The organism is Rothia sp. HMSC08A08 (assembly GCF_001808385.1).
Taxonomy (GTDB): Bacteria; Actinomycetota; Actinomycetes; order Actinomycetales; family Micrococcaceae; genus Rothia; species Rothia dentocariosa.
The window spans coordinates 233809-291479 of record NZ_KV793056.1; the positions used below are offsets into that span (position 1 = coordinate 233809).

Below are 57671 nucleotides of genomic sequence, written 5' to 3' on the forward strand. Positions count from 1 at the left end.
AGGTTGACACCGAGGTTCCCTCCCCCGTAGCAGGTACCCTGCTCGAGATCCGCATCCCCGAGGATGAGGACGCAGAGGTTGGCCAGGTTCTGGCTATCATCGGCGACGCTTCCGCTGCTGCTGCTGCTCCGGCTGCTCCCGCTCCGGTTGCTGAGGCTCCCGCAGCTCCCGCTCCGGTTGCTGCTGCTCCGGCTGCACCTGCAGCTCCTGCCGCTCCCGCTGCTCCTGCCGCTCCGGCAGCTGCTGAGGGCGAAGCATACGTGACCCCGCTGGTCCGTAAGCTCGCTAAGGACAACGGCATCGACCTGTCCACCGTCAAGGGCACCGGTGTTGGTGGCCGCATCCGCAAGCAGGATGTTCAGGCTGCTATCGCTGCTAAGGGTTCCGCTGCTCCCGCCGCTGCTGCACCCGCTGCTGCTCCGGCTGCTGGTTCCGCAAAGGCACCGCACACCTTCGAGGTTTCCCCCAAGCGTGGCACCGTCGAGAAGACCGCACGTATCCGCCAGGTTATTGCAAAGCGCATGCGTGAGTCCCTGGACATCTCCACCCAGCTAACCCAGGTCACCGAGGTTGACGTGACCCGCATCGTTCAGCTGCGTGCAAAGGCTAAGGACGGCTTCGCTGCTCGTGAGGGCGCTAAGCTGACCTTCCTGCCCTTCTTCGTCCAGGCAACCGCTGAGGCTCTGCAGCAGCACCCCGCTCTGAACGCTTCCATGACCGAGGACTACAAGCAGATCACTTACCACGGCTCCGAGAACATCGCTATTGCTGTGGACACCCCCAAGGGTCTGCTGGTTCCCGTCATCAAGAACGCTTCTGACCTGGGCATTGCTGGCCTGGCAAAGGCTATTGGCGACCTGGGTGGCCGCGCACGTACCGGCGACATCTCCCCCGAGGAGCTGTCGGGTTCGACCTTCACCATCACCAACATTGGTTCCTTCGGTGCACTGTTCGACACCCCGATCATCAACCAGCCGAACGTTGCAATCCTCGGTACCGGTTCCATCGTGAAGCGCCCCATGGTTGTTAAGGATGTTGACGGTAACGACGTTATCGCTATCCGCTCCATGTGCTACCTGTCCCTCACCTACGATCACCGCGTGGTCGATGGTGCGGATGCAGGTCGCTTCCTGTACACCCTCAAGACTCGCCTGGAAGAGGCAAACTTTGAGGCTGAGCTCGGTCTCTAAAGGGGTCCTGGCATGATGTAGCATCGTGTTTCAAGGGGTGTGTTGGCATATAAGCCAACGCACCCCTTTTTTATTTTTTATTCTTCGTCGTTATGCCGAGTTTGTTAAAGTAGACATTATAGTGACAGAGTGTCAGAATATTAGCTATGTTTCTTCTCAACAACGTTCTTGTGTTTTTGCACATCATAGGTGCCGCGATTATTATTGGGCTCTGGATTGCTCATTTTCGCACACCTAAAGTTCTGCCCGGGCAGTTTCACGCATCGCTTCTGATGCTCGTAACGGGCTTACTCCTGGTAGGAATTGCTGAGGTTACCGGCAGTCCTAACCACATTAAGATTGCGGTCAAAATTCTTATTGCATTGAGCATTGCTGCTGCCGCATTCATCGGTCAACGCAAGTACAAGGCGGGAGAACCGATTTCAACAGGATTAGCGCATGCAGTGGGCGGTCTTGCCGTCATTAATGTTGCCGTTGCCACCATCTGGCACTAAACAGCTCTTCACTTCGGCACAATGCTCTTGCCCATGTTCCCGGTAGTTTTTATAGACCTACCGGGGATATGTTTTTAAGAGCTGCACGCTTGAACTCGCAGCTGCCTCATCTATATGCAGCTCTCCCCTGGTGGTTATTTTTATTCACGGCTCATGGACGACCGTAGGCTGCGCATCGGGCTCATTGGGTGTTTCATCCGTGACTGGTGTTGCCGTGACAATACGCCATACCCCTTCGTCGCAATGCAGCTCAAAGATAACTGTCTGCACCGGCACACCGTCCACAAGGTGAACACCGGATTCTTTCTGCTCCGCATCCGTTGGGGCGTATCCGGGCGACTCTACTTCTGCGGTTATTCCTAAAGAGTCAGAGTCTCTGTGCAGAATACGGGTCAATGAGCGCAGTTTCAGCGTCGCCGCCCCCTGGGCGCTCAACGACTGATTGCGCTTCTCTATAACCTGAGTGAGAATAGCCTGCTCATCCTGCGGAGTACTCACAACGGTAGACTGAGTAGTGTGAGACTCATGATGATGCATAGCTTCCGGAACCCAGATTGCCCCGGCTATTGCTCCAGCTCCTAAGATTATGAGACTCCCAACCCCCAGAATCATAAGTTTGCGGGTCGTAAAATTACGAACCTTTGAACGCCCACGGCTATGCCCAACTTTGAAAGTACTCTTCCCTATAAGTTTTTGAGCGTTCTGATGTCTAACCTTGGGCAGGGTCTTAGCGCTTTTAACGGTATTCGGTTCTCGCGAAGCAACAGGGAGTTTAGACCGTACTGACTCAGGCGCGCTGGTATAAGCGTTGAGAGGCTGCGTTTGGAATGCGCTGAATGCGTCAAGAACCTCCTGTACAGTGGCCTTAGGATCATCAAGCAGACGCTCAAGCTCGGTTCCCAATGTCTGCGGCACATCGGCAAGGAGCGGCAGCGGAATGCGTTGATGAGTCTGCCGAGGCGACTCTCCGGTGAGCGCATACCACAGAAGAGCCACAAAATCATGAACTCCGACATGTTCATGTTCATCCGGCTGGCGTTTACTCGCTTTGACAGAACTGGGCAGACAAAGAAACTCGGGGAGTCCAGCAACGGTTACCATCACGTGCTGAGGCTCTAGATGCTCAGGATAGATATGCGCCGCGTGTAAGCTCTTGAGACCCCATCCTATGTGGTGTGCCAAGGTCGCAACCTCGGCGAGCGGTAAAGTTCCACGTGCCTGCACGAGAGATTCGAGTGATCCTGCCTCAACCGGTTCGTACCAATAATAAGTTCCTGTCTCTGTGCCAGACGACTGCCTTTCGTCCCGCGTTACGGCTAGTACAGTGGCAACACCGGGTAAGGGTGGTAAACCGCAAAGTGTTTTGATCTGTTGCGACGGTATTTGCTGAGAATCATGACTTATCGCAAGGGTGTAAAGCCCCGGGGCTAATTGTTTGGGAAGAATACGATTCTTAACCAATGAATCTCTATTTGCATGTATCTTAACTGTCCAAATACTCAGGTTTGGTTCTTCGTGAAGATTTTCAAGGTATGTGATGCTATCGGTGTTCATACTCTAGATGTACCGGATTTTAGAAAAGCACCGTGAAAGTTATCCACAGGAACAAGGTTTTTAGCGATTTTCATGCTGTATAACGCGTTTCTGCTCGCCTTCTGCCTTGTTTATGACGTCATAATCTGTCACACAAAGTACGAGTTGTTTTCCTAGAGCGATGCTGCGTCCCAGAGCACGTGTAATCAGGAAGCCCTAATTTTTATCGTGGTCGTTCCGGTACTAAAGTAGAAGCTATGTCCGTAATACTTGAACGTGTGGGGTTTGCCCCTGACTATGTGAATTATGTTGAGAGCCTTGATATGCAATCTCGCCTTCATGCAGAGGTAGCGGCACGCGCTCGGCAAAACACTATTCTTCTGCTCGAACATGAGCCCGTGATTACGGCTGGCAAGCGCACTGAAGATCATGAGTACCCCACAGACCGTTCAACTCCAGTCGTGAAAATTGACCGCGGCGGAAAACTTACGTGGCATGGTCCCGGCCAACTGACCGGGTATCCCATTCTGAAACTTCCTGAACCTCTTGACGTGGTAGCGTATGTGCGCCTCCTAGAAGAAATTATTATGAATGTGCTCGCTCAGCTTGGCATCAAAGGCGAACGAGTGGAAGGGCGCAGTGGCGTATGGATTCTGGGCGATGGTATTACACCGGATAAGAAAATCGCCGCTATTGGGATTCGCGTTTCAAAGCAAACCACAATGCACGGGTTCGCCATTAACTGCTGCAATGAGACCGCGCCGTTCATGCAGTTCATTCCCTGCGGTATTACGGATGCTGGTGTCACAACAATCTCAGAGCAGCTCGGTCGTACAGTAACCCCGGCAGATATTCTAGGGCCCCTTGAGCGTGAGCTCATCAAATATCAGGATCGTTTGGCGATGCCTTTTGAACCCTTTGTTCCGCAGGAGCACAAGGTGGCACACGAGACGGCTGCGTAGCCACAAGGCTCAAGTATTTCACCTTGTCAGTGCCGCTTATCGATATTCGGCGGGTAATCCGAATAGAGATTTGTGTGCGTAAACAAGACTTAAAGACAAATAAACCATAATCCACGCCACAGTGTTTTTCGCCTGCACGATGCGGGCGTAAAATAGGTTTCAGCCCGTTTTAAACCGAGGGCGCATCCAGTTAGAAGGAGCAACACACATGAGCATTAAGCTTGAAGGCCGCAAGCTGCTGCGCGTCGAGGCTCGCAATGCTGAGGTTCCCATCGAGAAGAAGCCTCACTGGATTAAGACCAAAGCCGTTGTGGGGCCTGAATACAATGAAATGAAGGAACTGGCCCGGGGCCAGGGGCTTCATACAGTGTGTGAGGAAGCTGGCTGTCCTAATATCTACGAGTGTTGGGAAGACCGCGAGGCAACCTACCTTATTGGCGGTTCCGAATGCACTCGCCGCTGCGATTTCTGCAATATTGCGACTGGTAAACCTGCTGCAGTTGATTACGCTGAGCCCTTCAAAGTCGCTAAAAATGTTAAGGTTATGGGTTTGCGTTATGCCACGGTGACCGGTGTGGCACGTGACGATCTTGAAGACGGCGGTGCCTGGCTCTACGCAGAGACTACACGTCAGATTCACAAGATGTGCCCCAATACCGGTGTTGAGATGCTGATCCCTGATTTCAAGGGTAAGCCAGAGCATGTGCAGAAAGTCATTGATGCACGTCCAGAGGTTTTTGCGCACAACTTAGAGACTGTGCCGCGTATCTTTAAGCAGATCCGCCCGGCATTCCGTTATGAGCGATCACTCGATGTGATCACCCAGGGTAAAGAGGCTGGCATGGTCACGAAGTCCAACCTGATTCTGGGTATGGGTGAAACTAACGATGAGATTTACGAGGCGCTCTGCGATCTGTACGACGCCGGATGCGATATTATCACCCTGACTCAGTATCTGCGCCCCGGTCCCCTTTTCCATCCCATTGAGCGTTGGGTGAAGCCCGCCGAATTCCTGGAGTTCTCAGCTATGGCAGAATCCATCGGTTTTGCTGGCGTTATGGCTGGTCCGATGGTTCGGTCCTCATATCGTGCCGGTCGTCTGTGGGCACGCGCGATGAAGAAGAACGGCTATGAGATTCCAGAAAACCTTGCGCATATCGAAGATGGCGGTGCGGCTTTGCAAGAGGCTTCTTCCCTCGTCGCAGCGGGTTTCTAGAATAGTAGAATAGTTCAGTCCGCAAAGACATAGATTTAGAAAATTCCCCGGTTCGTCCTCTCCTGAGGGTTACGAATCGGGGAACTTTGTTTACCCCAACGAGGGTCAAACTTTAGACACATTTGCCGGGTTTGGCTGTTAGGTGAGTTTTTCCTTAGAAGTAATGCACGGGCATCCAGGTCAAGAACAATCTAAGATAGAATAAATACTGCAGTCTTATACTGCATTTTCCTACCCGTTGTCCAGAGGAAGCACCGTGGCAGAAAAGCGCGAAGAGAAGAAAAAGCAGAAGAAAGATAAATCTCCGGGTACGTTTGCCCAGATGAAGCAGGTCTACCAGATGACCAAAAAATCTGACCCGAATATCGGGTGGATTCTGCTTCTTGCAGTGGTCGTTACCCTACTTGTTTTCGTCCTGATCGGCGCGTTACTCAACAACATCATCACTTTTATTATTCTTGGTCTTGCGGTTGGCGTTCTTGCCGCCATGATTATTCTGGGTCGTCGCGCACAAAAAGCAGCGTTCACACAGATCGAAGGACAACCCGGGCGTGCGGGTGCCGCCATGAACTCTGTGCGCCGCGGCTGGATTGTGGAAGAGCAGCCTGTAGCTGCGAACCGCAATCAGGATCTTGTTTTTCGTGGTCTTGGTAAGCCAGGGATTGTGCTGGTAACCGAGGGGCCTTCATCTCGTGTGCAGAACCTTGTGAAAAATGAGAAGAAACATCTTAACCGCGTAGTTCCCGGCGTTCCCGTACACGTGATTGAGACCGGTCACGACGAAAATCAGGTTGAGTTAAAAGATGTCGTCAAGACTATGAACAAGCTGCCTAAAGCCCTGACTCAGCAAGAAGTTCAGGGAGTTTCTAATCGTCTTAGTACCCTCAACCATGTGCGTAACCCCATGAACAGCATTCCAAAGGGTATAGACCCGAACCGTGTGCGCCCCGATCGTCGCGCAATGCGTGGGCGTTAGAAACGGTACATCCTATGGTTGAGCCCCGATATCATGGTGAGGTCGGGGCTCAGCTTTTCTGTCTAATACCCGGAAAACAATATAAGCTCTCCGGCAATACAGTTCGCATCTAGCGGATGCGCACAAGTATAGTTCCTGCCGCGCGATCGTGAAGACCGCGTGAATTCGCATCCAAAATTACGGTGGGCAACACCAGCATGGTCAGCACAGCTCGGATAAGGGCTCGCTTCCAACCAGCGGGCCTGCCATCTAGAGTTTGCACTTGGACTCCAACCAGAAAATGCCCCAGAGTGTGCCCCATAAATCCCACGAGTACGATCAGGTACAGCAGAAAAATTCCTAGTGTCGTTAGACCATGTATTTGTACATTTTGGCCTCCGACTAGCAGAAACGCAAGACCCAAGCATAGATACCAATCTATGATGAAACCTAGGAGGCGACGCATCGGACGGGCTATAGCGCCAGGTCCTGTCTCTGGTCGCCCCATGATCTCTCCGGGGTATTTTTGGTCGCTGGGCGCGCCATTGAGCCACGACCCAAGATCGTCACGTTCAATCATGGTTTCTATTATCCTGTATCTTTTTCCTAAACGTACGCCACCCTACCACATCTGCAACTTTGTAACACTACCGAAACATAATAGACACGACAGAGCAAAAAATACCCCCTATGCTAGATAGTGGTGCACAACTCATAAACTGGGCGCCACACCAGACACCAAGGACAAAACACCACGAGGAGCAGTCCGTATGTTTACCAGTCCCCAAGAAGTTCTCGATTTTATTAAGAGCGACGAAATTGTCTTCGTCGACATTCGATTCACCGATATGCCCGGGGTGCAGCAGCACTTCAACCTTCCGGCAAAGGCGATCGACGAGGATTTCTTCGTCAACGGTCAGCTTTTTGATGGCTCGTCTATTCGTGGTTTCCAGGGCATTGCCGAGTCTGATATGCAGCTTATTCCCGATGTTAAGTCGGCGTATATTGATCCTTTCCGTCTTGAAAAAACCCTTGTTATTATCTGCTCTATTGTGAATCCCCGCACTGGTGAGCCTTACCATCGTGACCCTCGCGGCGTAGCCGAACGCGCCGAAGCGTACTTGCAGTCCACAGGTGTTGCCGATACCGCGTTCTTTGCTTCTGAAGCCGAGTTTTTCGTCTTTGAGGATGTCCGTTACCAGGTAGAGCCCAATTCTGTGTTCTATAAAATCGATTCCGATGAAGCATATTGGAACACCGGCCGCAAGGAAGAAGGCGGCAATCTTGGTAATAAGACCCCTATCAAGGGCGGTTATTTCCCGGTCTCCCCTGTCGATAAGCAAGCCGATCTGCGTGATGCTATGTGCGTAGCGATGGATCAGGTTGGGCTCGAAGTTGAGCGCAGCCATCACGAGGTCGGTTCCCCTGGACAGGCAGAGATCAACTACAAGTTCTCCACCCTCACCAATGCCGCCGACGACCTGCTGAAGTTTAAGTACGTTATCAAGAACACCGCCGATGAGTGGGGCAAGTCTGTGACTTTCATGCCGAAACCTGTCTTCGGCGATAACGGTTCGGGGATGCATTGCCACCAGTCACTGTGGTTAGACGGCGAGCCACTCTTTTACGATGAACGCGGATACGCAAACCTCTCCGATATCGCTCGCTGGTACATCGGCGGTCTGATTGAGCATTCCTCCGCTGTGTTGGCGTTTACCAACCCGACCGTTAACTCTTACAAGCGCCTTGTGCCTGGCTACGAGGCCCCCGTGAATATGGTGTACTCGCAGGGTAACCGCTCTGCCGGTATTCGCATTCCGATTACTGGCGCCAACCCGAAAGCTAAGCGCCTGGAGTTCCGTGCCCCTGACCCCTCATGTAACCCCTATTTCGCGTTCTCGGCTCAGCTTATGGCCGGTTTGGATGGTATTCGCAACCGTATTGAGCCGCCCGCACCGATCGATAAGGACCTGTACGAGCTGCCCGTCGAAGAGGCCAAGGATATCAAGAAGGCTCCCGCTAACCTTGAGGAGGCGCTGGCCGCGCTTGAGGCAGACCACGACTTCCTGCTCGAAGGCGGCGTATTCACCGAGGATCTTATTCAGGCGTGGATCGATTACAAGCGCACCAATGAGCTTGAACCGCTCTCATTGATTCCGCATCCACTGGAATACCAGCTGTACTACGGTGTCTAACCGTTAGTTGCAGAAGTTAGAATGCTCCATGTTCTCATATAATGAGGGTATGGAGCATTCTCGTTAATATCTTTGTCATAGAAGCTAGGTCTGTATCTCTGACCCTAAGATATAAATAGAGCAAAAGAGCTCTCTTTTTTCTAGCGTAACGGAACCTAATGTCCGATATATGTGCATATCAAAAACTCATAATGACAGGTCCTGAGAGTTTAAGAATATGACCTCTGACAAGCACATTTATTAGCTTTATAATAATTTTTAGATATTATTATAATTTTTATCTGCCTTTGCTTCATCATAGATTATGCTCATGGCGAGCATACACATACTAACCTTTCCAGAATTTGTATATTCCGGTTGTGCTTTCATATTGACAATACACTGCGGCATTGCCTAGCATAGTAGCCTTCCTTAACTAGTAAACACTGAGAAGATAGACCTATTCGCAAATTTCCCCGCTCAGAAAGAACAGCTCCACAAGGTACTTGATTCCCTCAGTGGCCATAATGTGGAATACTTACAAATCTGGAATTAAGGCTTAACCTTCACGTATGATGAAGCCGCAAGTAAGTTCTTAGGGGATTACTGCCTCCACGTTCTAAAGGAGTTTGACGTGTCGCATGTACTATCACGCCGTACTGTATGTCTATCAGCTGGTCTTACAGCAGTTGCAACTTTCGTAGGTTGCGCTTCCAGCTCGCTGTCGTCCGATGAAGCACTATATAAGAATGACCAGCTATTACCCTCTGCACCAGGCGAGCCCTATACAGGTTCCGATGAGCAGCCTATTCGCACACAAGAGCGTATGTTTATGGCGATGATGGATGCTGACGCCGAGTCTCTCCGTTCCACTCTCACTGAGGATGCTACACTCACCCACATCACAGGCCAGATCCAGACTCGCGATGAGTGGGTACAGTCGGTTGCCGACAAAACTATGTCCTACAGCAATATTGAGGTAGTATCTGCTCACGTGGAACGAAGTGACAATGGAGCTCAGCTCGTAGCACGCACGCGCACGACCGCAAATATTAATGGGAGCGATGGAACCTGGAATCTCCAACTTGTATCGCAGATACACCCCGATGGTACGCACTTTACGAAGACTGTCGCCTCCCTATGGTCATGAAACTCAACCGAACTATTCTAAAGATGCCCTCATACAAGGGGGCATCTTCTGTTTTAAGATCTCAAACAGGATGTCTACCTGCCTGACTCGAATTTTATAAAAACAAGATAAGCTGAAGTGAACTTACAGCGTTATAGACGTTTCTAAAATGATAATGTACTATTCTTTCCGCAGAACAGCTGTATATTCTGTGTTCTCATAATGCCTAAGGAAATAATTTCCATGAATATACTTATCGGTCTTATCCCCGCGCTATTCTGGGGCATTCTGCCGCTGTGCGTATCTAAAATCGGTGGTAAACCGACTCAGCAAATTATGGGTACCACGATGGGCGTGCTCCTCGTGGGTATTGCCACTTCCCTGCTTTTCTTCCCGATTCGCCTTGACGCTTGGGCATTTTTTCTGTGCTTCCTCTCAGGGGCAAGCTGGGCGTTCGGGCAGATGAACCAATATCGCGCATTTACCCAGATCGGTGTTTCTCAAACCATGCCTTTATCGACTGGTATGCAGCTGGTAGGTACTTCGCTGATGGGCGTGGTGGCGTTCGGTGACTGGGGTACCGTTCAGGCTAAGATTATCGGTGCAGTGGCTCTGATGCTCATTATCATCGGTATTTGGATGACCACGAAGCAAGAGAATCCTGACCCACAGTCTGGCGGGAATATGCGGGCCGGTATTATCACACTCTTAATTTCTACCATCGGATATGTTGGATATTCATTCTTTCCCAACTATGTGAGTGTAGACGGGTGGTATAAATTCCTGCCCCAATCAGTGGGTATGGTGGTAGCAGCTATCACGATGTCTATGCTGACCCGTGACGGTACCCGCCCTTGGGATAAGAAGTCTTTACAGAACATTATCTGTGGCGTGATTTTCTCGGGTGCTGCGTTAGCCTACCTAGTGTCTATTGAGCCGCATCGCAACGGTGTTGCCAGCGGGTTTACAATCTCACAGATGAACGTTATTATCTCCACTCTGGGCAGTATCTTGCTACTGGGCGAGAAGAAAACGAGGCTGGAGCTGCTGTATGTGTTAGGAGGACTCGCCCTCGTAGTTATTGGCGGCGTTCTTATTGGTACGCTTTAGCTGTACACGCCGCACATTTTCACCGTATATTCTCTAGATTTCGTGTGATTCGCACACATCACGTTAGAATAATGAGAACTGTCTTTTCACCGATATGACCAACGCAGGAGAGCCCGTGTCCAAATTCATCGCCAAGCATTTTGACGAGCTGACCGCTCACGAGTTGCAGCAGATTCATATTATTCGTTCACTGGTGTTCACAGTGGGTCAGCAATCAACTGATCAGGAGCCTGATGACGCTGATTTCGAATGCATCCATATGGTGAATGAGGACGATTCGGGAAAAGTGCTCGCGTATCTGCGTCTATTCGATCTTGAGAAGGTTCAGGATGCACGCCACCGCTACATTCCGGGCGCATGGACATTCGGTCGTGTGGCAGTTCACCCAGATGCACGCGGTACCGGCCTGGGACGCAAGCTTTTACACGCAGCCTTGGAATGGATCCGGAATAACACGGACGCAAAAGAAATCGTGATCGCCGCTCAAGCATATCTGAAAGATACCTACTACAGTCCTGAGGGGTTTGTTGAGCGCGGTGAGCACTACATGGAGTCTGGAATCGAGCATGTCGAGATGGTGCTCGATCTACAGCGCTAACCCCCTTACCTGCATAATTCTTACTATGAGGCTGCAGGGTTTAAGGTTCGTGGTGCCCCTTTATCAAGAAGCCGGGATTGAGCATCTCGACATGGTACTAGAGATCGAGCGGTAGGCTCCATCAAGCTTTCTACTGCGTCCCTAGAACGCACGCACCGATAAGCCGATCAAGTTTACGAATATCGGTGCCTCGCCCAACTTTAATCTTGATGTGGCCTGCTCGGGTCCACAATTCAAGTTCAGCATTGGTGTCAAATAAACCCCGAGCGTTCTCGGATGACCACATGTTAATAGAGCTATGGGGGCAGAGAATACATTTCTACTTTCTTCCCCGATAACCCCTGAGAGTCACGCACGATTAAACGCTTCGTCGTAAAAATTGCTGCGTCTCGAAAAGTCTTATACTCAATAATTGGTTCTTCCCCTGGCACCATCAGGTCAAGAGCATCTTGCGGAATGGAGCACTCGCCTATGAAAGTCCAAGCAGCAATAGAGTGTAATGATGATTCCAAAATATCTCCTATGACATGAGTAAGTTTATCAGTACCATACCGTAGCGTTCTCGCCGGAGTTCAATCTATGTCGTGAGCATCCAGAAGCAAGCGTAGAATATGGAAGAGAAGGACGCGCCTGTTGGCTTTTGATAGCGCGCACGGACAGGAAAGAAGGCAAAACGATGGCATATCAGCCGACTCAGCTCAATGGAGAAACCGTATTCCGCAACGAGGTCTTCCAGACAGGTCTTATGTCGCAGCTACTCGACGGCGTGTACGATGGCGAAATGACAATTGGTGAACTATTGAGCCACGGTAACTTTGGGGTAGGAACTTTTAACGGCCTTGATGGGGAGATGGTGGTGCTCGACGGCGATTGTTACCAGGTGCGCCATGACGGCTCGGTTTCTATCCCCCAGCTTACTGATCGAACCCCATATGCAGTGGTCACAAACTTCGTACCCATGATCCGTCGTGAGCTTCCGCAAAACATGCTGCGCACCTCCACCTCACAGGTTCTCGATAATTTTACGGTGTCAAAGAACTACATGTACGCTATCAAGATTTATGGCGAGTTTGAGTGGGTTCGTACTCGTACCGTAGTCAAGCAGGAAAAGCCCTACCCGAAAATGGTGGATGCAACCGAGAATGAGGATATCGTTCAGTTCGATAATCTGACGGGCACGATTGTGGGTTTCCGTACCCCCATCTATGAGCAGGGCATTTCCGTTCCGGGGTGCCACGCCCACTTTATTGACGATGACCGTACTCATGGCGGACATGTAGTCGATTTCAAATTAAAGTCAGCAAACGTAGAAATCTGCCCCGGTACCGGTTTACAGCTGCATCTGCCGCTGACCCCCGAGTTCTCTTCCGCCAACCTCTCCCCCGAAGATTTGGCAGATCAGATCTCAAAGGCGGAAAAACACTAAACCTACCTACGGCGAGGGCGAGCCCCCGAATACTTTTCTTGCGAGTATGCGGAGGCTTTTGCCTGCTTCACAGCAGAAACAGAGCAAGCGCTGCACCGTTTCAAAGCGTACCGCTGAGGGGCAAGCTGTACATCATGCTCACCACAGACATGAAAAAGTGCCTTTATCTGAATAAAGGCACTTTTTCATGTCTGTGGTGAAACGGAATATTAAGAGGATCAGGCTCTCCTAAGCCTCCGGCACAAATTCACCGTGTCCGAGGTCGCGCAGGGCGGTACGCACCGCCTCCGCGTCAGCATCCAGTTCCTCGGCAGTCACGTTAGCGAGCGCATTCGCCGGGTCATATTCCGCCATACTATCCGCTGGGAACAGATGAATATGCGTGTGTGGCACATCGAACCCGGCAATCATAAGCGCCACCCGGTCTTTATCGAAAGCTCGATCTAGAGCGCCGGAAATCTTATGCGCTACTGCGAAAAGATGTGCTGCAAGCGCCATCGGAAGCTCGGGCCAACGGTCAATCTCTTCACGCGGAACCACAAGCAGATGCCCGTGCGATGCCGGCTGAATATCCATAAACGCCACGCATTTCTCATCCTTCCAGACAAAACGGCCCGGAATCTCGCCGTCAATAATCTTGGTAAAAATACTGCTCACTCTATCCTCCAAAATCTAGAGCTTGACCGTGTCACCGGGGTTTAGATGCGAATATTCGGTACCGTACTTGTTGCTAAAGGTAGTAATCAAACCCTCGATAATTCCCGTACCATTCTCATTAATCATGCCATTGTGAATGGGGTACGCATGCCGTGCTCCCACCGCGATCACAAAATCGATAACTTCTTGAACCTTGCTCCAGGGCGCGTGTACCGGCACCAACACATGAGGAGCTTTCACACCATGTGGCACCACGAGGGAATCACCGGGGTGGTACACAACACCGTTAATGAGGTATCCAATATTGGCGATCGTAGGGATCAAAGGGTGAATCAGCGCGTGCTGACCGCCAAAGGTCTGTACATCAAAACCGGGCACCGAAAATTCGCTATCTGCCGATACAACAGTGACGTGGGCGTTTGGCGCGGTATCAAGAATTTTCTCTGCGACAGCTCGCGGCGCCCAAATACGTAACTGTGGCTTTTCGGCGATCAAAGGCAGCACACGATCGGCATCAAAATGATCGGGGTGCTCGTGTGTGATCAAGAGGTAGTCCGCGCCATCAAGCAGCTGAGCATGTTCGCCCTCAGGCGCGAAATTTCCGGGGTCAAACACTAGTACATGACCGTCGTGCTCTATCCGCACACTTGAATGGGTATATTTTGTCAGTTCCATGGTTCCAGTCTACTCGCCAGATTCGAGCCTGCTCTAGTGCTGTACCATAGCTAACTACAGGGTAATCTAGAATTTTCACCACGTGAGAGAATTAATAACTCGCACTTGATATGCAAAATTTTAGTGTAGAGTCATTAGAAAAGGCTCACAAACCCGCATACTACTTGGGTGTGCCCCACCCGGAAGGTTATGTTTTGGATACTCATATTCCCGTCCGCAAGATCGTGAAACAGGCAGAGGCGCGCAACACCAAGCAGCGCCGCATTATCAAGGCCACGATGGCCGAACTGGGCGATTTTATTTCGGCGCAGGATTTGCACCTCACCCTAGCTAACCGTAAAGAGCAGGTGTCTTTGGCGACGACCTACCGTGTGCTCCAGTCTCTCGCTAATTCGGGAGAACTGGATGTCGTGAAGGGTGTCGAAGGCGAGTCGCTTTACCGTCATTGTCAGGGCGATACACACCATCATCATCTTCTGTGCCGCCGTTGCGGTAAGGCCGTGGAGCTTGAGGCACCCGCTATTGAGGATTGGGCCCTTGATATGGGGAAAAAATACGGGTTCTCGGAATTGGAGCATGTAGTTGAAGTTACCGGCTACTGCCCTGAATGCACTCTGGAACTCCGTGATGAAGAAAATCGGTTGACGGGGCGCCAGTAAATAAGACCTGAATCCTGGTTCATCCCGCAGAGTATGCGCTACTCTTAAAGTCTGTTGCCCACAACTCTTGGTTGAGTTGTGGGCAACAGACTTTAAGATTCTCTAGAAAGAGCCGCTACTAGACGCTCGCAGGGTGATGATGTGCATCCCCTTGTGTCTGACGGGCGATGCGACCTGATGCACTGTGCCGCCTCCTAATTCCGCCAATAATGCGGCAGATAATATAAATTACGAAGGAGACACTGGTGACATAAGGGCTAATCGGTAGCGAACCGGCAAGCGCAAGCAAAATACCGCCCACAATAGCTAGTTCCGCAAAAATCACCGAGAGAATAAGCGCTTTAAGCGGGGATGCAGTCACCTGAAGCGCCGCGGCAGACGGAGTAATCAAGAGGGCCAGCACCAACAGGGAGCCAACGACCTGAACCGAAAGCGCTACAGCGATACCCAGAACCACCATAAAGACCAGGGATAGGGTACGCATAGGAACGCCCTTTGCTTGCGCCACTTCGGGATCGAGTGAAGCGAAGCTCAGTGGCCGCCAGATCAGAGTCAGGATTGCGATAATTACGATGGCTCCAGCGATCATGGCGTTCAGCTGATCGCCGTCAACCGAAACAATCTGACCGGTTAAAAGCGAGAATTTATTGGCGCTCCTGCCCTGGTAGAGCGAGAGAAAGAGAATGCCTAAACCCAAGCCAAAGGGCATGAGGGCACCAATGACCGAGTTTGATTCGCTTTTCTTCACGCCCATCATGCCGATCAGCAAGGCGGAGATAATGGACCCTATCATTGACCCGGTAATGACATCGTACCCCAGCAGAAGTGCCAGCGCGGCACCTGCAAACGACATTTCAGATACACCGTGCACGGCGAAGGCATGATCGCGCATCATAACAAACATGCCGACGAAACCGCCGATAATACCGAGGACTGCACCCGCAAGAATAGAGTTCTGCAACAGCTGAACTAGTTCGCTGTATCGGTCGAAAACGAAAATCCGCGAGAGTAAATCGTTCTGTTGTTGGCTTGCCGCAAGCACCGGAGAGATTACTGTGGAAAGAATCATTGGGGTGTTCCTCCGCCCTTGTGCTCGGCGTGATATTTCGTAGTATTAGAAGAATCTTCTAAGGCACCCGCCGCGCTCGCGGTTTTGACCGGTTTGCCCGAGGATGCATCATGATCCCTCTCGACTGCAATTTCTCGAAGGTCCTGATGCGCACCATGAAGGTTCTGCTCCCCACCTACCACATGGCAATGGTCGCTGGCATGGGTCTCCCCTACCACAACGTAGCGCCCGTTGGATTTCAGCACGTTGATGGGGGTTCCATAAAGATCGCTCAGGGTTTCGCTGTTCATGACCTCGGGTACAGTTCCTACGGTAAATCGCCCGTTGGCGAGATATAAGACGCGATCAACATGCTCAATGATGGGGTTAATCTCGTGAGTTACGAAGATAACAGAGCCACCCTGATCGCGGTTAAACCGATGAATCAGATCAGCAACCGCGTATTGATGGTTCAGGTCGAGAGAGAGAAGAGCTTCATCAGCAAGCAGCATTTGGGGGTTATTCGCGAGAGCTTGGGCTATGCGCAGTCGCTGCTGTTCGCCCCCTGAAAGCAAACCAACCGGAACATTGGCGTATTCTAAAGCGCCGACGGCCTCTAAGAGTTCATTGACTTTTGCACGATACTTTCTGCCGCCCAACCGGACTCCCCAGCGGTGCCCGTCGATGCCCAACCCAACGAGGTCGCGGGCACGCATCGGGGTTGATGGGTCGATTGCTTTTTGCTGGGGAATGTAGCCTACGCCGGGGTTTCCGGCGCGAGCTGGTTTACTCAAAACAGAGATTGTGCCGGTATTCATCACGGTGAGTCCGAGGGCTACTTTGAGGAATGTAGATTTTCCGGAACCGTTCGGCCCAAGGACCGCGAAATATTCTCCTTGAGCAATGGACAGGTTGAGGTCATTCCAAAGGTTACGGGTTCCAAAAGCGAGGCTACCCCCGCGTATTTCTATCGCGGGGGTGCCTAATGGTGTCGTATTTTTCACTTAGGAAAGTGCCTTTTCGAGATTTGAAACGTTAGTCTTCATCCACGACAGGTAATCGGTATTTTCGGGGAGAGTTTCGGTAAAGGAAACATGGGCAACCCCCGCGTCTTTAGCCGTTTGAAGCACTTCCTTGGTCTGTGAAGTTTCGGTTTGCTCGTTGTATGCCACAAGGGAAACCTGCTTCTCAGTCACCAAATCTTGGGTTTCCTTAAGCACAAGTGCCGGAACGTCTTTCTCAGCTTCGATAGATTCCGCAAATTCCTCAGGGGTTGCGTTCTCGGCTCCCGTGGAGGCGATCAGGTAATCGGGCACGGGCTCAGTTGAAATGTATTTCTTGCCTTTACCGTTGATCTTCTTTGCAGAGGAGTCCAGAGAATCAAGTTCTGTACCGAGTTTCTTAGCATTTTCGCGGTAAGAGTCTGCATGTGCGGAATCCAGCTGTGCCAAGTCTTCTGCTACTTCGGTGGCAACTTTCTTCATGGTGTCGAAGTCGTACCAAAGGTGCTCGTTAAACTCGTGGGCGTGTTTATGTTCTTCACCGTCTTCATGATCATGATGACCGTCCTTGTGGTCTTCGGCGAGATGATCATATTCGCTGTCAGTTAGTTTCCCACTCAGCTTGACGGCATTGACAACCTTCTGTGAGCTATTGTCTTTACCTGCCATATCTTCAAGGAACTGGTCGTAGCCGCCTCCATTGACGACAACAAGACCTGCGTCCTTCGTTTTAACACGGTCTGCTGCGGTTGCTTCATAGGAGTGAGGGTCAGTGCTAGTTGACGCAATAATAGGGGTAACGTCTACGTTGTCCCCTCCCACCTGCTTGACAATATCGGCATAAACGTCAGTGGTTGCAACAACTTTTACTTTCCCGCCGTCGTTGCCTGATGACCCGTTGGAACCCGAGTTAGCGGTTGAGCAGCCACTCACCATGAGAGATACTCCAGCCAATACCGTTATGGTGCTCATGAGTTTTTTCATGTTATTTCCTCTTTCGACTGCGGCGCGAATATTTTCCGAGCGAGTTTTACCAGGCTACGCAAGGTGAAAACGATTTTCAATTACGACGCGCCGGGTTTGCTGATGCATTACCACTAAAACACGCCATATACCGTATAAACAACTCTTTATTGTTCATCTTGGCTTATCCCTTCAGAGTGCGATGTGCCGGCTTTACGCCGCTTCGAGTCTTGTGTCGTATCACGAATTTCGCCCACAAGTTCTTCGATCACATCTTCCATAAAGACCACACCTAATAATGTGCCCGAAGTGTCTACGACCTGCGCCAGATGCGAGCGATTCTGCTGCATGGTAGCGAGCGCATCGTCAATTTCGGTCGTCGGTGTTAGAACGGTCAAAGACCGCAGTTTATACCAGGGAAAGGGCTGGTCTGTGCGTTCAGGGGCTACGTCTAGGGCATCCTTGAGGTGCAGGTACCCCATATAGATTCCGGCTTCATCGTGGACGGGAAAACGAGAATATCCGGTGCGTGCTACGGCGTGTTCTACCTCTGCCGGAGTACATCCAAAGGGCAGTGTATGCACGTTGTCCCGACTTACCATAATCTCAGAAACATGCTTCCCGCTAAATTCGAGAGCGCCGCCGATAACGCCAGCGTCATCCTCGACTGTGCCTTCTGCCGTGGATTGGGCAACGATAGACTGCAGCTCGCCTAGGGTAAAGGTAGAAGCTACCTCGTCTTTAATATCCACCCGCATCCAGCGTAAAAGCATGTTTGACATACCGTTAAGAAACGCCACGATGGGAGCAAAAACATGCGAAACCTGTACCAACGTAGGAACAATCCACAGGGCAATACCGCGGGCTGCTAGAGTAACCGCAGCATTTTTCGGCACCATTTCACCAAAAATAACGTGCAGATACGTCACCACGATAAGGGTAACGACGAAGGCAAGAATATCGACCGTGGTGTGCGGAAGACCAAGTAACTCTAAAGGTGACCCCAGCAGATGGTGCAGAGCAGGTTCGGAAACGTTCAGAATCAGCAGAGAACAAATCGTAATACCCAACTGGCAGGTAGCCAACATCAGAGAGACGCGTTCCAGTGCATAGAGCACCACTTTTGCGCGTTTATTTCCCCCATCCGCCAGGGGCTCTATTTGGGCTCGGCGGGTAGACATGATGGCAAATTCACCTGCGACAAAAAATGCATTGCCGATAAGCAAAATAACGAGGAGTGCTATAGCTATCCAGTCATTCATGAGCGCACCTGCCGATTCTGCAAAACCGCTGGCTGCGATACGAGTCCTTCCCCGATGCTGTCGGGAATAAAGCGGATGCGGTCTACCCGGCGTCCTTCAATATAGTCTACGCGCAGAATACCGCCAGGGATCGGTACCTGGTCACCCTGTTCAGGTATGCGCCCCAGCTGCTCCATCATAAAACCGCCCACGGTTTCGTAGGAAGGATGCTCGGCGATGACACCGGGAATAAATTCGTTAACCTCATTCGGGCGACGCAAGCCTGAGAACACCCAGTCGCCGTTACCAAAACGTAGAGGCCGTTCCGTTCGCCCTTGATCGTGCTCATCGGATACCTCACCCACAATTTCTTCAACAAGGTCTTCAAGAGTCACAATTCCCGATGTTCCGCCGTATTCGTCGAGAACGACGGCAAGTTGTAATGCTCCTTCACGCAGCTGAGTAAGAAGCGCATCCACGTGCAGCGTTTCAGGAACCTGCAGCACGTCATCAGCCAATGCACCGGCTTCCAGGGTTTCACGCACATCGGTTGGAACCCCGACAGCTTTCTTCACATGGATAACGCCCACAATATTGTCATGATCTCCACGATAGAGAGGAAAACGCGAATGCCCGGTCGCACGGGCCTGCTCTATAACCTCTGTTACGGGCGCCGTATCTTCGAGCATCGTAACCCACCCTCGCGGAGTCATCACCTCGGAAGCGGTAAGTTCAGCAAAACTAAGCGTGCGATCCACAAATCGAGCCGTATCTGAATCCAAGGTTCCCTGCTCCGCAGAGCGACGCACCATTGCCGAAAGCTCTTCGGGACTGCGGGCAGCAGAAAGTTCCTCCTGAGCCTCCATGCCGAAGAGACGAAGAATTCTATTGGCAGACCCGTTCATCACGACGACCACAGGTTTCATGATGCGCGTAAATATAAGCTGCGCAGGCGCGACTTGCCGCGCCACCCGGTAGGGTTCAGCGATCGCAAGGCCTTTAGGCACCAGTTCACCGAGGAGCATCGATAGCAGGGTGGCAATTCCCATAGCAAGCACAAGGGTCAGGGTGGAAGTTACAGCCCTAGGAAGACCCCACGAAGAGATAAATCCAGCGGTTAACGCATTAATGGAAGCGTCGAGTGTGTACCCCGTGAGCAGAGTCGTGATCGTAATGCCAATTTGGCAACTTGAAAGCTGTGTTGAGAGAGTACGTAAGCATTGAAGAACGGCGTTAGCGCGAGTATCACCTTTTTCCCGTTCTTGATACACGGTCGCGGTCTCAAGCGCCACAAGTGAGAATTCGACAGCTACGAAGAAACCGGTTCCTAGAATGAGTGCGATGCCGAGAGCAAGAAGTATAAAGTTCATGCGTTCACCGCGCACCCAACATCATCAGGACGACGAGCGTCATAAAAGTGTAATATTCGACAGTCTGTATTGGGGTAACTGAAGGGGTCATCCATAGCCCATATTCTAGCGAATGTTTAAGGCAATTTTGCAGTGGTCGCTACGCTTTCCTTTAGATATCAATGTAAAACAGAGATGCATAAGCTCCCATGAGCACAATATCTCGCAGAACTTACCCACCCTCAAGGCATGTTTTGCCTTCCTACAAGCGTGTTCCCGTGAAGAACAACTCACCGTATCCGCCGGGTTCAGCTGGAAAGTTCGGGTGAGTTCTCACTAAACTAGGTTATAGAGTATTTGGTGCGCTGCAGCTCTTGCAGTCCGCAATGTGTGCGAGACTTGAAGAGGCACACACAAAGCCAACTTATACTCAGCGTGATGATTCGCCCCTCGAAGATGCGGGTCGTCTGTGCCGGATTTCTCCGGACGCGACGGATAAATTCACAGTCAAGGAAGAGGCGTTTACAGTGCCAAATCTGCCAGATCACCTGGTACCTGAGGAATTTGCCGGTAACGAATGGTTCGTCGAAGAACAATATGAACGTTATCAGCAAGACAAAAATCTCGTGGATCCTTCGTGGTGGCCCATTTTTCAGTCCATTGATAAGGCCCTTCAAGGAACTCCGACGGCCTCCGCCCCGGTAACAGCTACCCAAAAAGCCGAGGCGATACCTTCTGCTCCAGCCGCTGCAGCATCTATTACTACCCCGGCACCTCAGCCTGCCGCACCAACAAAGTCGGCAGCATCACCCGCTCCTAAAACCTCATCAAAGGCAGAAAACGTGGAACCTGTAGAAGATAAAATTGTGCCCTTACGCGGACCGGCTAAAGCTGTTGCCGCCAACATGGAAGACTCGCTCACTGTTCCAACCGCTACGACGGTGCGCGCGGTACCAGCTAAACTGCTGATTGAAAACCGTTCTGCCATCAACGCTTATTTGGCTCGAACCCGCGGCGGCAAGATTTCTTTCACGCACATCATTGGGTACGCCGTTATTCGTGCGCTCGCTGCCATGCCTTCAATGAACGTCACCTACGGTCATGATGAAAAAGGCAAACCGATTGCTATTCACAATGCGAACGTGAACTTCGGTCTGGCTATCGATCTGCCCCGCCCTGATGGCTCCCGCAACCTCGTGGTTCCGAATATCAAGGGTGCACAGACCTTGAGCTTCTTGGAGTTCTGGCAGGCCTACGACGATATCGTCAAACGTGGTCGTGCAGGTCAGCTTGGGCTGGAAGATTTCCAGGGAACTACGGTTACTCTCACGAACCCTGGCGGTATCGGTACCGTACACTCTGTTCCTCGTCTTTCGAAAGGGCAGGCCGCAATTATCGGTGTGGGTGCTCTTGAATACCCTGCTGAGTTCCGCGGCGTGGCGGAGACGATGGCAGCCCAGCACGCTATTTCCAAGATTATTACCCTTACGAGCACCTATGACCACCGCGTTATTCAAGGTGCTGGTTCCGGCGAATTCCTTAAGATAGTAGAGAGCTACCTCTTAGGCGCCGAAGGATTCTATGACGAAATCTTCCAGGCTATTCAAATTCCCTTCGAACCTGTTCGATGGAGCCAGGATAATCAGGTTAATCCTGATACTGAGGTTTCTAAGGTCGCCCGCATTCAACAGCTTATCCACGCGTACCGCGTGCACGGTCACCTTATCGCCCGCACCAACCCAGTGGGCTACCAGCTACATTCAAACCCCGATTTGAACGTAGAAAGCTACGGTCTGACTCTGTGGGATCTGGATCGAGTATGGCCTACGGGAGGGTTTGGCGACAAAGAACAGCTTCCTTTGCGTACTATTCTGGCGCGTCTACGTGAGGCATATGCGGGTACTCTCGCGGTCGAGTACATGTACATGGAAGACCGTAAAGCCCGTGAATGGTTCCAAGAGAAGCTGGAGCATGGCTACAGCAAGCCTAGCCGCGAACGTCTGATGCATGTTCTGGAGAAGCTTGTTGAGGCCGAGGCCTTTGAGACCTTCCTGCAGACCAAATACCTGGGTCAGAAGCGTTTCTCACTCGAAGGCGGAGAGTCGCTCATCCCCCTGCTGGATGCGATCATCAACAAAGCGGCAGATAATAATATGCACGGGGTCGCCATCGGTATGGCGCATCGTGGCCGCCTCAATGTTCTGACCAACATCGCAGGTAAGTCTTACGCCCAGATTTTCCGTGAGTTCAGCGGTACTGCGGCACCATATGAAGGTGGTTCTGGCGATGTGAAATACCACCTTGGCACCGAGGGCACGTTCACCTCTACCTCAGGCAAGCAAACTCAGGTGTATTTGGCTGCTAATCCTTCACATTTGGAGGCTGTTAACACCGTTCTGGAAGGCATCGTGCGCGCCAAGCAGGATGTTCTTAACGACCAGGGTATCGAAGGTCATCCCATTCTGCCCATCTTGATTCATGGTGACGCCGCGTTTGCCGCACAGGGTATCGTCATGGAAACCTTGCAGATGGCTAATCTGCGTGGCTACACTACCGGCGGTACCGTACACATCGTGGTGAATAACCAGATCGGCTTCACAACATCTCCGAAGGATGGCCGTACCGCCACCAACGCAACCGATATTGCTCGGATGACCAAGGCGCCTGTCTTCCACGTAAACGCCGATGACCCCGAGGCTGTAGTTCGGGCAGGTCGTCTCGCATTCGAGTACCGCGAGCGCTTCGGCCGCGATGCCGTAATTGATTTACTCTGCTACCGTCGCCGTGGCCACAACGAGGCTGATGACCCGTCGATGACTCAGCCGAAGATGTACCAGGTGATCGATAATATGCCTTCGACCCGCACCAAGTATGCAGAGGCTCTGGTGGGTCGCGGCGATATCACCCAGGAAGAAGCGGATGAGGCATTGAGTGCATACCACTCGAAGCTGGATGCGATCTTCAGTGAGACCCAAGCGGCCGTACCCGCTCCCGAGACCCCCAATGTTGCTGGGCTTGAGCTGCCTGCTTCTCAGCAGAGCACCGAAATTGTTCATGGCGGTAACACCGCGATCTCTCGCGATACCTTCGAGCACATCGCAAAAGCATTCGGTGAAGTTCCCGAGGGTTTCACGGTTCACAAGAAGCTCAAGAAACTGTGTGAACAGCGTGTTGAGATGGGCACAAACGGCAAGGTCAATTGGGGCATGGGCGAGCTTCTGGCCTTTGGTTCTCTGCTCATGGAAGGCACCGATGTGCGTATGAGCGGCCAAGACGTTCAACGCGGTACCTTCGTGCAGCGTCACGCGGTGCTGCATGATCATCTCACCGATGACGAATGGTCACCGCTGCAGCATCTCTCGGATCATCAGGGCAAGCTACGTATCTACAATTCACTCCTGTCTGAGTACGGTGTCATAGGCTTCGAGTATGGATACTCGGTTGAACGTCCCGATTCGATGGTGGTGTGGGAGGCCCAGTTCGGTGACTTTGCTAACGGTGCCCAGACGATTATCGACGAGTTCGTGTCATCGTCTGAACAGAAGTGGGGTCAGCGTTCTTCGCTGGTTCTTCTGCTCCCCCACGGTTATGAGGGGCAGGGCCCGGACCACTCATCAGCACGTATAGAGCGGTACCTGCAGTTGTGCGCTGAAAACAATATGACGGTTGCTGTGCCTTCTACCCCGGCATCGTATTTCCACCTGTTGCGTCGTCACGCACAGCACCGCCCGTATAAGCCGCTTGTGGTTATTAGCCCTAAACAGCTCTTGCGTTTGAAGGCTGCCTCATCCTCAATTGAGGACTTCACGGAGGGGTCGTTCCAGCCCGTTATTGGCGATCGTTCCGGTGTTACTCCGGCTCAAGTTGAGCGTGTAGTCTTTGTCTCTGGTCGTCTCTACTACGATCTTGAGGCTGAGCGTGCAAAGCGCGGTGATACGAAAACCGCTATCGTCTCCGTTGAGCAGCTTTACCCCCTGCCCGAGGCAGAGATCAAGGCGCAGCTGGATTTGTACTCGAACGCCACCGATATTGTATGGGCACAGGATGAGCCCGCTAACCAGGGTCAGTGGCCGTTTATGGCTTTGAACCTGCTGCCACTTATTGACTACCGGATGCGTTTGGTTTCCCGCCCTGCGTCGGCATCTCCCGCAGCAGGTACGGGTAAACGCCATGCCGCTGAAGCTGAGGCACTGATGAAGCAGGTCTTCGAAGGCTAAATCCTTTGTGGGGTAAAGCCCCATCACAACCGTAGCTTCACAGCGAGTTTTATAACTCGTGCGATTGTGGAAGACTGTAGTGATGGGGCTTTTCCTATGCCTCAAGTGGATTTTTCATCACGATTGGATCAAAAATTTTCGAGGAGTTCGAAAACATAACTCGAACACCTTATGCTTAAACAAAAGGACAGAGCGTTTACGTACTGCAGACGCAAGATATCAACGGAAGAAAGAACCCCGTGGAGCAACGCAATATTCGACTTGTAGCGGTTGGAGACGACCTGCTCGCCGGTGTTGGTGACCCCCGCACCCTAGGTTGGTTTGGTCGCGTGATGGCACGTACCCCGCAAACTAGTGCATCCATTTCAGCCTATAATCTCGCCGCCCCGAATGAAGGAAGCGAGCAGCTGAGCACTCGATGGTTTGATGAGGCACGCCGCAGGTTCCTTCCCGGTGCCGATAATCGTTTGGTTATAGCTCCCTCAACTTTTGACATTGATTTGGGACTCACTAGTGCACGTTCACGCTTGAATCTTGCCAATATGGTAGACATGGCGTCTCAGAACAGCATCCGTGTACTTGTGGTGGGTCCTCCCCCGACTCTCGACCCGGAGCGTAACCGTCGCATCGCTGATCTTTCGGCGGCTTATGCAGATGTAGTAACCCGCCGTAATCACGTGTATGTCGATACGTTCAACCCTCTTTTGCACCACGAACAATGGCGCAATGATCTGGCCGCTAATGATGGGCGTCCGGGGCAGTCTGGATACGGTCTCATGGCGTGGCTTGTGCTCCACCGCGGTTGGTACAGCTGGCTTAACCTTCCCGAGCAGTAAGATCTTACGCAGACAGAGTATCTAGATCTCCATATTTTTCGCATCAGCCTGTTGGTAAGATGCATTCAAGCCGTTTCTATGAAAAAATAGACGGCGTTGCCCTATGCGTTTAAGCCTGTGCTAAGACTCGGGGCGGTTAGTATAGAGCCTTGCTGGCTTTCTTTGAGCAGAGGTTCACAATTCTGAAGGAGGCTCCTATGAGCAAGCGCGGTCGTAAGCGCAAGGACCGTCGTAAAGGCGGCGCAAACCACGGTAAGCGCCCCAACGCATAAGGTATCTTGCTATACGTAAGCCCCGGTGGTCTTTCACCGGGGTTTTGCTTTATCGAATTATCTGGCCTTTCAGCTAATAATCGTGCTGCGGATACTGGGAATAATTCATTCGAGCGAGCCGTTACATTCCCCGAAGCCTCACACGAAGGTATGCTGTACACAGACCCCCGAAAGTCATTACGCGACAGAAAAGAGCACCTATGAGCGAGTCCAACGCCGCAGAAGCGACGGCGACTCTCACACCTCGTGAATTACGTGAGCGCTTCACTGCAGATGCCATGCAATACGTCGATCAGCTTTATGCCGCTGCCTTACGCATGAGCAGGAATTCGGCAGACGCCGAAGACCTCGTTCAAGAGACGTATACGAAGGCCTTTGCCTCTTTTCACCAGTACAGGCAAGGTACCAATCTCAAGGCGTGGCTGTACCGTATTCTGACCAATACGTACATTAATCTGTACCGTAAACGCCAGCGAGAGCCACAGCAGGCACATACGGAATCCGTCGAAGACTGGCAGTTAGCCCAAGCGGGCGCTCATGATGCTTCAGGGCTACGCTCAGCCGAGATGGAGGCTCTGGATGCGCTCCCGGACACCGAAGTACGGCAGGCTCTCGCCTCACTCACCGAAGACTTCCGCATGGTGGTGTACTACTCCGACGTCGAGGGGTTCTCATATAAAGAGATCGCCGAGATTATGGATATTCCATTAGGAACGGTCATGTCGCGGCTGCACCGCGGACGCCGCATTCTGCGCGAAAAATTACTGGATTATGCTCGCGAAAATGGTTTACGCCCTTCGACTATCGCAAAGGTCGAAGCAAAAGCGGCGAAGAAGAAATAGGCTCAGTTTTATAAACTCGGAAGAAAGGAGTCTGCTATGGAAGAGCAAACACCCGAGAATAGCACGGCACTTACCGAAGATTGTGGCGGCAACCCCTGTTCCACAACACTCAAAAACCTTTATGAATATCTTGATGGCGCTCTCACCGCTGAGGAAATACAAGAAATTCAGAGGCACCTTGATGCTTGCTCGCATTGCACCGAAGCGAAGGATCTTGAGGTCCTTTTGCGTGCGAAGATCAAATCTTCGTGTGACGAGCAGGCGCCTGAATCCCTCAAAGCCAGGCTTTTGGAACATATTGATGAATTTTGTTCGGCGAGTGCCTAAGCCTTCACCGCCTTTGGTCTAAGTTCGCGGCATACTACGGCGAGGAGAAAACTCGACTACCGGGTTTCTCCTCGCTATTCTTCTATAAACCCGCATAATATTGTGTGTTCACCGCGAAAAATGATACACCGTTTTACCTGGATTCTCACCCGTTTGGGGTACCCACCCGGTAGAATGGTTGAAGTGTATGGGCGCGAAGAAGAGCGTCCTCAGGTACAGAGAACCGGCGAGTTCCAGCGCAAACACCAGACAGATTATGGGAGGCAGAGAGTTATACCGATGAGCGAATTGAGTACGGCGCAAAATACCATGGCACATGCATGGGAAGCCCCCACGTACCGGGGTGCGCCTGGGATGAGCGCACGGATGCGTATCCCCGGTTCCAAATCGCTCACCAACCGTTACCTGCTCCTCGCGGCTCTTGCTGATTCCCCTTCACGGTTGCGTGCTCCCCTACACTCGCGAGACTCAGCCCTCATGATTTCCGCTTTAGAGGCACTCGGAGCCCAGTTCGAGCGTATCGAGACAGGTTCGGAGTTTGGTCCTGATCTTCTCATAACCCCTCTAGACCGTGCTCCGTCTCCCTCGACAGCAAAGATTGATTGCGGGCTTGCGGGAACGGTCATGCGTTTCGTACCGGCTCTTGCTGCTTTGCTTCCGGGTGAGTACAACTTTGACGGTGATCCACACGCCCGCAAACGGCCGATGGCGGCGCTCTGCAATGGTCTGCGTCAGCTGGGGGTGCGTATTGAACGATCGGGCGATGATTCCGTAGATACCTTGCCTTTCACTCTGCATTCCCCCGGACTTGCGGCCGCATCCGGTACTCCCGCAGAAATCTTTATTGATGCTTCGGCTTCCTCGCAATTTGTATCTGCTCTACTCTTGATTGCGCCTAGGCTTCCTCAGGGGTTAACGATTCGTCACCGGGGAAACGCCGTGCCTTCGATACCTCATATTGAGATGACCCTGCAGACCCTCCGTGACTTGGGGGTACGCGCCGAAGCCGTTGCTGATGAATACGCCTGGCGTGTATTCCCAGACACTATTTCCGGGTTTGATGTCACGGTTGAACCGGATCTTTCTAACGCTGGTCCTTTCCTTGCAGCTGCGATGGTAACGGGCAACTCAGTGACTATTCCCGATTGGCCCGCTCCTACAGCAGACGGTTCCCCCGGAACAACGCAGGGAGGTGATGAGTGGCGTACCATTCTGCCCCGTTTAGGCGGTGCCGTTGAATTCTCTAATGGTTCGCTCACAGTCACCGGGCCCGAAGATATAACCCGGCTTTCCGGGGTCGAGTTTAACCTACAGACTGCAGGCGAACTCGCGCCTACAGTTGCCGCTCTCGTTGTGCTTCTTGACTCCCCAAGCACTCTCACTGGCATTGGGCACCTGCGTGGGCATGAGACTGACCGCCTCGCGGCTCTCGTCACTGAGATTAACCGTTTGGGCGGGCTTGCCGAAGAAACAGCCGACGGTATTCGCGTTCTTCGCCCCGTTCGACGTCTGCCTCAAGACTCTCCTGTGACGGTACAGACCTATGAAGACCATCGAGTAGCAACGTTCGCGGCGGTTATTGGACTTCACGAACCCGGAGTGCGCATCGAAAACGTTCAGACAACCGCAAAAACACTCCCACAATTCACAGCGCTTTGGCAAAAAATGCTTTCGCAATGGAAAGGAGCGCGCTCGTGAATCCATCCCGAAACCGGTCTTTCGACGAGTGGGATGAATCCGACGTTCGAGTTCGCCCCAATAAAAAGGGTTCTCGACCCCGCACTAAGGAACGCCCCCGGTACAAGCACGCTATACGCGGTCGCGTCGTCACCGTCGATCGTGGTCGGTGGTCAGTAGTTGTCGATGAAGGCACCCCACAGGAGCGGACTCTTATCGCGGCACGGGCACGCGAATTGCGCCGTACCCCCATTGTCACTGGAGACTTTGTGGATGTAGTCGGAGATATATCCGGCGCAAAAGACACCCTAGCGCGCATCGTTCGTTTGGGAGAGCGTTCTTCGGTACTGCGCCGCAGCGCCGATGACACAGATACAACCGAACGTGTGGTGGTGGCCAATGCGAACCAGCTGGTCATTGTGGTTGCTGCTGCGAATCCCCAGCCGCGCACAGGTTTTATAGATCGAGCCGTCGTCGCTGCATATGATGCCGGGATAGAGTCTATTTTGTGCATTACAAAAACCGATGTTTCTCACCCGCAGCAACTACTCGATTATTACAGTGCCTCCGGGCTAAAAATTGTACTCTCGGGGTCAGCTGACGGTCGAGCCCCCAGTGAGTCTGGGGCCGAGGGTCTTCTGCATGCCCCCGTTCATAAGCTTCTCGAAGAGCTTGTGGGTAAGGTATCTGTGCTTCTCGGGCATTCGGGGGTAGGTAAATCTACTTTGGTGAATGCACTCACTGGTGCGGACCGTGCGACTGGGCACGTTAACGCCGTTACGGGGCGGGGTCGTCATACATCTTCGTCAGCTCTCGCCTTACAGCCCGTATCCACGCCTGAGCTTCATGTACCACCCGGAACCTGGATTATCGATACTCCGGGTATACGTTCTTTTGGACTGGCTCATGTTCCGCCGGAGCAGATTGTACAAGCATTCCCCGATCTGGCTCCTGGCGAGCAGGACTGCCCTAAGGGCTGTCATCATGCGGCTCAGGCGGTAGATTGCGGTATAAATACTTACGTGCAGGCGGGTAAAGCGGGGGCCAGTGGCGCGGCGCGTTTGGATTCGCTGCGAAAACTTTTGCAGGTTGTTCCTGATGAAGAAGCTGATTCCGATAAAGAGCTTGGGGCACTCGTGTAATCGCTCGTATCCTGTACATAAGTTCCTAAGACCACACACGGTAACATTTGACGACTGATGAGAGATTCATGAACTTTACGACGTCATACACTGATGATTTGAGGCTGGCGCATATCCTGGCGGATAACGTGGATCGCGTCAGCATGTCCCGGTTTAAAGATCGGTCTTTTACCGTGGAACACAAAAGCGACGGCACTCCAGTGACCGAGGTGGATCGTGAGGTCGAGGAACTTCTGCGTGCACAGCTCTCGCGGGTACGCACACGCGACGGTATTATCGGTGAAGAGCTAGGCTCAACAGGTACGGCTGCCAGGCAGTGGGTTATCGATCCTATTGATGGTACGCAGAATTTTGTGCGTGGTGTTCCGGTGTGGGCCACACTCATCGCTCTCCTCGATCAGGGTAAACCGGTTATGGGTCTTATATCTGCCCCGGCGTTACAGCGACGGTGGTGGGCTGCACAGGGTACAGGTGCATACGCTGGTAAATCGCTAACTCAGGCTACACGACTTCAGGTTTCGAGTGTCCCCACGCTCTCTGGAGCCTCGCTCTCCTATGCCGAGTTCAAAGGATGGGAGGGGCTGGGGTTCGAGCAGAGTTTTCTCTCACTAGTCCATGCGGTTAACCGTTCCCGTGCCTATGGTGATTTCTGGTCATATTGTCTGGTGGCCGAAGGGGCTGTTGATATTGCTTGTGAAGCTCAAGTTGCGCTCCACGATATTGCCGCGCTAGTTCCGCTTGTGCATGAAGCAGGCGGGACCTTCACAACAGCAGCTGGTGACGATGCAGTAGCTACAGCGCAGGCAGAAGGTACCGCCAGTACTTTGGCTACTAATGGGACCTTGCATCGTTCTGTGATAAGCCAGCTTACGCCCGAGTAACCATTCGGACCCTGTGGTAAGGGACGGCGAAGCCCCGGCGGGCCACCAGATTTATGTGTGATAATCCCATCGGGGCTTTTATACAGGCTTTGGCTTTGGTGCACGGGTAAATATGCACGTGTTGGCAGGCTAATTTCTAGGAAATCGCAAGAAGGTAGAGGAAGAAGTTTCCAACTATTCCTAAAGCTCCTAAGGCTCCCATGACGATGCCAAGGGAGGCAAAGGCGCGCATCCTGCCCGTCATGGGGGTAATACGTCCTTTGTTCACAGTAAAGGAAAAAATCCCCAGCCATATTGATATAACTATAGGTACCAACGCTAGAAGCATGGTATTTGAGATTGTCGTAAATTCATAGGCACCATAGCCCATAGAGTCGTAGTCGTCGTGGAGTATGGCGATCCCCAGTACCTGAAAGCCACTAAATCCGGTAAGTATGAGTCCACAAAGCGAAGCAGCAAAAGAACCTATCGAGTAGAAATATCCAGGTCCGCGAATTTCGCCGGTAGGTTCCCCGTAAGGTCGCCTGTCCTCGGGTGGAACCTCATATTGGCGAGGAACCCTACGGTAGCCAAAGTCGTAGGCGGCAGCCACGTTTCCAACTGGGGGTACGGCTTGCTGAGCCTGAGGATGAGACGCTCCATCCGTTGCTGAAGCATAAGCTGCCAATGGCGCGTCTGAAGCTGCAGAATTCTGCATATCGTGACCCTCCTGTAGCGTTGGAGGTTCGGCTTGAGGATACGATGCCTGAGGTGTGTTTGAATCTGGCATAGGATCCTGTCGCGGGTTTTCTGTCATCTTTTTCTCCATACGCGCTGAGTCTTCTTTCTTGATATTACGTTATTCCGGGCTGAAAATCATGCTCTTGCGGCTTTAGCCGTTGTATACTTCCCATATTTTGTTCGGCGCGAAAAAGGTCAAATATAACTGAGCCGCCCACCAGCGATTCTGCTTGTGGGCGGCTCAGTTATCAGGTTTGGGTTTTAGTTCCCTGCCCCTTTAAGGGCTTTTGTGGAGATGCGGGGAATCGAACCCCGGTCCGATGTGGCTTCAACAGGGCTTCTCCGTGCGCAGTTTGTGAAAGCGCTATTTCTCGGCTCCGATGTTTGCACAAACACTTACATCGACAAACCTATTCGTAATAAAAGTCCCACCAGCCCCTACGACGAGGGCTAACAGCAGTGGCCTTTTAAGTCGATGCCGGGTTCTGAGCCAAAGGCATGCTCAGACCGACAGACTGCAACTCGCGCTTAGGCAGCGAGTGCGAAGTCAGTGCGCTTAGATTTTGCACTTATTTTTTTGCAGAGGGCGTTAACGAGATAACCCTGCGTCCTCGGCACGCTTCACCCATCTCAACCCACATCGTCGAAACCGATCATCCCCCTATACTTTTATCAAAAAGCACCATCTACAAACGTTCTCTGCATTGCCCTGAATGCACACAGTACCGCTCGCAATGGTAACGGTTAACTATATCAGAGGGTCTGTCTCTACACAACCACCAGGTTCTTTTACTACCAACACACCAGCATTATTTTACTTATGCACAAGGGCACAAGGGGGCGGAACACATCCGTAACGAGATGCTCCGCCCCCTTCATTCAGCGAAAAACCGCTCCCTGCCGCTACTGAGCAGGAACAGTCATACGGCTATCGGGGTTATCCCCCACCTGGCAGACCTTGTTGCCGTTACCATCCGGAGTACCGACCTTCTGGCATTCCTGAAGAGTCTGCTGCCCCAGCACAAAAAGGATAGTCGCGATAATAGCTACGATGACACTCACGCCACCGGTAATAATACCGGCGATGGACATTCCCTTACCCTTGCCCAGCTGACGTGACTGGCGAAGCCCCAGAGCGCCCAAAACAATAGCGCCAATACCGAGCAGACCTCCGACGATGAACCATCCGCTCACAATGGCAAGCACACCAAGTACCAAGGAAATAATTGCCATAACCGGAGCGGCCTGCGAGGGACCGCCTGCGTTCTGAGCATTTGCGTCAAACTGAGAAGAACCGTAGGCGGGCTGCCCATACTGCCCCTGCTGGTTCTGGGCACCATAATAGTTTTGATTCTGACTTGTGTATCCCGAATTTACAGCTTGGTTCTGGTATCCGCTCGTCTGCGAGTAAGAATTCTGTTGGCCGTAGCCCTGCTGAGCATTTTGCTGTGCAGGTTGGGAACCAGAAGTTCCGTAGGGGGCCTGCTGCTGTGGCTGAGCGTAGGAAGAATTTCCGTTATAAACAGATGATCCGCTCTGCTGCGTCTGAGCAGAACTCTGACCGTAGCTGTTCTGCTGTGGAGATCCCTGTTGCTGGGCGTTCTGGTATCCCGCAGAATTTTGGTAATTCTGTGCCGAATTACTATTCTGCTGGCCAGAGTTCCCCTGCTGAGAGTAATTCCGTGATTCCTGGGTCGGCTGATATTGGTTGTAACCTTGTGCCGAATTATAACTCTGCTGTGAGGCGTAGCCCTGTCCTGAAGCATTCTGCCCAGTCTGCGAAGAATGCTGGGGTGCAGAATGCTGTTGCTGCCCCGAAACCATGTTCGAGGAGCTAGAGTACTGCGTGTTATAGGAGGGCTGCCCCGCTGATGGAGTAGGCTGCTGATTTTGTGCCTGGCCACCGTAGAAAAGATGCTGATTGCCCGAGCCCTGTTGCGGCTGCTGAGGGTACTGCTGCTGGTATGAGTTCTGAGCACCATTGCCCTGATAGTTCCCCTGCTGGGAACTATTATTCTGGGGAGCCTGCCCCTGATATTGCTGTTGCGCTTGTGAATCCTGATTTTGAGAATTCTGATCTTGACCAGGCTGTTGCGACTGCCCTTGCGGCTTGTTCTGACCGTAAAGGTTTTCTGACATGCTTTGCTATCCTTTGTCTTCGGTGAGGCCGTCGGTTATCCCGGCGTTATTGCTGAGTACCAACTTTCATTATACGAACTTTTATATCGAAAACCATTGGTTACAACACCCTAAACTTCATAAAAATTAGGATGCTCTATCTCACCTATTCCACTATCCTTGAAACACAAACGTGTGGGGTGGGTAGCTCAAAAAGCTACCCACCCCACACGACGAACAATATACTTGGCTACCGAACAGAAGTAGTCCCATCGGTACGGACAGTCATCTGCTGTCCATTAATTGAGCAGGTGACAGAGCCGTCACTATTCTGTACACCAGTATTCTTGCAGTCCTGAACCATCATCAAGGTGATAATGACAAAGATAAGAACCACGGCTGATAATATAAAGCCGATAGCACTAGTAACAACACCACCGATAGCCATACCCTTACCACCGCCGGTACCTTTGCTGACCTTACGGAGCGCAATAATGCCAAGGATCAGACCTACAAGGGCAACAACGATAGTGACGAAGCTTAAAGGGATAGCCCCAACTATACTCACAATACCCAACACCAGCGAGGCAATCGCCAAGCCAGCAGGGAGCTTCGTCGGAACGTAACCGGAGTAAGTATTTCCTGCAGGCGCAACGGGTGGCGCAGCAGGAACAAATTTCGGTTGCTCGGGCTGTCCTTCAGAGCGACCGGGTGTATTCTCAGACATAAAACTCCTCCATATTTCTGTCTGTTGTGTTGTCGCATACTTACACGTCCCATCGAGTAAATACGCGTTTATGTCTTGTTAGTAAGTATATCCTACATATGCATTAATGGTGCAGATTTCTAGCTAAAACAGCTAAGTCTTGATGTCCCCTAATGGCAGTGTTTCAGAGGCATCAACCAGTAACGCCCAACTCATCTAGCCTAGATAACTATCCCAAGTTGCGGTACCGCATAGCACGTGCCGCCTCCAAATTATCCTGCCTCTCACGCAGCGCCTGACGCTTATCGTACTCACGTTTACCTGTTGCCAAGGCAATCTCAACCTTCACACGCCCACCGCTAAAATATAGCTTGAGGGGCACCACTGTATACCCGGTTTCTTTAAGTTTCTGCTCTAACCGGTTAATCTCTGAACGATGCAGTAACAGCTTACGGCTGCGGCGTGCCGAATGATTCGTCCACGTACCATAGCCATACTCAGCAATATGAATACCTTCCAGCCAGAGTTCGTGATCCTTCACATGGCAGAACCCGTCAGTGATAGAGGCTCCCCCGTCGCGCAGAGATTTCACCTCTGTTCCTAAAAGAACCATGCCCGCTTCATAGGTGTCGACAATATTGTAGTTATGTCGTGCTTTCTTATTCTGCGCGATAATCGAGTTATTCGGGTCCGTTTTAGAGCCTTTTTTCTTTTTCTGAGCCATGATATTCCTTATGTTTAGCCTTCGTTAACACGGCGACCGGAGGCTCGCCAACGAATGCCCTCTTCAATAAATCTGTTGAGTCCCCCATCAAGCACGCTTGATGTGTTGCCTTCCTCATATCCGGTACGCAGATCCTTCACCATCTGGTACGGATGGAGCACGTAGGATCGCATTTGATCGCCCCAGCTTGCTTTAATATCACCCGCCAGCTCTTTCTTTTTGGCGTCCTCCTGCTCTTGACGAAGCATAAGTAAACGCGATTGCAGCACGCGCAGAGCCGCAGCCCGGTTTTGAATCTGCGATTTTTCATTCTGCATTGACACGACAATACCCGTCGGAATATGCGTCATACGCACCGCTGAGTCCGTTGTATTGACGGATTGACCACCCGGCCCAGAGGAGCGAAATACATCAACCTTAATCTCAGACTCGGGGATCTCAAGCGCATCGGTCTGCTCGATCAGAGGAATAACTTCAACCGCAGCAAATGAGGTTTGCCTGCGCCCTTGATTATCAAATGGAGAGATACGTACTAGCCGATGGGTGCCCGCTTCAACAGAAAGGCGGCCAAAAGCGTAGGGCGTGTTGACCTCAAAAGTTACGGATTTCAGCCCTGCTTCTTCAGCATACGAGGTGTCCAGCACCTTCGTCGGATAGCCATTCTTTTCAGCCCACCGCAAGTACATGCGCAAAAGCATCTCTGCAAAATCTGCCGCATCCACACCACCCGCGCCTGAACGAATCGTTACAACAGCCTCACGCTGATCATACTCACCAGAGAGCAACACCAATACTTCAAGTTCATCCAGCTTCTTCCTCAGCTCTTTACACTCGGCTTCAGCCTCCGCCAATAGGTCCTCTTCGGATGATTCATCTTCGGTCTGTGCCAGCTCGACCATGACCTCAACATCATCAATACGAGACGCTAAGTTCGTTAGACGATTCAGTTCAGCTTGCTTATGGGAAAGCGCGCTTGTTACCCGTTGAGCGTGCTCAGGATCATCCCAAAGCTCAGGTGCTGAAGCTTGCTGAGACAGGTCTTCAAGAGCGCACTTGATACCCTCAAGGTCACTCACCGCAACAATTGAGGCGTATATGGAACGCAGATCCTTAATCTCAGCCGAAAAGTCGAAAGATGCCATAGCATTTAAGACTAGCGTGAATCAGGCGGAAAGTCCCGCCGAATTACCTTACAACGCTACAGGCGCATTTACTTTTCGTCCTTCTGTTTCTGGTGGATGCGGGCGCGAGCCTGAGCCTTCACCTCAAAACCATCAGGAACCACAGCCGAAACGATCGGAGGATGAATCCTAGCACGTAACGTGACATGAACAGTACGGTCATCGCTAATCTGCACCGAGTCTACTTGCAAGTTCACGAATTCGTGAGAAGCTCCACTCTCCTCCAGATATTTAGCAGCAAGCTGCCTAGCTCGAGCGTTGTCTGCAGAGTTATCGGAATATTCCGAGAATCCATGCTCTATAGTTCGTGCAATGGAAATGGCTTGCGCATCCGCAAGGTCTTCGAGTCTGTGGGTTTGTACGTGAGCACCCGTGACCGCTAAAGTCACTGATGCTATCAACAGTACCAGAGCGCACATACCAACGATGAGTGGACTAATGCTCCCCTCATCGTTATCACCGTCACGGCTCTGAACGGCATGAATATACGAAACTACCATCTAATTTTCCTTACGGAGTTTCCCGGAAAGCGGATGAAGTAGCAGAGCCTATCTCAGCCTGTCCCCAAGTCACTGATTGTGAGGATACCGGGATAACGCTTGCGCCGAGCCCCTGCGGAATTAGGGGAAGGTGTGCATTTACCTGAACCTGGACTCTAATACTCTCCCGCGCGCTACACGACCCTGAACAGCTCAAAGATACCGAGATATCAGATTCTGCAATCCCAAAATCGCGTGCCACAAGCGCACTCAAACGTTGAGCCTGTTCCTGCGACATTGAAGTCTCAGGCGGCAGCTCCTGAATATATTGAGCTATCTGCGCGCTTGCGGCGTGCGCCCCCAAGATCGAAGCCTGCACTGAAAAAATCGTCAAGACCCCATACATGATAGGGAGCAGCAACGTAACACCGAGCCCGAGAAATTCAACAATTGCACTCCCGCGCTCATGTTCATGATCGGTATTCTCTGAATCCTCTGTACGAGCCCGCAAACGCAGTGCCAAATTTCTAAGACTGAATATACGCAGCATGACCACTCACCGAAATAGAACCTGGGAACCCCCACGGTCCCAGTACGGGCAAAGGAGCGGTAATGTGAACCTCAAGAATACGAATTCCAGACGGATCAACATACACCGACGTATGAACATCTTGCGCATAACTCTCAGGCAAGTTCCCCCGAATAATCTGCTCTGCTCGTTCCCGACCTTCCTCAGGGGTGCGATCATACAGCGTGCCGTAGCGAGCGCCCGCGCTTGCCGCATCCAATAGAATATTGCGCATGTAAAACGCATAGGAAACCTGCAAAATTGCGACGGTCAGCAGTACTAAGAGAGCAGAAACCATCACGAACTCGGTACTGGCATCCCCTCGTTCTGATGGCGGTGCTGCAAGCTCTTGTTCTTGATGTCGGCTCATACGACTAGGGACGAATAAGCGCGATAGCATCGTTAAACATCTTGATCAAAGCTGGTTGGGCAATAGCTAAAATCGCGGCGACCAAGATGGCGCTCATCATGGTAATCATGACCCATCCGGGTACATCTCCGCGTTCTGGGTCGTCTTGCAAGCCTCTATAAGAGGTAAGCAGGAAAGCAATACCGGGAACAGACAGAAACAACATACGAAGTCGAGTAAACATAGTATTTTCCTTATGTGATTGGACTGTTATGGAACCCACCTTAACGGCGAGGTTATGATGTGCTAAAACGCAAGTTTCATCAGTGAAAGACCGGGGAAAATCGCAAAGACTACGGTCAAAGGCAGAATTAAAAATACGACAGGCGCCAACATGGCGATCTCCTTTTTCCCGGCTACTTCGAGAAGCTCGCGTTTCGCGTTGTCGCGCACATCTTGGGCCTGTGCCCGTAGAACATCTGCCAAAGGAGTACCGCGTTCAATAGCTACGGCTACACCATCGACAAATCGGCTAAGGGCTGGAATTTGTGTACTCTGTGCAAATTCGTTGAGTGCCGCCAGTAGGCTGGATCCGGCTCGCGTTTGCGCAAGAATATCGTTAAATTCTCGGGCCAATTCCCCGCGGGAAGTACGGCAAATGCGCTCCAGGGAAGCAAGAGCAGATTCACCCGCAGCCACCGAAAGCGCCATCATCTCTGCAAGCGCGGGAAACTCCGCAATGAGCTGTTTCTCACGACGTACAATAATCTGGCCCAGCCACCAGTCTCGCGCCAGAAAACCGGTAACACCACCCAGGATAATGAGCATCAGACCGCTCCAGAGTGACAATTGGTTTTCCAACAGCCCAATAACGCTCAATACTCCTAAAAGGGCCACCGAACTAACCGCCCAGAGGATTTGTTCGGCACGAAAAGCACTTACAGTCTGATCAATTCCCGCGCGGCGCAAGCGAGCAGCAAGGGCTTCGTCCCTAGACTCTGTAGAACGTACCCGCCCTAGGAACGACTGCATCATAGGTTCCAGGAACGAATAAAGGGCATCTAAAACGCTAGTTCCTGAGGCCTGATTCTCACGGTGCAGGGATTCGCGTATCGAAACGGAGCGCATCTGCGGCGCAATACGTTCTCCAAAGTTCGGCCCACGTCTCTTACGCAATGAAGATGCTATGAGCATTACACCAAACGCGAAGAAAAGCCCGAAGATAATAGCAAAGTTCATGCAAAAACCCTCCTTTCTTGAGGTAGCGCCCCGATACGGAGCATGATGCGGTACGCGATTACCGACAGTCCAGCACCCGCGAACATAAGAACGAAACCGGCAAAAGAGTTATAAATATTTCGAACCGCAGGCTGTGTGGCCATCAGCATCAGTACTACCCATGGAGCAACACAGGCCAACCGGGCGGCGTTGACAGTCCAAGATTGGCGTGCTTGAAGTTCTGCTCGGGTACGCGCATTTTCTCGTAAGAAATTACTCAATGTGCCCAGTAGTCGTCCCAAGTCACTGCCGCCGACTTCACGTGCTATTTTGAGTGCTTCAACGATATTATCGGCGACTGGATCAGCAACATATTCCTTAAGCCGATTCAAGGAAGCTACAAAGTCACCGGTTGCACGATAATCCGATCCAAAACGTGCAAAAGCCTCTCGAAGTTCATAAGGTCCGCGGTATGAAAGCTGGATAAGAGCCTCTGGCAGTGAAAGCCCAGCACGAATAGCCGATCGTAAGTGATCAACGGCATCCGGCCAGAGCTGCCAGAGCTTACCCTCACGTACTTTCGCACGGTGATTTACGACCACGCGAGGCATGATGAAACCACCTCCCATCCCTAGGAAGGCGAAACTCCACAGCCCGGTCAGAGCGAAAAGAAGCACTCCTGCTAAAACCCCACTGAGGATACTCACTCCGGTAAAAGCCGAGGGAGTAATAGTGTGCATCCCAGCTTTACGAAGAGTTACCGCTATCTTCGGTTCCCGTCCAGTCTTGACGGCTCCTTGCGGCATGCTCCAGCATGACCACCATACGAGGAAAACCCCGATCCCCATTGCTAAGCCATAGATAACACCCATTAGCGTCCCACCTTTGCTGCTGCTAATACTTGATCGGGCCGGTGTCCGGCGCGAACCCATTTTTCGGGTGTTGGGATTTCTAAGGCTACGCACACCATTTCACCTTGTTGACGGGTAAAAAGCGGTGACATCTCAATGACGCCGTCTTCTACACGACCGCCCAGCATATAGATCTCTTCTACCTGACGATGCCCGTGGGCGTCGCGGCCACAATGAATTACGAGGTCGAAACAGCTCGCTACGGTGGGCACCACGAAGGCGGATGAGATGTTGTCTCCTGCCAGCAACGGAAGAGTACAAATTTTAGTGACTGCATCCCGTGCAGAATTCGCGTGAATAGTACACATACCCGGTAAACCCGCGTTAAGAGCGATGAGCATATCGAGGGATTCCGCTTCGCGGACCTCGCCAATGAGTAGTCGATCCGGTCTCATACGCAGAGCCTCTTTGACGAGGCGGCGAAGAGCTATTGCGCCTTTACCCTCTAGATTAGGCTGTCTGCATTGCATTCCCACGACATCACGCAGAGGAATAGAAAGCTCAAAGATTTCTTCACAGGTCACCACCCGTTCACGCGGCGGTATAGATGCTGCCAAACAATTTAGCATTGTGGTTTTACCCGCTTGAGTAGCCCCGGACACTAAAATATTGACTCCGCTTTCGACAGCAGCGTGTAAAAACGATGCGGCTCCCGCGCTCAGGGAACCAAGCTTTACGAGGTCGGGAAGACGTTTGGCGCGCACCACAAATTTACGAATGTTGAGGGAGGTGTGGGCTCTCGTAATATCGGGAATCACGGCGTGCAGACGAGATCCATCCGGTAACGAAGCATCGACGAAGGGAGATGATAAATCGACACGTCGTCCCGAAGGCTTAAGCATACGTTCCAAGAGCTGTTGAATAGCCTCATCGCTAAGGTGCAGCCCTGTCAGTTCACTCTCGCCAGCACGAGCCACAAAGATTTCATCGGGTGAATTGATCCAGATTTCTTCGACCTCTTCATCATCAAGATAAGGCTGAAGCGGGCCATATCCGCAGAGATCGTTACGCAGTCGATGGATAATCTCTTCGACGTTCTCAAGAGGAGGAAGGGAAGCGCGTACCATCCGTCTTTCGTAGGCGGAAACAGTACTTCTAATGAGCCCTTCGACGGCATCCTGTGACGTGTAAGGGTCAAGGTCTCCGTCGCGAATCGCATCACGGATCTCGGCATCGAGCAGAGAATAATAATCTGGCACGACAGCAGATCTCGGGGTCTCCATTGATGTTCTCCCGGTGAAGTTTAGTGTGGTTGGTATTCTCAACGCTCTCTTAAATCAAAAATTTCGCGTTGATGTCACAATATATCCACTGGAAAACATTCACCAAAACTACATATATTTTATGCGTAATGTTCCTCGAATAATTTCTGACTCTCCTGCTAAGACTTATAGGGCTGTTAATTAATGTTTAGACGGGGTGAGGGGGAGAACAACCGTTACGGTTGTTCTCCCCCTCACCCCGTCTAAACATACTAGAAACCAGGTGTACTAGCCACGAATCATCTTGACCGCATCCTTGATGTCCCCGTCGAAACTTAAATTACCGTGGTCAAGTACTACACCGCGATCACATATCTGCGACACTAGGTCGAGGTCATGACTTACGACAACCAGAGTCTTGCCCGCTTGGATGAGCTCTTGAATCCTTGCAATACATTTCTTCTGGAAAGGTTCATCGCCAACCGCCAGAATCTCATCCACCAAGAAAATATCTGGGTTAGTATGCACAGCTACCGAAAACGCAAGACGCAGGTACATACCGGATGAATAAAACTTCACCTCGGTATCAATAAATTCCTCAATTTCAGAGAATGCCACAATATCGTCAAAGGCATCTTCAATCTCTTTTTTGGTCATACCCAGAATAGCGCCATTGAGGAATACATTATCGCGCCCCGTGAGGTCGGGATGAAAGCCTGCACCCACCTCAATAAGGCCCGCGATTTTACCGCGGTTGAGAACCTGCCCGCCTTCAGGCTGCATCACACCGGAAATCAGCTTCAAAAGGGTTGATTTACCGGAACCATTGAGCCCCAAAAGTGCCACACGTTCACCCTGTTTTACATTCAGAGTAATACCATTGAGAGCGTTAAACTTCTCAGACAGGTCACCTTTACGCCCCTTCATAAGCCATACAAAGGCTTCTTTCATAGAACGCGTATGACGCAGCACAAAGCTTTTAACGAGCTCATCGACTTGAATAACAACCGGAGCATTCGGATCAATCTCAGGCAGATCTATTTTCTCAATCTTCACAAGAATCAGAGCTCCTGAGCGAAGTTGCCCTCAAACTTACGGAAGAGCAAATCGCCGATTAGAACGGTCAGTAAGGAAATACCAATACCTACTGGGGTCCAGAAACTAAACAGATGCGGAACAATCTCAGCAAAATGTCCCGACTTTTCGAGGTCTGCCGTAGGGCGCCAAAAACCGTAGTGGAAAAGTTCAACCGCAACGGTCAGCGGGTTCAACATAAACACGTTGAAAACCCACGGATATAGAGTGTCACGTACCATGGTCCAGGAGTACAACACCGGAGAGAACCATGTTGCTACCATCAGAAGCATATCAACGATATTCTCGGAGTCGCGGAAGAACACGTTTGCTACACCAAAGATGAGTCCCAGGCCGTAGGACAGAAGCATCACGATAGCCATCCCGGCAAAAATCGCGGCAATATTGCGCAGCCCAGGCCGCCACCCCGCAAAGAAGCAAGCGATGAGCATCACCACGATTTGGGGTATGAAATGTACTACCGCCACCCACACAGTTGAAAGTGAGAAGAGCTCCCTCGGAAGATAAATCTTCCGAATCAGGGCACTGTTAACCACCATCGTGCGGGCACCGTTCCCGAATCCTTCTGAGAAGAAGTTAATCACGATCATGCCCGAAAACAGGTAGATCGCATAGTTGTGCATTCCTCGTTCCAAGCCTAAGAATAAGCCCATGGCAACATAGAACACGCCGAACTGGACGCCCGGCTTAATGTAAGACCACAGGATCCCTAGAACCGAGCCACGGTAGCGAACCTGGATTTCCTTATCAACCAGTAGCCTCAAAAGGTACCGATTACGAATGGCATCCAGGATTCCCCGCCCGCGGCCGGGGGCTTTCAAAGGTTCATCGTGCAAAGTGCTCATCGCTTAAGTTCAGACTCCGTATGCTTTGCAAAAGTTTCTGCCCATGCATCATAGGAAGCGACATCGGCTGCAGCATCTTGATACCGCTTGCGCAACTGCTCCCAATCTTTAATGATCTTCGCGTGCAATCTGGTAGCGTGAATCAGCTTTGACCGCAGCTGCTGGGGATCACGGCGATACCAGAACAATCCGGTTCCCTCCGCGTTCGTGGCCAGTGCTGAATCAAACTTAGACAGCGTCCACCAGTTAGTTTCTCCGTAGTTAAGTTGAATCTGCGGATGTTCTTTCGCTTCATCATCTACGGGTTTGAACAGCTGACGTGCAACCGTTCTTGCGGTCCACGGCACAAGTTTCTTATATCCCGGTGACTTGAAATTGCGGCGGCCGCGGAAAGGCGGCTTCTTCGATTTAACTGTGGGAAAGTCGTCCACATTCGGCTTCATCTGGGATTCCGGGTACTCCCCCGCCAACTGACGAATTACCGGTAAACGAGCCGAAAGCGACTCATGCAGGTGCTCCGGTCCGGCCAGCAAATCTTCCAGCGCCATGAGGCGGCCTGCTTGAGTGTAATACTGCATTGACAACGTGTGCTTGACGTCCAAGAACATGGAGTCAACCAGCACGCGGCCACCCTTATCGAAGGGAGAATGCAACAGCGCGGTAATTAGGCGGTTACGTTCATGATAGTAAGCCTGCCAGCCCACCGAGTCATCCTTATCGGTCCATGAAACGTGCCATACACCTGCTCCAGGGAAGGACACTGTAGGGATACCAGCAGCCTTCGCGCGCAAGCCATACTCAGCGTCATCCCATTTAAGGAAAAGCGGTAACGACAGGCCGATCTTGCGGATTACCGAAGTTGGGATAAGGCACATCCACCAACCGTTATAATCCACGTCCACACGACGATGCAGCCAGTGCGTGCTGCGCAGGTTGCTGCGGCCTAAGTCGTGACCCATCGCCATATCCTCGTGAGGCTTCGCGTAGAAGTTACGCCACGGATCAACGACTTCGCCGAATGCATGAAGTACCGAGCGATCGAACATATCGAACATGTGCGCACCCACGATTGTGGGGTCTTTGCAATAGTTCGCGAAAGTCACCATGCGCAAAACTGCTTCTGGCTCCACGATCACGTCGTCATCAAGCAGAAGCACATAATCGCTGCCGTTCTTGACTGCCTCGAACATACCGCGTGAGAAACCACCGGAACCGCCTAGATTCCCCTGGTTAATGATGCGGAACTTACCAGCAAGAGGCTTAACGACCTCCTCGAATTCTTCGTGATCCTGCACCTTCGAACTGCCCTGATCAACAATCAGGAACTCGTGGACAGCATCAAAAATTTCGGGGCTGTTGCCAAGCGTGCGAATATTGTCAATGCAATAGTCGACTTTGTTCATGGTTGTAATCTGAACCGTTGCTTGACCGGACTGAACGTCGGCACGGGGCTCAATATTACCTAGCCAATTAGCCTCAACCAGTTCAAGATCTTCAGTTCCAGAAAGATCAAACCAATACCAACCGCCATCGCCGAAAGGCGCTAGGGGCAGGGTAAAGATTGATGTTTCGTCCCCCGAAAGGAGCTTTGCATCCACACGCTGAATAACACCACGCCCGTTGGATTTGTATACGATCACCATGCCTTCGCCACGGGTTTGGACGCTCAGTACGACCTCTTTAAGATCGGTCCAACGGCGCCAATACGATGCTGGGAACGCATTGAAATAGGTGCCAAATGAGAGACTTTGCCCGGGATTAACGTTGATGGAGCGACGACCGATAAGGCCTTCAGCTGCGGTTCGGTTAGCAGCTATATTAGCGGCGCTTTGTTCCTGTACCTGCGCCGCCTCTGTAATACTCGTGGTAGCGTCACCATCAATACGGGTTGGCAGCTGAACGCCAGCGGCTACGCCAGCATCCACATACAGGGGTACCACGTCGGTTTCAACCGCGCTAGGGAAAATAACGCGCTGCAGGGTTTTCAGAGTTTGAGTTTCAGCCATAATTATGCGTCAACTCCACCAGATTCAATCTTGGCACCCTGTGCAAAATGCGGACGAATCTTGTTATCAAACATCGACAGCGCCGCGCCGATCGCCATATGCATATCGAGGTACTTGTAAGTACCCAGACGACCCCCAAAAAGAACGTTCTGCTCGCCCTTTGCCAGATCGCGGTACTTCAAAAGTTTTTCACGGTCTACAGAGGTATTTACCGGGTAATAAGGCTCATCGCCCTTATTTGCAAAGCGTGAGTATTCGCGCATAATAACGGTTGCATCCTTGGTGTAATCACGCTCGGGGTGGAAGTGACGGAACTCGTGAATACGGGTAAAAGGAACATCCGCATCAGGATAGTTCATCACGGAACAGCCCTGGAAATCTTCAATCGGCAGAACTTCTTCTTCCAGATCAATGGTGCGCCATGAGAGGTCGCCCTCTGCATAATCGAAGTAACGATCGACGGGACCGGTGTAAACCACAGGAATCTGCCCCAGAACCTTCTCACGAGAATACTCATGATCATCCGAGAAGAAGTCCGTATTCAGACGAACTTCAATATTCGGATGCGCCGCCATGCGTTCCAGCCACGCTGCATACCCGTCGACCGGTAGACCTTCATACTTATCGTTGAAGTAACGGTTGTCGTAGGTGTACCGCACAGGCAGACGCGAAATAATGGATGCAGGCAGTTCCTCCGGCGGGGTCTGCCATTGTTTGGCGGTGTAGTGTTTAATAAAGGCTTCGTACAGTGGGCGCCCAATGAGTGAAATACCTTTGTCGTTGAGGTTTTGCGGGTCGGTACCTGCCAGTTCGCCAGCTTGTTCTGCGATGAGCGCCTTTGCTTCCGCGGGAGAGTAAGCAGCGTTAAAGAACTGGTTAATGGTGCCCAGGTTGATAGGCATGGGGTACACAATACCATTGTGACGAGTGTATACACGGTGCACGTAATTGGTGAACCCAGTAAATCGGTTTACATATTCCCAGACACGCTCGTTGGAGGTATGGAAAAGGTGAGCACCATAGCGGTGCACCTCAATACCAGTCTGCTCTTCATTCTCGCTGTATGCATTACCGCCGATATGAGAACGACGATCCAGCAGAACGACCTTCAGGCCCAATTCGGTCGCTGCCTGTTCTGCAATGGTCAGACCGAAAAGGCCGGATCCGACAACCACGAGATCCGCAGTCATTATTTACTCCTGTATATCATGGGAACTCGCGTTATATCAGCGAATTCACCTGCCGTAGACGCCCTGTGCAAGGGAGCCAATTTTGTTGTGTTTACGGCATACGCTGCCACTGACACAACGATTTTAGTCATTATCTAAAGTTACCCGATAACACCGTCAGTTGCATATTTTCCCGGTACAGCAGACTGAGGTTTACCCTACAACGCACACGGTATAAGTGATAATTCCGAAATTCGAGTGTACCAATCCTATCGAAGAACCGGGCTGAGGTATACGGAGTGTCTCAACTTTTGGTTCAAACTGCACGTCTATGCAACCTCTCTCCGAGACAATCACGCGAGCCTGCACATCACGTAATATTTCCGGTTTTTCGCCGTTATTACCGGTAAATTTCCAAAATATCTGTGGATAACCTGCTCATCACATCTGAATCTCACACGTTATCCACAGAACCACGACAAAGCGGTTGAAAGCACATGGCATACCGACTGATATAGAAATATGAAACTTCGGCTTTTCCACACCCCTGATATCGCAGATGCAAGCGCCCAGGAGCGCTTGACTGATCACGATTTCTATCCAAGCCTCTTATCTCTTGAATGTTCCGAACAGACCTCGGGGGCACAGGTACAACACATAATTTCGCCCGCTAAAAATGCATATAGTGTCTTTTCTCCTAGCGGTGATTCCGCTCGTTTAGAAGATTGCGTGGCTGCAGCCGCACCTATGGTACATGGAGCCTGGCTCAAACCCGAGCAACCTTCCGTTGAGAGACCAGCATCAGTTAGTACTCTTTGCGTACTTCGGGGACCGGATGCGGGCCGCTCCTTCTCACTCCCTCGTGGGTTAACCGTTCTAGGTCGCTCCGAAGCGCGTAGCGGTATTTCATTCAATGATCCGTATATCAAGCCACGCCACGCCGAATTTGATGCTTCGGGTTCAGGGGTGACTCTCAGGATTCTAGAGCCAGAGGGGACTGCGAAAAGAACCGGCTCCCGTGCGCACCCAAAGCCTCAAATTCTACAGTGGAACAAACCTTTTATAGTAGGTACTTCACTGTGTGTCATCTGTCCTCCTGGAAAAGCCCCGGAGCTTCCCATGCCCTCACACGATTCTTCGCCTTTTACTCCGGTTATTGTTAATCCGCCCGCTCCCCGAAAACTGGGCATGATGCTGATGACTATCCTGTTACCGCTTGTGGCGGGCGTGGCCTTCGCCCTTTTTACAGGTATGTGGATTTTCTTGCTCATGTCTGTGGCTTCTTCACTTTTTATGCTGATGCATTTTTTCGGGGGCAGAGCGGAAAACCGCAGTGCCGCTGCGTTGGTGAAGAGCAGCGCAAAGCAAGAGTTAGAACGAGCACAGGCACTGCCGACAGCAGGAACACTGTTGCACGCAGCGGCCCCTGACGCTGCACGGTCACCTGCTGTAGTCCTAGGATACGGTCCTCGTCTCCCCTATATTTCGGGGCGAAACGTACGATTTGAGAAGATTTCTCCGCATCCACAGGCTCCACATTATATTCCGGTCCCAGTACCAGGCTTACCTCACGACGTATCGCTGCGTGCCGAACATCTTCATGCTTATTTAGTACAGCTTGTAGCCCATGCACGCGATACCATCACGGTCATAACCGATGCTGAGCATGCCGAAACACCGCTTTACGGTGCTTTACGTTCCTTAGGTGTCTGCCCCCGTGTGTTTCTTCACGAGGGTGCGTCTCAGGCTCACCATATTCTCGAAAAGATATGTGATGCTGCAGAACGCCCAGGAACAGCCTTATCGACTTCACAGGAGGCTGGAGACGACCGGCTTTTCATCATTTCTGCATCACTAGTGCGTTCCATACCGGCTGCGTTGATTAAACGAGCCGCGCAGGGAGCAAGGTTATGCATTGTTCACATGCCTGTCGCCCGTGGAACCGTTGATTCACCTCGCTCTGCTTCGGTATTCACCCATATACCCCACCTGCAGGTACATACCCACGGCGATTACCTAGAATCTGTGCAATATCTGCTTCGCGGCAGCATCACTGATGATACAGCCCACAAAATCACCGGTTCTTCTCAGCACGCAGGACTTATGCCTCACGAAGGGATCGTTCAGAACCACCCCTTAGACCTGCACGATATATGTGCTACAGCAGATGGACTCAGTACTGACACATACATTCGTACTTTGGGGGCTTTATCTGCGGTCCAGGCGTCATCTCCCGCAGGGTCAGGACACGGCACCGGTTCGGTTCATGCACGCACGCTTGCTTTCTCTGAGCTTACCCAGCAGTCTACGAATCTCCTCTACGAGCAGTGCCTTCAGCGGTGGGAACGCAACCGCTACGCAGAGGATATTCGTTGTTTCTTAGGGTCCACCACTGAAGGATTTTGCGATATTGGGTTCACAACACACGGCCCACATTGGCTTCTGGGAGGCACCACCGGCGCAGGAAAATCTCAACTCTTGCGTTCGCTCATCCTCAGTGCGGCTCTGCGATATTCCCCAGAACGGCTGGGGCTTATTCTGGTAGATTTCAAGGGTTCCGCCGGGCTTGGTCCTCTGGCTGAGCTTCCCCATACACTCAGTTTGCTGAGCGATTTCGATGTTGCCGCCGTTCGCCGCGCGCTTGAGTTTTTACGTGCCGATGTGAACCGACGTGAGCTTGATTTACGCAACTTAGGGGTAAATTCTTATCATGACTACCTGCGGTTGTGCGCTTCAACGGGCAAAACACCACAGTACCCGGAAGTTGTGATTGTGGTCGATGAGTTCCGTATGCTCGTTGAGTCTATGCCGGATGCTATGACCGAGCTAATGCGCATCGCTACTATTGGTCGTTCCTTAGGTATTCACCTGCTCTTGGCAACTCAACGACCTCAGGGAAGTATTTCACAGGATATTCGGGCCAATATTGCTACAAACATCTGTTTGCGTGTGGCATCTGCACAGGATTCATACAATCTCTTAGGGCATGAAAAGGCCGCGCATATTTCCGCGTCCTCTCCTGGGGCTGGATATGTCAGTCTTCCAGATGGTCGTATTCTAGCTTTCCGTGCCCCACTTGTGGACGCTCTTCCGCAGCAACATGCGGACTTCCAACAGATATATCGGTGGGAGACTCCGGGATGGGTTCCCCTAAACGAGATACCCTCCGTACAACAAGTTTCAACCGAAGGTGAGGATACGCTCCTAACCCGTGCCGTGCACAGTATTCGTGACTTATACCTGTCTTCGCACAAGAGCCCTGCGTTTGTTGACCAGTCCGAGCAGAATCCAAGCAGTGTTGCTTATGCCCGCGCACGGTATACTCCTATACCGCAAGCGTTACCGGAGAATTTTCCTCTAACCCGTACCCTTGATACCGGTCTTCATCAAATCCTCGGCTCAGACGGCGCACGTGGACACGGTTATCTTTTGGGCGCCATCGAAATCCCGCAGTACGGTAAGCGGCAGCCTATCCGGCTGATTTTGGAGGCACATCCAGGTGCCCTCGCCGTGCTAGGAACTGTTCCCGAACGCACCGCAATCATAAACGCGCTCATAGCCCAGGCTATTGCGCGGCAGAACCCTGTCTATGTTTTCACCTCAGATGCCGGGTATCATCGACGCCTGCACTCGTACGCAGATAGTCTTGCCGTACTCGTTGGCCCCCATGAGCCTCAGCATCTTCGATTCTGCCTCGAAAAAATACGTTCGAGTCATCATTCTGCAGAACAGAAGACTCAGCAGCCTCTGCTTATCTGCGACGGAGTTGACGGATGGCTTGAAATGCTCATGAGAGACCCCCAGACGGAATCATATCTCTACGATGTATTAGCTCAAAGCCACCGTGAGGGCTACCAGGTTGTTTTTACCTCGGCTCTTCCTCTACGAGGCAGGTTCAATTCGGTCGCGTATTCAACCATTCTCAGCCGCAGGTTTGTAGAATCGGATTTACTGCGTAAGTCTTCCAAGAGCTATCCGCTACCGAACGCCACACATTTTGCGGTCGAAGGCGGTTTCAATACCGCCCTTGTGGGCGACGTTCCTCTGGAAGCATCAACATTATGCCCCGTCGTGACCTCATGTGAAAATATCGTCGAGCTACAATCGGGTAACTCCGGTTTCTCATGCGATAAGTCGCTCTCGCTCCGTCAGTTTCCGCGGACTTTTCCCATGCCACAGCTAGAGACAATCGTCATGTGGCATAGGGGCTACAACGCCCAGGGAACACATATATTGTGTGGCTACTCCCGTACGGGCGATCCTAGTTTTCTTCAGGCCAAGGAAGGCGTTTTTATACCCGTTGTGGGTTCCCGTGCCTCAGGTAAAACGCATTTTCTTTCTGCGCTTCGAATGCTTAACCCGCATCTGGGAGCTCTCTACATCGATGGGAACACCCCACCCGACGCCCAGAAAATTCGCCAGATGTGCGAGTCGGTACAAGATCCCGAGAAAACTCTGATTCTCATTGATGATCTTGCCTATATACCGGCAGCCACTCAGCAGGTGCTTCTTGAGCTCGGACCGCGTTTCAGGGCTGTTTGGGTAGCATATACGCCATGGGCCCGGTGGCATTCATCCCCCATTTTGACGGCACTTTCTGGATGCTCGCGAGCGGTTCTTCTGGCTCCTGCCTCTATCTCTGATGGGGACATTTGTTCTTTGCATGAGATCCCACGCGATATGTATACCGAGGGGATGTTACCGGCTGGGCGCGGAGCACTTGTGGATGCGGGCCGTGTACAGGCTTTTCAGGTTCCCGATGAGGTATATCAGTCTGCACATAATGCCGTTCAGGCTTATCAAGAGTAAATTTATCGACCCGCATAACGGGATAATTCTCGTTCCTCTTCCTCAGTAACTTTGAGTGTATATTCTCGGGTTGCACGGGTGAAGAGGAGCGCGAATGCCGTTCCAGCTAAGAGAATTTCCACACAGTTAATCACTAAAAATGTTACGGCAGCAGCCTGTACTTCTGGGGTAAGACTAAAGTATATGGAGAGGTTAGAAGCACCTACAAAAGCAGCACACAGGCTGATGAGCATCACCCAGACACGAGCATGTCCCTGATAGAAACGAACAGCGCAGAACATGATGCCTACCCCCAAAGCAACTTGAATGAGACTGTTGACGATACGATCTGCGTTCCTCTCAGAGTCATTCATGATGAAAGGTGCGATAATTCCGCGGTACACAAGCACGATGGCAAAAAATCCTAATATACCGGAGGTTATTTTTACAGTAATCGGTACGGTGATGCGTGCTTTCATCGTGTTGGTGGTCTTCCCCATCGTACTCTCCTTGCGGTGGGCTCAGATGCGAGGCTTATAGGCTTTTAATTCTAACTGGCAGTCGTTAAGCACGCATGGTCTGACGTTTTATGTCGTGCATTCGTGAAATTTCGTGTAATTTGCTCTTCTTTCATAATTTTTGAACATAGTTATAGGAGTTTCTTAAGTATTGAAACTTAGATACAAGGAGACCCTAAGTGATGCAAACCTCCAAAATTTTAAGATTTTTTTCGGAAAACCCCTTGTCAGAGAGGAATATCCATGCGAAAGTTGATAAGTCAAATTTTTGCACCACTCATTGACGTAAAGATTTGCCTACACGCACACAGAACAAGTTAAGTTATCGCTTGTTGTCAGCTACCGTGCAGTAGCGAAGCACGAGCAAACCATAAGATAGAAGGAGGTCCAGCTGTGGATTGGCGTAGCCGTGCTGCTTGCTTGGATAAGGATCCAGAACTATTTTTCCCTGTTGGAAACACCGGGCCTGCTCTCTTGCAGATTGAAGAGGCAAAAGCTGTTTGCCGCTCGTGCGAGGTTATTGACGTATGCCTCAAATGGGCTATCGAAACCGGTCAAGATTCTGGCGTTTGGGGAGGGACCAGCGAGGATGAGCGTCGTGCGATGAAACGTCGCGCTGCTCGTGCCCGCCGTGCTTCCTAACTATAAGCGCGCATTCTCATAGTAGAAGCTCGGTGTCATTCCTACTTCCGGCAGGAGTGACACCGGGCTTCTGCTATTTTCTTCATACCAAAATGCGACGTCGTACTAACTCAAGACGGCATTGATAATAACGCGCGTGCCCGAAGGCTCATTCGCTTCCCAACGGATTGACCCGTTAAGCTCACTGGCAACTAGAGTGCGTACAATCTGCATTCCTAATCCTTCATGCTCCGCTGTAGGCCGGTATGCATCCGCACCAGATTCTTCGATGGGGTCATCCCCCATACCTCTGCCGTTATCCGTAATAATAACGGTCAGGGTATTATCCCCCTGCTCATTGATGTTTCGGCGCCCTTCAAGAGTCACACGCCCAGTTTCACCGTTCAGCCCATGCTCTACAGCATTTGCAACAACTTCGTTGATAACAAGGGCGAGCGGAGTGGCAAATTGACTGGGAAGTAGCCCAAAGTGCCCCAAGAGCTCTGTATCTACAGTCTGCCCGGGAGAAGCGAGTTCGGCAGCAATATGGAATTGCCGCTCGATAAGCTCGTCAAAATCTACACTCTGCGTTAACCCCTGTGACAGGGCTTCATGCACCGTTGCAATTGTAGCCACGCGTCGCATAGCTTGTTCCAGTCCCTGCTTCGCTTCAGGTGTTGTCATACGTCGCGATTGCAACCGTAAAAGCGCCGAAACCGTTTGAAGATTATTCTTGACACGATGGTGAATCTCTCGGATTGTTGCATCTTTTGTCATAAGCTCCAGCTCGCGGCGACGCAGTTCCGTGACATCACGGCACAAAATAAGTGCACCACGACGTTCCATCCGAAAAGTAGTGCTATGCACGAGCGGAATAGAACGCATCGTTACTCGGGTGCGGCCAATCGTAAGTTCAGTACGTATATCCGCACGGCCCGCTAAAACGAGCTGCAAAGTCTCATCAGCTTCCTCCCCAGAAGGAAGCATATCTCGGGTAACATCCGCCAGGTTGAGGTTCTCAAGATGGTCACCTAGCCCCAAGCGCGCATACATTGAGTTTGCATTGGGTGAGGCCAAAACAACTTGACCTTGTGGATTAATGACGATAATTCCATCAATGGCACGCGGATTACCACGAGTATTATTCTCCTGTGCCAGAGGATCAGGCCAAATACCAAGGTGAATCATCTCCAGCATATTCTCAGTAACCCAGTTATAGATTTCTTCAGCTTGAGACGATGCCCGCACTACAGTGGGAATCGTATGCATACTCAGAAGCGCAATAGTACGGCTATTACGCACTATCGGCACAAAGGTCACTTTCACTCCAGGGCGCATACTGGGCCCGGCTTCCATAACATGGTGAACAATCTTCTGGGTATGCCAAGATTTACGTGCTTCATCGCAGATATTATCGTCCATCGTGTGATCCACAATATCGTGATGAAACAGAGTGTGCACGTTAGACGGGCGTACATGCGCTATTGCTGAAAACCCGCTGGACGCCGACGGTCCAGAAACGCTATCCGGTCCGCTCCCATCAGCCACCACATAGTCAGTGGGGAACCATACAACAAGGTCGCTCTGAGCAATATCGGCAATAATCTGCCACTCCCCGATGATGAGGTGAATCCACTCGGTATCACCAGGGCCGAAACCACCAGGGTTGAGATTACTCTCTGTAAAAGACATTGGGCTCTCCCAAGAAGTTGAATACGTCTAACCTATTCTACGGTTCAACCATGTTTTCTGGATATATGACGTGGAGAGTTTATAGTTTTTACGCCGTATTCATGCGCTATAGACCCTATTGTTACTTTTCGGTTCGTATCCCGAGAAAAGGATCACCTCAGTTTCCTAAGACCCAACGATACGTATAGTTTACGAATCCCAACAACCAGCGGGCTTCTGGGGGCGTATTCCAGAAGAGTCTGCCCACGAAACCATGCCCGATCCACAGTTTTCCGGTCATACGGCAAAAACCCCGAAATAGGGCTTCGCGGTCCAAAACGTTGCCAGGTATTCGCCAGTTCTCGTTCCGCATCTCGTCCGGTTGCCTCAGCACGCACTTTGTTGAGCCAGATATGAACCTTGGCAGTATCACGAAGGGTGCAGGCGCCTTCACGCATCTGGTCGTACGCGCGGATCATTCGAGGAATACCGATAATATCGGCATTTCCCAATAAAACGATGTGATCCGCCATTTCAAGAGCCGTTATAGTAGCACCATTACGGCGAGGACCAGTCTGCGCAAAGCCTAGCTCGGCATCAGATTCAAGACATGCCGCTGTGTCAAGAATAATGACGTCGTAGCGATGCGCAAGCCACTTTAAACTATCGCAGAGTGCACGTGTCCGTAGCTCAGGCCAGCGGTCGGGGCGGGTGATACCGCTCAAAAAATCAAGATAATATTTGCCCACCCGCAGAGTACTAATTGCTTCATCGCTGATCTGGGTGTCAAGCTGCCCACGTTCGGCAAAATGACACAGCTGTGCGATACCAGAATAATCGTCTAAAAGACCCAGCAGAGGGCTTAAAGAAGGGTCATAAGTATCCGCATCGACTAAACATACACGCATTCCTTCTGCGGCAGCGCAGTTTGCCAGGTTGAGTGCTAAAGTGCTACGCCCCGGAGCTCCCCCTGTACCCCACACGGCAACAATAGTTCCTCGGTTTTCAGCTTCTACAGCATCTATGTGAGGCCCAGAAAACTGTGGATGATGTTGCCTAGACTGATCTCTAAAATCATTCAGCGTCAGCTGCTGCATATTTTCAAGGTGGACGGAGGCTTTGTAAGCTTCCTGAAGCTGCGGCATTTCAAGCTGAGCCTGCGGAAGACGAGGCAGAGAAAAATCTATACTGTTTTGCTCGGTCTGGTTCCTATCAGGATTTACCAGGGCATAGCCGTATCCAGAAGTATCGGGGTGCAGGTGTTCTCCTGACCCGTTGTAGAGATTCTGTGTATCATATCCGTAGTGTCCGGAATATCCTGAGTCGTACCCATACTCGTTCTCTGCTTTTTGAGGAGTTATGCCGAGTTCCTGTTCAGGTTCAGCAGGTGCCTCATCAAGTAGTTTTTCTACGGCCGATGGCAGTTGATGTGGCTCCGTATCTGTTGCAAGAGGCATAACAAGATCCGGAAGCGGAGTATCTTCAGGAACCAAAGCAATAAATTTTACATCTGCTTCGTCCAGTTCGTGCAGAATAGATACGGTAGCTTCCTGGGGCAGACCCACGCTGAGAATAGCACATGCTATTCCGGCGTTAGCATACCCTAAAGCATCCGCAAAAGTATGGGCGCTTCGAGCAACGCTAACGCGTCCTCGCTGAGATTCAATAGCACTCAGAATGGTGCCGTCATCTCCCAAAAGCACAAGAGGGATATTGTGGATCACTTAGTTCCCCTCAGATTTATATTCAATAGGAACAAGGGTAATTTTTGCATCTGATGACGTGGCATGCAGAACGTCCGGTAGCTTTTCAGGGTCTATCCAAAGCTGTATATTGGCGTGCCCATTCGCTCCCAATACCCCTTCGTCAACAGCGATAGTTGATATTTCTGCATTCTGAACAAGAGGTTTTTGCTCAGACTCATTATTCTCGTTATTTCCTTCAGACTCAGGTGCTCTCTGTTTTTCTTTATCAGAGGAAATTACCCATATATCTACACGCTCGCCAGCCTTAAACGTAGAAGCTATTCCACGATCAAGGGTTACCGTAACAAGCCGTCTGCGCTCCTGGATATTCTCGTGTGCAGATGCCGAGCTAATAAGCTCCCCCGCAGGAATTTGTCGCACAGCGATATATTTTCCTGATTCAAGTTGCTCACGTGAAAGATAGCGATCTTTACTATCGCCCAGATTGACCTGTTTTTCAATCAGCATATCTGGAGTAATCTTTTGTCCAATAGAAATATCATTCTTCGCAGTGTAATATGTATAGGTCTGATTATTAATTCTAATAATTCCAATAACTCCCGCTATTGAAATCAGAATTAAGATAAGACCAACAATAAGCTTCGGGTCTTTAAAACCCGGCTTATGCATACGCATACTACTTTCTTCAGGTTGATGCATATTCGTCCTGGAGATTTTATTATGCTTCACTGCATAGACCTTTCATTCGGAAGTATCGCTACCTTAGCGGTTTGTAGATGTTTTATGCGCCTTCATCAGGGAACAGGCGCCTAAATTATATAGCACCACACTGCACACCTTGAAAGCAATTATTACAACTTTGAGCGCAATATCGTCTCTTTGTGTACATAATATCTAAACTACAAACCTATGAATATGGGATGTGCAGCTAGATAATTTTTTCAGGCTTATGTGCATAAATAAGCTGGCATAAGCCTATTTAGTAGACTATACTGAAACTACACATTATCTGCTCCCCAAGAGCGCATAGGGACCCAAAGACTCTGTAGCGGAAGGATTTTTACCATGTCTGCACCACGTTTTTTGACACTCAGCGATGTCGCCGAGGAGTTGCAGGTGTCGTTAAGCCAGGTACGAGCACTCGTTCGTAGCGGCGAACTACCAGCAATTCAAATTGGCGGTCGTAACCAATGGCGTATTGAACGCACGCGCTTCGAAGAGTACATTAACGAACGCCACGAACAGACCCTAGAAGCCATTGCCTCCGGCAAAATGACGAAAATCAAAGCCAACTAATTGACCGTCACAATAGCGCATATACGGGATGTGGGGATTATCCTCACACCCTGTTCTTTATATGTCAGCGCATTAGAGTATGCAAAATAAGGTTCGCATGGAGATAACGCCATTTCGATAAAGTCTGCCCCAACTCGTGCGATAACACCTTCAAACATCGTGTTTACTGGCGAAGCACAAGATACCCGCGCTGGCTCTTGCGCCATCATCAAGGCATAGCAAGCATCAGACATGCTGAACCTATAGGCACGAGCCTGCACATCAATTTTGACCTCTGCCGCCTGATTCTCGCATTCCCACCACAGGATACTCGATTCTGGAATAAGGATATTCTCTCGTCCTGTGCTGAGCTGAATCCACCCCTGACCAATCGCTTCAAGATACCCTTCACGAACCATCCCATCCGTACCACAGACTTTTACCCTGCTCCCATGTTGAGCCGCGCATCGCTCACGCATGGTCACCGCCAGATACTCCATGCGGGCACGTCGTTGTGCCTGGTTCTCAAGAGTCCGAAACTGTTCCGCTTCAAACTGTATGTCTAAATCTCGGAATAATCGTTGCATTCTCATGCTATGAGCCTACTGTATTCTAAAGTCTTGAGGCATATTGCACCTCCACAAGCCCCAAAAAATCAGCATTTCTTCGAGAATTATTACTAAATGATTAAGATTCTTCCCTTCAGATTTACACCGACCTTGTAGGCGCGGTAAATATAACATATAAGAACATCAACGACTACCAATGCCAAGGGGGAATACGATGAAGTCACAAGCTCAGATGAGCATCCTCGATGGAGTGCTCAGCATCGGCATTCCCACGCTATCCGTTCTCTCAGGGGTCCTAGCGCATAGTGTTCGCGTTATATCTGAATCTTTGACCGGTTTGGAAAACGCTATGATGATGAGCGTTGAAGTCCTCTCTGCTGCCGTCATGCTCTGGTGGGCTCTTGGCGTTATCCTCGGTGTTGGATACCTTCTGAAAGTCAGAGCCGGTTCCATACGCCTGCACCACCGTGAGGATCGTGGAACTTTTCTGCTCCCCCGATATATACGCAACACTATTCTTACTCTAGGCGGTGCAGCATTAGGTCTTAGCGCGGCATTTGCACCTGCACAGGCCACAGATGCGCATCCGGATATCAGCAACCCTGCAATATCTGCGCCGTCTCAGCTTTCAGCTTCCCCTGCTGCCCTCCCGACTCCG

Annotated in this window: 52 protein-coding genes, 1 other RNA gene and 2 pseudogenes (1 of these 55 running past the window's edge); 23 read left to right on the plus strand and 32 right to left on the minus strand. The window is 51.3% G+C overall.

What is annotated here, in order from left to right; all coding sequences use genetic code 11:
- Nucleotides 1-1190, plus strand: a 1190-nt coding sequence (gene sucB, locus HMPREF3164_RS01575) for a 2-oxoglutarate dehydrogenase, E2 component, dihydrolipoamide succinyltransferase (protein WP_246822553.1), incomplete at its 5' end; no start/stop codon positions are given.
- A 146-nt stretch (nt 1191-1336) separates the two neighbouring features.
- Complete coding sequence (locus tag HMPREF3164_RS01580; protein ID WP_048753784.1) at nt 1337-1684, plus strand: hypothetical protein; 348 nt, start codon at nt 1337-1339, stop codon at nt 1682-1684.
- Nucleotides 1685-1828: 144 nt separating this feature from the next.
- Here HMPREF3164_RS01580 and HMPREF3164_RS01585 read toward each other — a convergent pair whose 3' ends face one another.
- Nucleotides 1829-3145 (minus strand): serine/threonine-protein kinase, encoded by a 1317-nt coding sequence (locus HMPREF3164_RS01585; protein WP_246822554.1) that lies wholly within the window; start codon nt 3143-3145, stop codon nt 1829-1831.
- A 326-nt stretch (nt 3146-3471) separates the two neighbouring features.
- On the opposite strand from HMPREF3164_RS01585, the pseudogene lipB reads away from it, so the two are divergent.
- From lipB to HMPREF3164_RS01600, 3 genes and pseudogenes are all read left to right on the plus strand, one after another.
- Nucleotides 3472-4179 (plus strand): annotated as a pseudogene (gene lipB, locus HMPREF3164_RS01590) (lipoyl(octanoyl) transferase LipB); the annotation flags it as partial.
- Between the two features lie 208 nt (nt 4180-4387).
- On the plus strand, nt 4388-5395 hold the full coding sequence (gene lipA / locus HMPREF3164_RS01595) for a lipoyl synthase (protein ID WP_070448557.1): 1008 nt from the start codon (nt 4388-4390) through the stop codon (nt 5393-5395).
- Between the two features lie 256 nt (nt 5396-5651).
- Nucleotides 5652-6371, plus strand: coding sequence for a DUF4191 domain-containing protein (locus tag HMPREF3164_RS01600; RefSeq protein ID WP_048753778.1), 720 nt, complete (start codon nt 5652-5654; stop codon nt 6369-6371).
- Between the two features lie 109 nt (nt 6372-6480).
- Here the strand turns inward: HMPREF3164_RS01600 and HMPREF3164_RS01605 are convergent, their stop codons facing one another.
- Nucleotides 6481-6930: an RDD family protein gene (locus HMPREF3164_RS01605; protein WP_070448558.1), complete on the minus strand. Its 450-nt coding sequence runs from the start codon at nt 6928-6930 to the stop codon at nt 6481-6483.
- A 190-nt stretch (nt 6931-7120) separates the two neighbouring features.
- Between HMPREF3164_RS01605 and glnA the strand changes: the two genes are divergently transcribed.
- From glnA to HMPREF3164_RS01625, 4 genes are all read left to right on the plus strand, one after another.
- Entirely contained in the window at nt 7121-8545 is a 1425-nt protein-coding gene (glnA, locus tag HMPREF3164_RS01610) for a type I glutamate--ammonia ligase (RefSeq protein ID WP_070448559.1), read from the plus strand.
- A gap of 613 nt (nt 8546-9158) precedes the next feature.
- Complete coding sequence (locus HMPREF3164_RS01615; RefSeq protein WP_048753772.1) at nt 9159-9674, plus strand: nuclear transport factor 2 family protein; 516 nt, start codon at nt 9159-9161, stop codon at nt 9672-9674.
- Nucleotides 9675-9896: 222 nt separating this feature from the next.
- The gene (locus HMPREF3164_RS01620) at nt 9897-10763 is read left to right on the plus strand and encodes a GRP family sugar transporter (protein ID WP_070448560.1); all 867 of its coding nucleotides are present in this window, start codon (nt 9897-9899) and stop codon (nt 10761-10763) included.
- Nucleotides 10764-10878: 115 nt separating this feature from the next.
- Complete coding sequence (locus HMPREF3164_RS01625) at nt 10879-11361, plus strand: GNAT family N-acetyltransferase (protein WP_238382282.1); 483 nt, start codon at nt 10879-10881, stop codon at nt 11359-11361.
- A gap of 130 nt (nt 11362-11491) precedes the next feature.
- Here HMPREF3164_RS01625 and HMPREF3164_RS01630 read toward each other — a convergent pair.
- Nucleotides 11492-11795: pseudogene (locus HMPREF3164_RS01630) on the minus strand (PH domain-containing protein).
- A gap of 242 nt (nt 11796-12037) precedes the next feature.
- Here HMPREF3164_RS01630 and budA point away from each other — a divergent pair.
- Nucleotides 12038-12787, plus strand: a complete 750-nt coding sequence (gene budA, locus HMPREF3164_RS01635; RefSeq protein ID WP_004004988.1) for an acetolactate decarboxylase — start codon at nt 12038-12040, stop codon at nt 12785-12787.
- Between the two features lie 228 nt (nt 12788-13015).
- On the opposite strand, the gene HMPREF3164_RS01640 is transcribed toward budA, so the two are convergent.
- Together HMPREF3164_RS01640 and HMPREF3164_RS01645 are read right to left on the minus strand one after the other, a co-directional pair.
- The gene (locus HMPREF3164_RS01640) at nt 13016-13444 is read right to left on the minus strand and encodes an HIT family protein (protein ID WP_070448561.1); all 429 of its coding nucleotides are present in this window, start codon (nt 13442-13444) and stop codon (nt 13016-13018) included.
- A gap of 15 nt (nt 13445-13459) precedes the next feature.
- Complete coding sequence (locus tag HMPREF3164_RS01645; protein ID WP_070448562.1) at nt 13460-14119, minus strand: MBL fold metallo-hydrolase; 660 nt, start codon at nt 14117-14119, stop codon at nt 13460-13462.
- A 194-nt stretch (nt 14120-14313) separates the two neighbouring features.
- On the opposite strand from HMPREF3164_RS01645, the gene HMPREF3164_RS01650 reads away from it, so the two are divergent.
- Nucleotides 14314-14778 (plus strand): Fur family transcriptional regulator, encoded by a 465-nt coding sequence (locus tag HMPREF3164_RS01650; RefSeq protein WP_037231042.1) that lies wholly within the window; start codon nt 14314-14316, stop codon nt 14776-14778.
- Between the two features lie 118 nt (nt 14779-14896).
- On the opposite strand, the gene HMPREF3164_RS01655 is transcribed toward HMPREF3164_RS01650, so the two are convergent.
- The 5 genes from HMPREF3164_RS01655 to HMPREF3164_RS01675 form a co-directional block, all read right to left on the minus strand.
- Nucleotides 14897-15847, minus strand: coding sequence for a metal ABC transporter permease (locus tag HMPREF3164_RS01655; protein ID WP_070448563.1), 951 nt, complete (start codon nt 15845-15847; stop codon nt 14897-14899).
- The gene (locus HMPREF3164_RS01660; RefSeq protein WP_070448564.1) at nt 15844-16830 is read right to left on the minus strand and encodes a metal ABC transporter ATP-binding protein; all 987 of its coding nucleotides are present in this window, start codon (nt 16828-16830) and stop codon (nt 15844-15846) included. Before HMPREF3164_RS01660 ends, HMPREF3164_RS01655 begins: the two co-directional genes overlap by 4 nt.
- Nucleotides 16831-17811 (minus strand): metal ABC transporter substrate-binding protein, encoded by a 981-nt coding sequence (locus HMPREF3164_RS01665; protein ID WP_004004997.1) that lies wholly within the window; start codon nt 17809-17811, stop codon nt 16831-16833.
- A 146-nt stretch (nt 17812-17957) separates the two neighbouring features.
- Nucleotides 17958-19052 (minus strand): hemolysin family protein, encoded by a 1095-nt coding sequence (locus tag HMPREF3164_RS01670; protein WP_070448565.1) that lies wholly within the window; start codon nt 19050-19052, stop codon nt 17958-17960.
- Nucleotides 19049-20401 carry a hemolysin family protein gene (locus HMPREF3164_RS01675; RefSeq protein WP_070448602.1) on the minus strand — a complete coding sequence of 451 codons (1353 nt, stop codon included), beginning with the start codon at nt 20399-20401 and terminating at the stop codon, nt 19049-19051. The genes HMPREF3164_RS01670 and HMPREF3164_RS01675 overlap by 4 nt, the downstream gene beginning before the upstream one ends.
- A gap of 506 nt (nt 20402-20907) precedes the next feature.
- On the opposite strand from HMPREF3164_RS01675, the gene HMPREF3164_RS01680 reads away from it, so the two are divergent.
- The 8 genes from HMPREF3164_RS01680 (at nt 20908) to HMPREF3164_RS01710 (ending at nt 30574) form a co-directional block, all read left to right on the plus strand.
- Nucleotides 20908-24597 (plus strand): multifunctional oxoglutarate decarboxylase/oxoglutarate dehydrogenase thiamine pyrophosphate-binding subunit/dihydrolipoyllysine-residue succinyltransferase subunit, encoded by a 3690-nt coding sequence (locus HMPREF3164_RS01680; RefSeq protein ID WP_210398356.1) that lies wholly within the window; start codon nt 20908-20910, stop codon nt 24595-24597.
- Between the two features lie 239 nt (nt 24598-24836).
- Nucleotides 24837-25433, plus strand: coding sequence for a GDSL-type esterase/lipase family protein (locus HMPREF3164_RS01685; RefSeq protein ID WP_013397390.1), 597 nt, complete (start codon nt 24837-24839; stop codon nt 25431-25433).
- 197 nt (nt 25434-25630) lie between these two features.
- Nucleotides 25631-25705 (plus strand): 50S ribosomal protein bL37, encoded by a 75-nt coding sequence (locus tag HMPREF3164_RS11540; RefSeq protein ID WP_095343185.1) that lies wholly within the window; start codon nt 25631-25633, stop codon nt 25703-25705.
- Nucleotides 25706-25905: 200 nt separating this feature from the next.
- A complete protein-coding gene (locus HMPREF3164_RS01690; RefSeq protein ID WP_004005002.1) occupies nt 25906-26547 on the plus strand; it encodes a sigma-70 family RNA polymerase sigma factor in 642 nt (213 codons plus the stop codon).
- A 36-nt stretch (nt 26548-26583) separates the two neighbouring features.
- Nucleotides 26584-26874, plus strand: a complete 291-nt coding sequence (gene rsrA, locus HMPREF3164_RS01695; protein WP_004005003.1) for a mycothiol system anti-sigma-R factor — start codon at nt 26584-26586, stop codon at nt 26872-26874.
- Nucleotides 26875-27153: 279 nt separating this feature from the next.
- Complete coding sequence (aroA, locus tag HMPREF3164_RS01700) at nt 27154-28572, plus strand: 3-phosphoshikimate 1-carboxyvinyltransferase (protein WP_083297312.1); 1419 nt, start codon at nt 27154-27156, stop codon at nt 28570-28572.
- Nucleotides 28551-29693: a ribosome small subunit-dependent GTPase A gene (gene rsgA, locus HMPREF3164_RS01705; protein ID WP_070448567.1), complete on the plus strand. Its 1143-nt coding sequence runs from the start codon at nt 28551-28553 to the stop codon at nt 29691-29693. Before aroA ends, rsgA begins: the two co-directional genes overlap by 22 nt.
- A 68-nt stretch (nt 29694-29761) precedes the next feature.
- The gene (locus tag HMPREF3164_RS01710; protein ID WP_070448568.1) at nt 29762-30574 is read left to right on the plus strand and encodes an inositol monophosphatase family protein; all 813 of its coding nucleotides are present in this window, start codon (nt 29762-29764) and stop codon (nt 30572-30574) included.
- A gap of 136 nt (nt 30575-30710) precedes the next feature.
- Here the strand turns inward: HMPREF3164_RS01710 and HMPREF3164_RS01715 are convergent, their stop codons facing one another.
- The 17 genes from HMPREF3164_RS01715 to glf all read right to left on the minus strand — a co-directional run bounded on the left by HMPREF3164_RS01715 (nt 30711) and on the right by glf (nt 45886).
- On the minus strand, nt 30711-31370 hold the full coding sequence (locus HMPREF3164_RS01715; protein WP_246822555.1) for a hypothetical protein: 660 nt from the start codon (nt 31368-31370) through the stop codon (nt 30711-30713).
- A gap of 211 nt (nt 31371-31581) precedes the next feature.
- Nucleotides 31582-31955: a transfer-messenger RNA gene (gene ssrA, locus HMPREF3164_RS01720) on the minus strand.
- Between the two features lie 242 nt (nt 31956-32197).
- The gene (locus HMPREF3164_RS01725; RefSeq protein WP_048753745.1) at nt 32198-33433 is read right to left on the minus strand and encodes a DUF4190 domain-containing protein; all 1236 of its coding nucleotides are present in this window, start codon (nt 33431-33433) and stop codon (nt 32198-32200) included.
- 229 nt (nt 33434-33662) lie between these two features.
- The gene (locus HMPREF3164_RS01730) at nt 33663-34139 is read right to left on the minus strand and encodes a DUF4190 domain-containing protein (protein ID WP_048753743.1); all 477 of its coding nucleotides are present in this window, start codon (nt 34137-34139) and stop codon (nt 33663-33665) included.
- Between the two features lie 208 nt (nt 34140-34347).
- Nucleotides 34348-34842: an SsrA-binding protein SmpB gene (gene smpB, locus HMPREF3164_RS01735; protein ID WP_013397398.1), complete on the minus strand. Its 495-nt coding sequence runs from the start codon at nt 34840-34842 to the stop codon at nt 34348-34350.
- Between the two features lie 14 nt (nt 34843-34856).
- Entirely contained in the window at nt 34857-35984 is a 1128-nt protein-coding gene (gene prfB, locus HMPREF3164_RS01740; RefSeq protein ID WP_048753742.1) for a peptide chain release factor 2, read from the minus strand.
- Between the two features lie 68 nt (nt 35985-36052).
- Nucleotides 36053-36523 carry a pilus assembly protein TadG-related protein gene (locus HMPREF3164_RS01745; protein WP_070448569.1) on the minus strand — a complete coding sequence of 157 codons (471 nt, stop codon included), beginning with the start codon at nt 36521-36523 and terminating at the stop codon, nt 36053-36055.
- 10 nt (nt 36524-36533) lie between these two features.
- The gene (locus tag HMPREF3164_RS01750) at nt 36534-36896 is read right to left on the minus strand and encodes a pilus assembly protein TadE (RefSeq protein ID WP_239653060.1); all 363 of its coding nucleotides are present in this window, start codon (nt 36894-36896) and stop codon (nt 36534-36536) included.
- 133 nt (nt 36897-37029) lie between these two features.
- On the minus strand, nt 37030-37440 hold the full coding sequence (locus HMPREF3164_RS01755) for a TadE family protein (RefSeq protein WP_083297313.1): 411 nt from the start codon (nt 37438-37440) through the stop codon (nt 37030-37032).
- A 4-nt stretch (nt 37441-37444) separates the two neighbouring features.
- Nucleotides 37445-37645 carry a hypothetical protein gene (locus HMPREF3164_RS01760; RefSeq protein ID WP_239661921.1) on the minus strand — a complete coding sequence of 67 codons (201 nt, stop codon included), beginning with the start codon at nt 37643-37645 and terminating at the stop codon, nt 37445-37447.
- A gap of 80 nt (nt 37646-37725) precedes the next feature.
- Complete coding sequence (locus HMPREF3164_RS01765; protein WP_070448572.1) at nt 37726-38658, minus strand: type II secretion system F family protein; 933 nt, start codon at nt 38656-38658, stop codon at nt 37726-37728.
- A complete protein-coding gene (locus tag HMPREF3164_RS01770) occupies nt 38655-39509 on the minus strand; it encodes a type II secretion system F family protein (RefSeq protein ID WP_048753735.1) in 855 nt (284 codons plus the stop codon). Before HMPREF3164_RS01770 ends, HMPREF3164_RS01765 begins: the two co-directional genes overlap by 4 nt.
- Nucleotides 39509-40771, minus strand: a complete 1263-nt coding sequence (locus HMPREF3164_RS01775) for a TadA family conjugal transfer-associated ATPase (RefSeq protein WP_048753734.1) — start codon at nt 40769-40771, stop codon at nt 39509-39511. Before HMPREF3164_RS01775 ends, HMPREF3164_RS01770 begins: the two co-directional genes overlap by 1 nt.
- 267 nt (nt 40772-41038) lie before the next feature.
- Nucleotides 41039-41806 (minus strand): ABC transporter ATP-binding protein, encoded by a 768-nt coding sequence (locus HMPREF3164_RS01780; protein WP_004005021.1) that lies wholly within the window; start codon nt 41804-41806, stop codon nt 41039-41041.
- Between the two features lie 5 nt (nt 41807-41811).
- Nucleotides 41812-42690 carry an ABC transporter permease gene (locus HMPREF3164_RS01785; protein WP_004005022.1) on the minus strand — a complete coding sequence of 293 codons (879 nt, stop codon included), beginning with the start codon at nt 42688-42690 and terminating at the stop codon, nt 41812-41814.
- Nucleotides 42687-44696, minus strand: a complete 2010-nt coding sequence (locus HMPREF3164_RS01790) for a glycosyltransferase (RefSeq protein ID WP_070448573.1) — start codon at nt 44694-44696, stop codon at nt 42687-42689. The genes HMPREF3164_RS01785 and HMPREF3164_RS01790 overlap by 4 nt, the downstream gene beginning before the upstream one ends.
- A 2-nt stretch (nt 44697-44698) precedes the next feature.
- Entirely contained in the window at nt 44699-45886 is a 1188-nt protein-coding gene (gene glf, locus HMPREF3164_RS01795) for a UDP-galactopyranose mutase (protein WP_004005025.1), read from the minus strand.
- Nucleotides 45887-46984: 1098 nt separating this feature from the next.
- On the opposite strand from glf, the gene HMPREF3164_RS01800 reads away from it, so the two are divergent.
- Nucleotides 46985-50674: an FtsK/SpoIIIE domain-containing protein gene (locus tag HMPREF3164_RS01800; protein ID WP_070448574.1), complete on the plus strand. Its 3690-nt coding sequence runs from the start codon at nt 46985-46987 to the stop codon at nt 50672-50674.
- Nucleotides 50675-50676: 2 nt separating this feature from the next.
- On the opposite strand, the gene HMPREF3164_RS01805 is transcribed toward HMPREF3164_RS01800, so the two are convergent.
- On the minus strand, nt 50677-51153 hold the full coding sequence (locus HMPREF3164_RS01805; RefSeq protein ID WP_048753728.1) for a hypothetical protein: 477 nt from the start codon (nt 51151-51153) through the stop codon (nt 50677-50679).
- Nucleotides 51154-51564: 411 nt separating this feature from the next.
- On the opposite strand from HMPREF3164_RS01805, the gene HMPREF3164_RS01810 reads away from it, so the two are divergent.
- Nucleotides 51565-51813, plus strand: a complete 249-nt coding sequence (locus tag HMPREF3164_RS01810; protein WP_048753727.1) for a WhiB family transcriptional regulator — start codon at nt 51565-51567, stop codon at nt 51811-51813.
- A gap of 105 nt (nt 51814-51918) precedes the next feature.
- On the opposite strand, the gene HMPREF3164_RS01815 is transcribed toward HMPREF3164_RS01810, so the two are convergent.
- From HMPREF3164_RS01815 to HMPREF3164_RS01825, 3 genes are all read right to left on the minus strand, one after another.
- Nucleotides 51919-53484 carry a sensor histidine kinase gene (locus HMPREF3164_RS01815; RefSeq protein WP_048755176.1) on the minus strand — a complete coding sequence of 522 codons (1566 nt, stop codon included), beginning with the start codon at nt 53482-53484 and terminating at the stop codon, nt 51919-51921.
- Nucleotides 53485-53636: 152 nt separating this feature from the next.
- On the minus strand, nt 53637-55187 hold the full coding sequence (locus HMPREF3164_RS01820; RefSeq protein WP_246822556.1) for a CpaE/TadZ family protein: 1551 nt from the start codon (nt 55185-55187) through the stop codon (nt 53637-53639).
- On the minus strand, nt 55188-55868 hold the full coding sequence (locus HMPREF3164_RS01825) for an SAF domain-containing protein (RefSeq protein WP_246822557.1): 681 nt from the start codon (nt 55866-55868) through the stop codon (nt 55188-55190).
- Between the two features lie 366 nt (nt 55869-56234).
- On the opposite strand from HMPREF3164_RS01825, the gene HMPREF3164_RS01830 reads away from it, so the two are divergent.
- Nucleotides 56235-56465 (plus strand): helix-turn-helix domain-containing protein, encoded by a 231-nt coding sequence (locus HMPREF3164_RS01830; protein WP_004005036.1) that lies wholly within the window; start codon nt 56235-56237, stop codon nt 56463-56465.
- Here HMPREF3164_RS01830 and HMPREF3164_RS01835 read toward each other — a convergent pair.
- Nucleotides 56462-57037 carry a hypothetical protein gene (locus HMPREF3164_RS01835; RefSeq protein ID WP_070448576.1) on the minus strand — a complete coding sequence of 192 codons (576 nt, stop codon included), beginning with the start codon at nt 57035-57037 and terminating at the stop codon, nt 56462-56464. The genes HMPREF3164_RS01830 and HMPREF3164_RS01835 overlap by 4 nt on opposite strands.
- Before the next feature lie 190 nt (nt 57038-57227).
- Between HMPREF3164_RS01835 and HMPREF3164_RS01840 the strand changes: the two genes are divergently transcribed.
- On the plus strand, nt 57228-57671 hold the beginning of the coding sequence (locus tag HMPREF3164_RS01840; protein ID WP_070448577.1) for a LysM peptidoglycan-binding domain-containing protein. The gene runs 591 nt beyond the window's last position; 444 of the gene's 1035 nt are visible here — the first part of the coding sequence; the start codon lies at nt 57228-57230; its stop codon lies off the right edge, out of view.

Bases quoted from the DNA above. Each gene is read 5' to 3' on its own strand.
- HMPREF3164_RS01580 (WP_048753784.1), top strand. From the start codon at position 1,337: ATGTTTCTTCTCAACAACGTTCTTGTGTTTTTGCACATCATAGGTGCC.
- lipA (WP_070448557.1), top strand. From the start codon at position 4,388: ATGAGCATTAAGCTTGAAGGCCGCAAGCTGCTGCGCGTCGAGGCTCGC.
- HMPREF3164_RS01605 (WP_070448558.1), bottom strand. From the start codon at position 6,930: ATGATTGAACGTGACGATCTTGGGTCGTGGCTCAATGGCGCGCCCAGC.
- glnA (WP_070448559.1), top strand. From the start codon at position 7,121: ATGTTTACCAGTCCCCAAGAAGTTCTCGATTTTATTAAGAGCGACGAA.
- HMPREF3164_RS01620 (WP_070448560.1), top strand. From the start codon at position 9,897: ATGAATATACTTATCGGTCTTATCCCCGCGCTATTCTGGGGCATTCTG.
- budA (WP_004004988.1), top strand. From the start codon at position 12,038: ATGGCATATCAGCCGACTCAGCTCAATGGAGAAACCGTATTCCGCAAC.
- HMPREF3164_RS01645 (WP_070448562.1), bottom strand. From the start codon at position 14,119: ATGGAACTGACAAAATATACCCATTCAAGTGTGCGGATAGAGCACGAC.
- HMPREF3164_RS01655 (WP_070448563.1), bottom strand. From the start codon at position 15,847: ATGATTCTTTCCACAGTAATCTCTCCGGTGCTTGCGGCAAGCCAACAA.
- HMPREF3164_RS01665 (WP_004004997.1), bottom strand. From the start codon at position 17,811: ATGAAAAAACTCATGAGCACCATAACGGTATTGGCTGGAGTATCTCTC.
- HMPREF3164_RS01670 (WP_070448565.1), bottom strand. From the start codon at position 19,052: ATGAATGACTGGATAGCTATAGCACTCCTCGTTATTTTGCTTATCGGC.
- HMPREF3164_RS01675 (WP_070448602.1), bottom strand. From the start codon at position 20,401: ATGAACTTTATACTTCTTGCTCTCGGCATCGCACTCATTCTAGGAACC.
- HMPREF3164_RS01690 (WP_004005002.1), top strand. From the start codon at position 25,906: ATGAGCGAGTCCAACGCCGCAGAAGCGACGGCGACTCTCACACCTCGT.
- rsrA (WP_004005003.1), top strand. From the start codon at position 26,584: ATGGAAGAGCAAACACCCGAGAATAGCACGGCACTTACCGAAGATTGT.
- aroA (WP_083297312.1), top strand. From the start codon at position 27,154: ATGAGCGAATTGAGTACGGCGCAAAATACCATGGCACATGCATGGGAA.
- rsgA (WP_070448567.1), top strand. From the start codon at position 28,551: ATGGAAAGGAGCGCGCTCGTGAATCCATCCCGAAACCGGTCTTTCGAC.
- HMPREF3164_RS01710 (WP_070448568.1), top strand. From the start codon at position 29,762: ATGAACTTTACGACGTCATACACTGATGATTTGAGGCTGGCGCATATC.
- HMPREF3164_RS01715 (WP_246822555.1), bottom strand. From the start codon at position 31,370: ATGACAGAAAACCCGCGACAGGATCCTATGCCAGATTCAAACACACCT.
- HMPREF3164_RS01725 (WP_048753745.1), bottom strand. From the start codon at position 33,433: ATGTCAGAAAACCTTTACGGTCAGAACAAGCCGCAAGGGCAGTCGCAA.
- HMPREF3164_RS01730 (WP_048753743.1), bottom strand. From the start codon at position 34,139: ATGTCTGAGAATACACCCGGTCGCTCTGAAGGACAGCCCGAGCAACCG.
- smpB (WP_013397398.1), bottom strand. From the start codon at position 34,842: ATGGCTCAGAAAAAGAAAAAAGGCTCTAAAACGGACCCGAATAACTCG.
- prfB (WP_048753742.1), bottom strand. From the start codon at position 35,984: ATGGCATCTTTCGACTTTTCGGCTGAGATTAAGGATCTGCGTTCCATA.
- HMPREF3164_RS01745 (WP_070448569.1), bottom strand. From the start codon at position 36,523: ATGGTAGTTTCGTATATTCATGCCGTTCAGAGCCGTGACGGTGATAAC.
- HMPREF3164_RS01755 (WP_083297313.1), bottom strand. From the start codon at position 37,440: ATGAGCCGACATCAAGAACAAGAGCTTGCAGCACCGCCATCAGAACGA.
- HMPREF3164_RS01760 (WP_239661921.1), bottom strand. From the start codon at position 37,645: ATGTTGTTTCTGTCTGTTCCCGGTATTGCTTTCCTGCTTACCTCTTAT.
- HMPREF3164_RS01765 (WP_070448572.1), bottom strand. From the start codon at position 38,658: ATGAACTTTGCTATTATCTTCGGGCTTTTCTTCGCGTTTGGTGTAATG.
- HMPREF3164_RS01770 (WP_048753735.1), bottom strand. From the start codon at position 39,509: ATGGGTGTTATCTATGGCTTAGCAATGGGGATCGGGGTTTTCCTCGTA.
- HMPREF3164_RS01775 (WP_048753734.1), bottom strand. From the start codon at position 40,771: ATGGAGACCCCGAGATCTGCTGTCGTGCCAGATTATTATTCTCTGCTC.
- HMPREF3164_RS01785 (WP_004005022.1), bottom strand. From the start codon at position 42,690: ATGAGCACTTTGCACGATGAACCTTTGAAAGCCCCCGGCCGCGGGCGG.
- HMPREF3164_RS01790 (WP_070448573.1), bottom strand. From the start codon at position 44,696: ATGGCTGAAACTCAAACTCTGAAAACCCTGCAGCGCGTTATTTTCCCT.
- glf (WP_004005025.1), bottom strand. From the start codon at position 45,886: ATGACTGCGGATCTCGTGGTTGTCGGATCCGGCCTTTTCGGTCTGACC.
- HMPREF3164_RS01800 (WP_070448574.1), top strand. From the start codon at position 46,985: ATGCCCTCACACGATTCTTCGCCTTTTACTCCGGTTATTGTTAATCCG.
- HMPREF3164_RS01805 (WP_048753728.1), bottom strand. From the start codon at position 51,153: ATGGGGAAGACCACCAACACGATGAAAGCACGCATCACCGTACCGATT.
- HMPREF3164_RS01815 (WP_048755176.1), bottom strand. From the start codon at position 53,484: ATGTCTTTTACAGAGAGTAATCTCAACCCTGGTGGTTTCGGCCCTGGT.
- HMPREF3164_RS01825 (WP_246822557.1), bottom strand. From the start codon at position 55,868: ATGCATCAACCTGAAGAAAGTAGTATGCGTATGCATAAGCCGGGTTTT.
- HMPREF3164_RS01830 (WP_004005036.1), top strand. From the start codon at position 56,235: ATGTCTGCACCACGTTTTTTGACACTCAGCGATGTCGCCGAGGAGTTG.
- HMPREF3164_RS01835 (WP_070448576.1), bottom strand. From the start codon at position 57,037: ATGAGAATGCAACGATTATTCCGAGATTTAGACATACAGTTTGAAGCG.